This is a genomic window from Pseudomonas sp. 05N434 (assembly GCF_056396965.1).
The window spans coordinates 1-41,080 of sequence record NZ_JBFTMK010000005.1; the positions used below are offsets into that span (position 1 = coordinate 1).

The following is a 41,080-nucleotide window of genomic DNA, read 5'->3' on the forward strand; positions in this document are numbered from 1 at the left end:
AGTGCACGTAGTGCACGTAACGCAGCATGTCTTCGATGGTGTCGTGGGTTTCGATACCTGCGTGGTACACGCTGCCGTCAGCATTCTGATAGATGTTCACCGAGTCGGTGTCACCGAACAGGTTGTGCATGTCGCCAAGAATTTCCTGGTAGGCACCGACCAGGAAGATCCCCAGCAGGTAGTCTTCACCCTCGTTCAGACCGTGCACCGGCAGGCTGGTCTCGATGCTCTGCTCGTCGACGTACTGCTTGATCTTGCCGTCGGAGTCGCAGGTCAAGTCTTGCAGCACTGCACGGCGCAGCGGCTCTTCGTCGAGACGGTGCAGCGGCAGGATCGGCAGGACCTGGCCGATGGCCCAGGTGTCCGGCAGGCTCTGGAATACCGAGAAGTTGCAGATGTACTTGTCGGCCAGCTTGTCGTTGAGTTCGTCGAGCACCTGACGGTGGGAACGCTGACGGGCCTTCAACGAGTTGTGCAGGCGGCGGCAAACGGCGAAGTAGCATTGCTCGGCCAGGGCTTTTTGCGCCAGGGTCAGCTTGCCATCGGCGTATTGGGTGGCCACGTCACTCATGTAGTGCGTGGCGCGCCAGTAGGTCTCGGTGACCATTTCGATGTCGGTCGGGCCGAGCAGGTCAACCAGCCACTGCACGGTTTCCGGCAGTTCTTCCTTGTTGTCGATCTTCGGCACGTCGTCGTTGTGTTTCTCGACGTCGGTCACCTGCACCACCAGCATCGCGTGGTGGGCGGTCAGGGAGCGGCCGCTTTCAGAGAAGATGTTCGGGTGCGGCAGGCTCTGCGCATCGCAGAATTCCTTGAGCATCCCGACCACGACACCGGCGTAATCGTCCATGTCGTAGTTGATCGAACTGGCGTTACGCGAGTGTGTACCGTCGTAGTCCACGCCCAAACCGCCGCCGACGTCGATGTGATCGACCGGCAGGCCAAGGTTGCGCAGTTCGCCGTAGTAACGAATCGCTTCCTTGAAGCCGTGCTGGTAGTCCGCCAGGTTGGCGATCTGCGAACCCATGTGGAAGTGCAGCAGGCGAATGCCCTGGTCCAGGCCAGCGGCACGGAAACGCTCGACCACCGACAGCAGTTGCGCCGCCGACAGGCCGAACTTGGATTTTTCGCCACCGGTGTCTGCCCACTTGCTCGACGCCAGGGACGACAGACGCACACGCAGGCCGACCTGAGGCTTGACCTTGAGCGACGCCGCTTCTTCGATCACCAGACCGACTTCGGATTCTTTCTCGATCACGATGAACACGTTGTGGCCCAGCTTCTGGCCCATCAGCGCCAGACGGATGAACTCACGGTCCTTGTAACCGTTGCAGACAATGGTGCCGCCCTTCGGCGCCAGCGCCAGTACCGCCAGCAGCTCAGGCTTGGAGCCGGCTTCCAGACCGATCGATACGTTCTGGGTGGCGATGATGTTCTCGATCACCGCTTCCTGCTGGTTGACCTTGATCGGGTACAGCGCGGTGTACTTGCTCTGGTATTCCAGGCGCTCGATGTTGGCGTCGAACGCACCGGTCAGCTGACGCACGCGGTCTTGCAGGATGTCTGGGAAACGCACCAGCAGCGGCAAGGACAAACCGCTTTTGCGCAGTTGGTCGACTTGCTCGAACAGGTCGATAGGCGAACTGGTCGGGCCGTTCGGACGAACTTCGACGCGACCGGCGTCATTGATCGCGAAATACCCGGCCCCCCAATGGCGAATCCCGTAAACACTGCGGCTGTCCGCAACTGTCCATTGGCTGCCATCGTCTTTGCGTGTGCGTCTTACGGACATCGAAGTCCCCTATAAAGAAGTCATAGAGCGTCGCCTTGAGTTCAGGCCGGCGCAGTCTAAAGAATGAAAATGACGTTTCGTCAACGAGGGGGTAGACCTCGCTGACCGCAGTGAGTTTAGAAACCGGTCATGAACAGGCTCTGTGAAAACCATGGAGACGACGCCAGACCAGAATGAAATCAGGACTGGATCAAGCCGCGGGTGGTTTTCACAGAGGCTGCTAGCCGCCGGACTTCTTCGCTTTGAAACCGTGTTTGATCAGCTCAGCCAAGAGTAGCTCGACATGATCGCCCTGGATTTCGATGATCCCGTCTTTCAACGCCCCACCGGTCCCACAACGTTTCTTCAACGTGGTGGCCAGTTCCTTGAGCGCGTCTTCGGCCAACGGCACGCCGGTGATGGTCGTCACCGTCTTGCCGCCACGGCCCTTGCTTTCGCGACGCACGCGAGCGATGCCGTCGCCGGCCGGGATAACGGTTTGTTTGCAGATGCAGGCATCCACCGGTTTACTGCATTCCGGGCAATGACGACCTGCGTCGGTGGAAAATACCAGGCCACCAAGGGCGGCGAAGGATGTGGCTTTTTTGGCCACCGGCAATCCTCTTGGGAGGACAAAGACTGATCGCAACCTTGGGCAAGGTTATCGACCGCGAAGCCCCACTCAGGCAGGGGCAGCGCTACTGAGCCGGGCACTGCCGGTTCAGCTTGAAAAGGTCGCGCAGTGTAACGGCAAAAAGCCGACTTGCTAAGAGCCAATCGGCGCCAATTTACAGCTCTTTTGCGACGTCATCCCCTTGGGCGCGAAGATAGCGCTTCAGGGCTGCCAAAGAGTCCGGGCAGTACGGCTTTTGCTGAATTTCCAGCAGGACCTGATCGATCGGGATAAAGCGCGCTTCCAGCACCTCTTCCGGCTGCAGGATCAATGGGCCGTCCCACACCGCCGAAAACGCCGAACACCAGAGCCGGTTGCCGGTGTCCTCGAAGAAAAAGTGATCGTGGGCGGTCAGTTCCACACCGCTCACCCCCAGCTCTTCTTCCAGCTCACGGGCCGCCGATTCGGCGTAGGTCTCGGTGGCCAGCACCATGCCGCCGGCCGCCACGTCCCAATAACCGGGATAAATCGCCTTGCTCAGGGTGCGCCGGTGAACGCACAGCTCACCGGCAGAATTGAACAGCATGATGTAGGTGCCGCGCCCGATCAGCCCACGCTCACGCAGGTCGGAGCGCACCAGGGCGCCGAGCAGGTTGTCCCGCTCGTCGACCCAGGCGATCTGTTCGGCATCGGAGGCCGCGCGGTGGGCGGCCTCTTTAGCGCTATCTACCATGACTCAGCCCTGATTGAGCAGTTGACGCAAGTCGATCACCGCGGCGTTGGCCCGGGAGATGTAATTGGCCATGACCAGCGAGTGGTTGGCCAGCACACCGAAGCCGCTGCCGTTGAGGATCATCGGGCTCCAGACCGGCTCTTGCGAAGCCTCCAGCTCACGGATGATCTGGCGCACGCTGACCGTAGCGTTTTTCTTCGCCAGCACATCGRCGAAGTCGACTTCGATGGCGCGCAGCAGATGGGACAATGCCCAGGCCTGACCACGGGCTTCGTAGAACACGTTATCGATCTGCATCCACGGGGTTTCAACGACTTCTTCGTCAACCTGCGGCACCTGGCCGAGCGCCGGGATTTCGGTTTTCAGCGCAGTGTTGAGCTTGACCCGACCAACGCTGGCCGACAGCCGTTGCGACAGCGAGCCCAGACGGGTCCCTACATCACCCAGCCAGTTGTTCAGGTTGTCGGCGCGGGCGTAGAACAGCGCGCTCTTCTGGTCAGGCCCCGACAGGCGTGCCTGATAGCGGCTCAGGGAGTTGATGCCTTCCTGATACTCGGACTCACTGGATGGCAACACCCAGCTCTTGTTGTCGAAGTTGAAGCGCGGCTCGGCCTTGGCCAGGTCGGCGTCTTCGGCGGACTGCGACTGGGAACGGGCGAAGTCTTTACGCAGCGCACGGCTCAGGTCGCGGACCTGGACCAGCACGCCATATTCCCAGCTCGGCATATTGTCCATCCACAGGCCCGGCGGGAAACGGTCGTTGGAAATATAGCCACCCGGTTTGGTCAGCAAGGTACCGGCGACGGTCTTGAGGGTTTCCACCGTGGTGTACCCGACCACCATCTGCTTACCTTCTTTCTCAGCTGCCATCTGGGCATTCTGCTGAACCGGGAACAGCGCGGGTTCCTGGCTCCAGTACCAGCCCAGCGCGATAGCCACCAACAAGTAAAGGCAAATCAGAGTGGCCAGCGCCCGGCTGAACAACAGGCCACCAAAATAACTGCGGGTGGCCGATTTCGGTTCAGCGGCACGCTCAGGCGCGCTGCCCGTGCGGTTCTTCCAGTCCAGCATGGCGATATCCTTTCAATCACTTGAGTTCATCGGTTCGACTACAACCCTACGCCATCGTGCCTTATTTGCCGCGCATTAAATCCTGCGGGACACAGCGAGCCATACAATGACTGCAATCGAAGCCATCACTATAAATGAAGCACAGCCTTGAGCCTATGCGACCAGTCGGTCGGGAACTGAATGATGTCGCTTTGCAGATTATTGACGCAGGACACTCATGCAATTGAAAAGAGATGCTAGCATAGAGCCACCAGTCGATCTCAGCATGCACCCTAACTAGTAGTCAGGATATGACCGAGCCAGAAGACCCCAGCCGTGAGCGCCTCAAGCACCACTTTGCCCAGCGGGTAATTCATCAGGCACGTCAGATTCTTGAGATATGGCAACGTCTGCAACGCAATGAATGGTCCATCACCGACCTGTCGGAGCTGAGCGAGGCCAATCTGCGCCTGCTGCGCTTTGCCGAACGTTTCGAACAACCGGAACACACCCTGCTGGCCCGTCATATCGGCCAGTCGCTGGAGGCCGTCGACGCCAATCGCGGACGCCTGAGCAGCGGATTGATCACTGACCTCAACCGCCTGATGCAGCGCTTGTCCCGCACCGGCCTGCGCCATGGCGATCAGCTCGAACACACCTTCCTGCCGCCGCTGCGCAAACCGATCTACGTGATGCTGCAGGATCACGACCGGGCCGAACGGCTGGCCAAGCAACTTGAGTTCTTCGGGCTCAGCGCCCAATCCCTGGGCAGTGTTGCCGCGTTCCGCGCCTCGATGGTCGAGCGCTTACCGGCGGCGATTGTCATGGACGTCGACTTCAGCGGCGCCGGCATCGGCCTGAAACTGGCGGCCGAAGCCCAGCAAGGCTTGGAGCAGCCCTTGCCGCTGTTGTTTTTCAGCCTGCACGAAACCGACACCCCGACCCGCCTCGCCGCCGTGCGCGCCGGCGGCCAGGAGTTTCTCACCGGCACCCTCGAAGCCTCGAGCCTGCTGGAAAAGATCGAAGTGCTGACCTGCGTCGCCCAGTACGAACCTTATAAAGTGCTGATCATCGACGACTCCCGCGCACAGGCCTTGCACACCGAACGCCTGCTCAACAGCGCCGGGATCGTCACGCGGACCTTGATCGAACCGATCCAGGCCATGGCCGAGCTGGCGGATTTCCAGCCGGACCTGATCATCCTCGACATGTACATGCCGGCCTGCACCGGTACGGAACTGGCCAAGGTGATCCGCCATAACGACCGCTATGTCAGCGTGCCGATCATTTATCTGTCGGCCGAAGACGATCTGGACAAGCAGCTCGACGCCATGAGTGAGGGCGGCGACGACTTCCTGACCAAACCGATCAAGCCGCGCCACCTGATCACCACCGTGCGCAACCGCGCGGCGCGGGCGCGCAATCTGAAAGCGCGGATGGTGCGCGACAGCCTGACTGGCTTGTACAACCACACCCATATCCTGCAGCTGCTCGAAGACTGTTCATTCCGTGCCCGTCGCGAAAACAAGCCGCTGAGCTTTGCGATGCTCGACATCGACCACTTCAAACGGGTCAACGACAGCCACGGCCATCCCATGGGCGACCGGGTGATCAAGAGCCTGGCGCTGTTCCTCAAGCAACGGTTGCGCAAGAGCGACTTCATCGGCCGTTACGGCGGTGAAGAGTTCGCCATCGTCATGCCGGACACCGATATTGAATCGGCCTACAAGGTGCTCGATGAAATCCGTCAGCGCTTTGCCGAAATTCACTACCCCGCGCAGCCCCAGGACCTCTGGTGCACCTTCAGTGCCGGCGTCGTCGAACTGCACGAAGGCTCCGACAGCCTGATGATGGCCACACAGGCAGACGAGGCGCTGTACCGCGCCAAGGACGCCGGACGCAACCGCGTGCAAGCCGCGCGGGAGTCAAAGCAAAGTGCCACTTTTTCATCGGAATCGACCGATTCGGTCATAACGCTGTAACAGAAACGCAATAACTTCAGGCACTTACCATTCTGCCGTTGGTAGTCCGCAATGCGCCTGAAGCTGTTGACCAATCTCAATACCCTCCTTCTGGTCGCCGTGTGCGTGGCCCTCGGCGCGACCCTCTGGTGGTCGCAAAAAGCCCTGGAACGCCCCTATCTGTTGATGGAGCGTTACCTGGGCCTGTCCCAGCAGTTTCAAAATGAAGTGGCGCGCAACGTCGAGGATTACCTGACCAGCGGCGATGCCCTGCGTCTGAGCAGCGCCAGCCAGGCCATCGACAGCCTGCAAAAGGAGCTCGGCGAATTACCTCCGCCCCTGGCCGATACCTTGCACCCCAGCCTGTCGAGCCTGGAAGAGTTCAGCAAGACGGACCTGCTGGCTGCCGGCAAACTCGCCGGCGATCCACAAGCCCTGCTGCTGCAAGCCGAGCGCGAGCTCGGTGCCAGCCTCGATCAGCTCAGCCAATACGCCAACGGCAACGCGGCGTATCTGACGCCTTTGCTCGCAGCTTCCCAGCATCTGGGCAAGTTGTCTTTGGCCCGGGACAAACTGGTCAGCAGCGGGCGCAGTGAACTGGCCGCCGATGTCGAGCGCGAAGTCGCCAGCATCCGCGTTCAGGCTGAAYAATTGAACAGCTTGCCGCTGCTGGGGGTGACTGCCAGCAGTGAATCGAACACCGATGACTTCTCCGCCATGATGGGCCTGGAGAACACCGAGAAAGCCGTCGCCGAAGACGCCGGCGTCAGCCTCAAGCGTGAGCTCAACAGCCTGCTCACCCGCTACCCGACTGAACTGGCACACACCCGCGAACAGATCCAGAAACGCGCCGACCTCGGCGCCGCGACTCACTTGAAAATCACCGCCGTGCAGCAGGCCATCGCCGGGCTGGAACCGGTAGTGCGCGCCCAGCACGGGCAAATCCAGGGCGAAGTGCGGCTGATGCAGGGCGTGATGATCGGGCTGATTCTGCTGATCGCCTTGCTCATCGATACCTTACAGCGACGCCTGGCCCGAACCCTGACCAATCTGGCGCCAGCCCTTTCGATCTGGGCCGAGGGCGACTTCAGTCGCGACATTCAACTGGGTGCGACCAACCGCGAACTGCATGACATTCAAGCTTCGCTCAATCGCTTGCGTGCCTATCTGGTCGACCTGGTGGGGACCATTCGCCTCAATGCCGAGCAAGTCGCCGGCAGCAGCCGGACGCTGGCCGAATTGAGCAATGACCTGCACAGCGGCGCCGAGCATCAGGCCGGCGACACCGCGCTGATCCGCGACTCTCTCGGTGAACTCGAAGCAACGATTCAACAAGTCGCCGGTGATGCCAGCCAGGCCGCGGACGCCAGTCGTCATGCAGGGCTGGCGGTGGAGCATGGTCAGAAGGTCATCGGCCTGAGCCTCACCGGGCTGCATGCGCTGGTGGGTGAAGTGCAAGGCAACGCGCAGATGATCGAACATCTGGCCGAAGAGTCGGCGACTATCGGCGGCGTGCTGACGGTGATTCGCTCGATTGCCGATCAGACCAACCTGCTGGCGCTGAATGCCGCCATCGAGGCGGCCCGCGCCGGGGAGATGGGCCGGGGATTTGCGGTGGTGGCCGAAGAGGTTCGTTCACTGGCGCAGCGCACCGCCGGTGCCACCGCCGAGATTCAGACACTGATCGCCGGCCTGCAAACCGCCGCGCGACAATCGGTCGAAGGCATGCGCGCCCAGGTCGAACACGCCGAAGCCACGGCCAACCAGGCCCAGGCCGCCGACGGTGCGCTGGATAAAATCGTCGGAGCGATCCAGACCATTTCCGACACCGCCGTGCGCATCGCCGATGTCACTGCCCAGCAGAGCGGCGCTGTCAGCGAAATCCGCGATCACAGTGAGCGGATTCATCAATTGGGTGGGGATAACTTGCTGAGGATTGGTGAAGGGCGCAGCCAAGGCGAACATTTACTGACATTGGGTGGGCAGTTGCATACAGCGGTGCAGGCATTTCGGGTTTAAGGGCTCGGGCCTGAACGCTACCAACGAGCAAGATTATCGACACCTGAGTTTTTGTATGAAAACTCCTGCTTATCTATACGGTGCTTTTAGTCATCGTTTTGATGCTAGAGTTTAGCGCTTCAATCAATCGAGCGTGCACAGGAGTGCCCCGTGATAGTTCCAACGTCGCCCCCAGGCGTATCTGTGGAGGAAAACATGGCCATTGCCTTCCACAAGAAAAAAGTTTTGAAAGAGGGATCCGCATTCATTTACTCCTGGTTCTATAGCCAAGTCAGAAATCGCGGCCCTTGGGACTACAAAAAGCTATCCCCTGACTATGAAGCCTTTGGCAATTTCAATTACGGCGCGACCGGGATTGCTGCGGGGTTTTCCGAGAATGTTCTGTTACGTGCCGCCGGCCTTGCCCAGACACAGGCAAAAACGACAAAAGTAGAATTTGGAAGCTGGTGGAGCGAGGCTCCTTTTGGCGATGATCCTGCGGATCAGGAATGGATCAAGAAGGGAGTCAGGTATGCCCGTTTCAGGAACTACTAAAAACACTGCATACACAATCGTCGCCTCCTCCCTGCTAGCTGTATGCTTGGCTTACATCGGCTGGACATGGCTCATGTCTTCCGGCAACCCGGTGCTGACCGATGTAGTACTCAAACTGCCCCTTGGCGAAAACGGCTTCATCTACGGCGTCAAGGATGATCGAGGCGGAGCAACAGTACCGTTCAGCTATCGATACTATGTCTATCGCGAACTGACATCCAACGAGCAAATAGCGTCTGAACTCAAGACCGCTGGTCCGTTTTTAGTCACCCGAGATCCAGCCATAAAGGTCGATATCCAAGGTTCAACTATCAATGTATCGACCAACCAGGAAGTCTACGAGTATCACAGCAGCACGCTGTTTCGACATACCAACAGTAACCACTACACCCCTGTAACAATCAACTTGTGTAAACACTCCAGCGATCAACCAACAAAGTAAGCCCGAAGCCTGACTGAAACACCTCCCTGCAGGAGCTGCCGAAGGCTGCGATCATTTGATGTTGATCCTGGCGGTGGATCGAGCGTTGAAGATCAAAGTCAAAATATCGCAGCCTTTGGCAGCGCCTACGGGAGATCGGCGTAGTCGCATACATTGCACACTCAGCTATCATGCCCGCACCTCCAATACGCGAGATTGTCATGCGCCGTTTGCTCTGCCTGCTGTTTTTAGTGCTCGCCCTCCCGGCCTCCGCCGCCGGGTTGCTGGACAGTCGCCCCAGTTCCACCCTGGGTTCGATCAACAACAGCGCCGACTTCCTGCCGGTGCGCGAAGCCTTTCAGTTGAGCCTGGTAGAAAGTACGCCGCAATCGATCAAACTGCGTTTCGTCGCCACCGAGGGTTACTACCTCTACCGCCATCGCTTCCAGTTTCGCGCAGATCCGGCCGACGTTGGCCTCGGTGCGGCTCAACTGCCCAAGGGCGAACAAAAGCACGATGAATACTTCGGCGATGTCGAGGTTTACCACGGCATTCTCGATGTAGAACTGCCGCGCACCGATTCCCGCGCCTTTACGCTGGCCGTGACCTATCAAGGCTGCGCCGACAAAGGCCTGTGCTACCCGCCCGAGACCGAGCGCCTGAGTATTGATGGCAGCGGTGCCACGACCACAGCCTGGGGCTGGCGCGAACTGGCGCTGTTCTTCCTCGCAGGCCTCGGCCTGACCTTCACCCCCTGTGTGCTGCCGATGCTGCCGATCCTCTCCGGGGTAGTCCTGCGCGGGCAGATCGGCGGTTTACGTGGCTTCAACCTGTCGCTGGCTTATGTGCTGCCGATGGCCATCTGCTTCGCCCTGTTGGGTGCATTGATGGGCATGTTCGGCGCACAGCTTAATCTTCAGGCGCGCTTGCAATCGGCCTGGGTGCTGGTGCCGTTCGCGATGTTTTTCGCAGTGTTTGCCTTGGCGATGTTCGGGGTGTTCGAACTGAAACTTCCCTACGCCATCAGCAGCCGCCTGGACCGGATCGCCGGGCGCACCGAAGGTGGCTCACTGTGGGGCGCGGCGGTGCTGGGCGTGGTGTCGAGCCTGCTGGTTTCGCCCTGCGTCTCGGCTCCCCTGGCCGGTGCGCTGCTGTACATCAGCGCCAGCGGCGATGCCTTGGGCGGCGGATTGAAACTGTTCATGCTTGGCCTGGGCATGGGCGCACCGCTGTTGCTGGTGGCGACTGGCGGCGCGGCCTGGTTGCCGAAAAGCGGGCCGTGGCTGATCTACGTGAAAAACGCGATTGGTGTGCTCTTGCTGGGGCTGGCGATCGGTTTGCTCAGCCGAGTATTGCCAGGCCAGATCACTTTACTGTTGATCGGCTTGCTCGCCGGTGGCGTCGGTTTGTTCATGGGCGCGCTGGAGTTTGTCTATAAGCCGCCGAGAAAACGCCTGGGGCAATTGCTGGGGATGTTTCTGCTGTTTTATGCACTGGCCTGTTGGTACGGCGCGTTCAGCGGTCAGTCCGATCCATTCAACCCAATTGGCCAGACGCGCCTCGTCGCCAGCAACGAGCAGCAAGCGCCAATCGCCAGCACCTGGCAAACCATAACCTCTCCAGCAGAACTGGATCGTGTCCTCGCCGAAGCCAAATCCTCCGGCACGCCGCTGCTGCTCGACTGGTACGCCGACTGGTGCATCAGTTGCAAAGTCATCGAACACGAAGTGCTCAACGATGCCAACGTCGTCGAACGTCTTAAAGGCTATCGACTGATCCGTTTCGACATCACCGCCAGCAACACCGAACAGCGCGCCCTGCTCGACCGCTACAAGCTGTTCGGCCCTCCGGCGCTGATGTTTTTCGGCAGGGACGGCGTCGAACGCACCGATGTGCGAGTGATCGGCGAGATAAACGCCACGGGCTTCGCCGAACGTGTTGCGAAAGCAAATGACCGGATTTAATCACCCGGTCACATATTTCGCGCAAACATCGGCCATCGTGCTGCCTATTGCATAGAACTGGACAGTCACAAAGTCTTTGCGGCATAGTCGCCTGGTTCTGACAATTGCACACGGATCACAAAGGAGCAGCAGATGGCGACCCTATTGGTTTTGCACGGCCCTAACCTGAACCTGCTCGGCACCCGGGAACCGGGCGTCTATGGTGCAACCACCCTGGCACAAATCAACCAGGACCTGGAACAGCGGGCGCGCAATGCCGGCCACCATTTGCTTTACCTGCAAAGCAACGCCGAGTACGAATTGATTGACCGCATCCACGCTGCTCGCGGCGAAGGTGTGGACTTCATTCTGATCAATCCAGCAGCTTTTACGCATACAAGTGTCGCGTTACGTGACGCGCTGCTGGCGGTGAGCATCCCATTCATCGAAGTGCATTTGTCTAACGTGCATAAACGCGAACCTTTCCGCCATCACTCTTACTTCTCCGATGTAGCGGTGGGAGTGATCTGCGGCCTTGGCGCCAGCGGTTATCGACTGGCCCTGGAGGCCGCACTAGAGCAGCTTGAAAGACAGGCAACGGCTTGAACAACAAGCGTTAAACGCCCCTGACCGACCCTTGGGAGTTGATGATTCATGGATATCCGTAAAGTTAAGAAATTGATCGAATTGCTGGAAGAGTCCGGCATCGACGAGCTTGAGATCAAGGAAGGCGAAGAGTCCGTACGCATCAGCCGTCACAGCAAGACGCCGGCTCAGCAGTACTACGCACCGGCTCCGATGCATGCGCCGGCACCGGCTCCAGTTGCTGCCGCCGCTCCGGTTGCTGCCGCTGCGCCTGCGGCTCCAGCGGCTCCAACGCTGAACGGCAATGTTGCCCGCTCGCCGATGGTCGGCACGTTCTATCGCAAATCTTCGCCAAGCTCGCCTTCCTTCGTTGAAGTCGGCCAGACCGTGAAGAAAGGCGACACCCTGTGCATCGTCGAAGCCATGAAGATGATGAACCACATTGAGGCTGACCACAGCGGTGTGATCGAATCCATCCTCGTCGAAGACGGCCAGCCGGTTGAGTTCGACCAACCGCTGTTCACCATCGTTTGAATCGCGGAGAGCCTTTGATGACTGCGAAGTTGGAAAAAGTTCTGATCGCCAACCGCGGTGAGATCGCCCTGCGGATTCTGCGTGCCTGCAAGGAAATGGGCATCAAGACCGTCGCCGTTTACTCCAAGGCCGACAAAGAGCTGATGCACCTGGGCCTGGCAGACGAATCCGTCTGCATCGGTCCGGCCTCCGCCGCTCACTCCTACCTGCACATTCCGGCCATCATCGCCGCTGCTGAAGTGACCGGCGCTACCGCCATTCACCCAGGCTACGGCTTCCTTGCGGAAAACGCCGACTTTGCCGAACAGGTCGAGAACTCCGGTTTCGCGTTCATTGGCCCGAAAGCCGATACCATCCGCCTGATGGGCGACAAGGTATCGGCCAAGCACGCCATGATCGCCGCTGGCGTTCCAACCGTTCCGGGCTCCGACGGCCCACTGCCTGAAGACGAAGAAACCGCTCTGCGCATTGGTCGCGAAGTCGGTTATCCGGTGATCATCAAAGCCGCTGGCGGCGGCGGTGGTCGTGGCATGCGCGTGGTGCACAAAGAAGAAGACCTGATCTCCTCGGCGAAACTGACCCGCTCCGAAGCGGGCGCAGCGTTCGGCAACCCGATGGTCTATCTGGAAAAATTCCTGACCAACCCACGTCACGTGGAAGTTCAGGTGCTTTCCGACGGTCAGGGCCACGCCATCCATCTGGGCGACCGCGACTGCTCGCTGCAACGTCGTCACCAGAAGGTTCTCGAAGAAGCGCCGGCACCGGGTATCGACGAGAACGCGCGCGAGGAAGTCCTCGCCCGTTGCGTCAAGGCTTGCATCGACATCGGCTACCGTGGCGCCGGCACTTTCGAGTTCCTGTACGAGAACGGCCGCTTCTACTTCATCGAGATGAACACTCGTGTCCAGGTAGAGCACCCGGTATCGGAAATGGTCACCGGCATCGACATCGTCAAGGAGATGCTCAGCATCGCCGCCGGCAACAAGCTGTCGTTCACCCAGGATGACGTGGTCATCCGCGGTCACGCGCTGGAATGCCGGATCAACGCCGAAGACCCGAAAACGTTCATGCCGAGCCCAGGCACGGTCAAGCATTTCCACGCACCAGGCGGCAACGGCGTTCGCGTCGATTCGCACCTGTACAGTGGCTATGCCGTTCCGCCGAACTACGACTCGTTGATCGGCAAGCTGATCACCTACGGCGCAACCCGTGACGAAGCCATGGCGCGCATGCGTAATGCGCTGGACGAGATCGTTGTCGACGGGATCAAGACCAACATCCCGCTGCACCGTGATCTGACCCGTGACGAAGGCTTCTGCAAAGGGGGGGTGAACATTCACTACCTCGAGCACAAGCTGGCTGGCGAGAAGCACTAAGCTTCAGCCGGAACATGACAAGGCCGCCTTCGGGCGGCTTTGTTGTTTCTGGAGATGCCGCCCGGAAACCTTGTGGCGAGGGAGCTTGCTCCCGCTCGGTTGCGCAGCAGCCGCAAGACCATTCATCCGAGTTGTGTCAGACAGAGCCGTATCTGCCATTTTGGGACCGCTTCGCGCTCCAGCGGGAGCAAGCTCCCTCGCCACAGAGACCGACGTCTCCGCTATTGGATGGCAACCCGGTCGTCTTCTGCCGCGCGCTCGCGTAAACTTGCGCGCTTCTCGCAGCCCGCTAGGCTGCAATCTATATTTTTCAAAGGTGCCCGCCATGCCTTGGCTGCAAGTCCGTCTCGCCATCAGCCCAGAACAAGCCGAAACCTACGAAGACGCTTTCCTTGAAGTGGGCGCCGTGTCGGTGACCTTCATGGACGCCGAAGATCAGCCGATCTTCGAGCCGGAACTCAACACCACTCCGCTGTGGTCGCACACACACCTGCTGGCCTTGTTCGAAGGCGGCACTGACGCCGCCAGCGTGCTGGCCCACCTGGAGTTGCTGACCGGCAGCCCGCTGCCCGAGCATCACAGCGAAGTGATCGAAGACCAGGACTGGGAACGCAGCTGGATGGATGGCTTCCAGCCGATGCGCTTCGGTCAGCGCCTGTGGATYGTCCCGAGCTGGCACGCCGCCCCTGAGCCTGACGCGGTGAACCTGCTGCTGGACCCAGGCCTGGCGTTCGGCACCGGCACTCACCCGACCACCGCGCTGTGCCTGGAATGGCTCGATGGCCAGGACCTGAAAGACTGCAACGTGCTGGATTTCGGCTGCGTCTCGGGGATTCTGGCGATTGCCGCCCTGTTGCTGGGCGCCAAACAAGCCGTCGGCACCGATATCGATGTGCAAGCCCTGGAGGCCTCCCGCGACAACGCCGGACGCAACAACATTGCCGACGAGCTGTTCCCGCTCTATCTGCCGGAAGATTTGCCGCAGGTTCAAGCCGACGTACTGGTCGCCAATATCCTCGCCGGCCCGCTGGTTTCCCTGGCGCCGCAACTGTCCAGCCTGGTCAAGTCCGGCGGTCGCCTGGCACTGTCGGGCATCCTCGCCGAACAGGGCGAAGAGGTTGCCGCTGCCTATGCCCGGGACTTCGATCTGGATCCGATCGCCAATCGCGACGGCTGGGTACGCATCACTGGCCGTCGGCGCTAGAATGAGCGCCTGCATAAACCGGATTGCCGCATGACCGATAGCTTCGTCACCCAGTGCCCGCATTGCCAAACCAGCTTCCGCGTCAGCCACGCTCAGTTGAGCGTGGCCCGTGGGGTGGTTCGTTGCGGCTCGTGCTTGCAGGTGTTCAACGCCGCCAGGCAGTTGCTTGAGCAACGGGCCGGCAAGGAAGCGGTAAAACCGGCTGCATCGGCGCCCGTAGAACCGCCCGTGCAGCGGGCCATCAGCCAAAAGCAATGGACCGCGGCCGAGATGGACCTGGACAGCCTGGACCTGGACGAAGAGCTCGCCCGGCTCGAACAGCGGGAAATCCAGCCGACGACGGAGTTCGGTCACCCCCGCGAAGACAGCCTCAGTGCTCGTCGCGACAGCACCGAACACGACGAAGCCCCTTGGCCCGACAGCCTCTTCAGTGAGTCGGCCGCCGATCGTGCGCAAGCCGCCGACGTGCAGACGCCATCACCGATGGTCGAACCGACGATCGAGCCAGGCAAACACTCGCGCACCGAGCCTTCGCTGTCCATGGAGCCCGTGCCACTGGACGATGAGCCCGAGATACAGCAGCTGCGCCTGCACGACCCGCTCGACGCCCCGATCCCTTTTGGCAGCCTGTCGGCGAAAACCGATGACGACGAGATCGACGATGACCTGCCCTCCGTCGAGCCCCTGCGCAAGCGACGCGAACGCAGCGAACCGGCCATGCGCGCTGAAGTGCTGCAGGACCTGACCGACGACCCGCTGCAACTGGATTGGCAAAAACGCCGCTCCCCCTGGGGTCGGCGCTTTTTCTGGCTGCTGCTGATCCTGCTCGGCGCCGCCGGCCTCGTTGGCCAGTACGTCGCCTACCACTTCGACGAACTGGCGCGCCAGGACCAGTATCGTCCGTGGTTCCAGCAACTCTGCCCGCACATCGGTTGCACAGTGCCGTCCAAGGTCGACATCGCGAAAGTCAAAAGCAGCAATCTGGTGGTCCGCAGCCACCCGGACTTCAACGGGGCGCTGGTGGTCGATGCCATCATTTATAACCGTGCGCCCTTCTCCCAGCCGTTCCCGCTGCTGGAGCTGCGCTTTGCCGACCTCAACGGCCACCTGATCGCCAGTCGTCGCTTCAAGCCCGGCGAGTACCTCAACGGCGATCTCGAAGGCCTGGCCGAAATGCCGCCGCAAACGCCGATCCACATCGCGCTGGACATTCTCGACCCAGGCCCCAAAGCGGTGAACTACAGCCTGAGCTTCCATTCGCCCGAGTGAAACACTCAAGCGTTGCAGGCTTGACGGCGGTTTCCTGACTTTGACCGTTCAAACCAAACCGCTGGCGATAACGAATTAGTTGTTCAGATTTTGTTCAATTCAGCCTTTATCCAGTCATCGAGAGCGGGTATCATGCCAACCCTTTTTCGAACTCTCATGATCCGGCCCCACAACAGGGAAGTCCTATGTCGGCGGTACGCATCGGTCCATATACATTGCACAACGGCTTGATCCTCGCCCCCATGGCGGGCGTCACCGACCAGCCCTTTCGTCAGCTGTGCAAACGATTGGGCGCTGGACTTGTAGTCTCGGAAATGGTCACCAGCGACATGAGCTTGTGGAACACCCGCAAATCGCGGATGCGCATGATCCACGAAGGCGATCCCGAGCCCCGCTCGGTACAGATCGCCGGCGGAGATGCGCAGATGCTGGCGGATGCGGCCCGGGCCAACGTCGAGCTGGGCGCACAGATTATTGACATCAACATGGGCTGTCCGGCGAAGAAGGTCTGCAACAAGGCCGCCGGTTCCGCACTGTTGAAAGATGAAGCATTGGTGACCGAGATCCTGCAGGCCGTGGTGGCTGCGGTCGATGTGCCGGTCACCCTGAAGATCCGCACCGGCTGGGACCGGGCGAACAAGAACGGTCTGACGGTGGCGAAGATCGCCGAACAGGCAGGCATCACGGCGTTGGCCGTACATGGCCGCACGCGTGCCGACCTGTACACCGGGGAAGCTGAGTACGACACCATTGCCGCGATCAAGCAGGCGGTGTCGATTCCGGTCTTCGCCAATGGCGATATCGATTCGCCCGAGAAAGCCCGGTACGTGCTCGACGCGACCGGTGCCGATGGCCTGTTGGTGGGCCGGGCTGCCCAGGGGCAGCCATGGATTTTTCGTGAAATCGACCATTATCTGCGTACCGGTGAAAAACTCCCGGCACCGGAACTGATCGAGGTGGAATGTATTCTGCTTGAGCATCTGGCCGCGCTGCATGCCTTCTATGGCGACGTCATGGGCGTGCGCATAGCTCGCAAGCATGTGGGCTGGTATCTCGCAACCTTGCCGGGCGCCAGGGAGTTTCGCGCCCACTTCAATCGTTTGGAAGATACGGAAGCACAATGCGCCTACGTTCGAGGCTTCTTCGCCGAACGTTACAAGAGCCTGACAGGGGACGGAGAAGGGGTGGCCGCATGACGATGATGACCGAGACTTTAGTGAGTGGAACAACACCCGTGAGCGACAACGTGAATTTGAAACAGCACCTCAATACACCGAGCGAAGAAGGTCAGACCCTTCGCGGGAGTGTCGAGAAGGCGCTGCACAATTATTTCGCCCACCTTGAGGGCGCTGCCGTCACGGATGTGTACAACCTGGTGCTCTCCGAAGTCGAGGCCCCCCTGCTCGAATGCGTGATGAACTACGTCAAGGGCAACCAGACCAAGGCCAGTGAGCTGCTCGGACTGAACCGGGGCACCCTGCGCAAGAAACTCAAGCAGTACGATTTGCTGTAAGCATTCAATCAAACCAGAAAGGCGCCCACGTAAAACCGGTCGCCTTTTTTGCTGACTCCTTTGCTTTTGATGGAAATTGAGATGACCGACCAGACTACCCGCCTGCCGATCCGCCGCGCCTTGATCAGCGTTTCCGACAAGACCGGGATCCTTGAATTCGCCAAAGAGCTCGAAGCCCTGGGCGTAGAGATCCTCTCCACCGGCGGGACGTTCAAGCTGCTGCGCGACAATGGTGTTGCCGCAGTGGAAGTCGCGGATTACACCGGTTTCGCAGAAATGATGGACGGTCGGGTGAAAACCCTGCACCCGAAAATCCACGGCGGGATCCTTGGTCGTCGCGGTATCGACGACGCCATCATGAGCGAGCACGGCATCAAGCCGATCGATCTGGTAGCGGTCAACCTGTACCCGTTCGAAGCCACCATCAACAAGCCAGGCTGCGACCTGCCGACTGCCATCGAGAACATCGACATCGGCGGCCCGACCATGGTCCGTTCGGCGGCAAAAAACCACAAAGACGTGGCCATCGTGGTGAATGCCAGCGATTACGCCAACGTTCTGGAAAGCCTCAAGGCCGGCGGCCTGACCTACGCTCAGCGTTTCGACCTGATGCTCAAGGCCTTCGAACACACCGCCGCCTACGACGGCATGATCGCCAACTACATGGGCACCGTGAACCAGGCGGCTGAAACCCTCTCGACCTCCGGCCGCAGCGAATTCCCGCGCACCTTCAACAGCCAGTTCATCAAGGCTCAGGAAATGCGCTACGGCGAGAACCCGCACCAGAGCGCGGCGTTCTACGTTGAAGCCAAGCCTGCCGAAGTCGGCATCGCCACCGCGACCCAACTGCAAGGCAAAGAGCTGTCGTACAACAACGTGGCCGACACCGACGCCGCGCTGGAATGCGTGAAGAGCTTCGTCAAGCCGGCCTGCGTGATCGTCAAGCACGCCAACCCGTGCGGCGTGGCCGTGAGCCCGGACGCCGAAGGCGGCATCCGTCAAGCCTACGAACTGGCCTACGCCACCGACACCGAGTCGGCGTTCGGCGGCATCATCGCGTTCAACCGCGAGCTGGATGCTGAAACCGCCAAGGCCATCGTCGAGCGTCAGTTCGTCGAAGTGATCATCGCCCCATCCGTCAGCGCAGAAGCCCGCGCCATCGTGGCCGCCAAAGCCAACGTACGCCTGCTGGCCTGCGGCGAGTGGTCGGCTGACCGCGTTCCAGCCTGGGACTACAAACGCGTCAACGGCGGTTTGCTGGTACAGAGCCGCGACATCGGCATGATCGGCAGCGAAGACCTGAAAGTGGTGACCAAGCGCGCGCCAACCGAGCAGGAAATCAACGACCTGATCTTCGCCTGGAAAGTCGCCAAGTACGTCAAGTCCAACGCCATCGTCTACGCCAAGAACCGTCAGACCATCGGTGTCGGCGCCGGCCAGATGAGCCGCGTGAACTCCGCGCGTATCGCCGCGATCAAGGCTGAACATGCCGGCTTGCAAGTGCAGGGCGCGGTCATGGCGTCGGATGCGTTCTTCCCGTTCCGCGACGGCATCGACAACGCAGCCAAGGTCGGTATCACTGCGGTGATCCAGCCAGGTGGCTCGATGCGTGATAACGAAGTGATTGCGGCAGCTGATGAAGCCGGCATCGCCATGGTCTTCACCGGCATGCGCCACTTCCGTCACTAATAAGACAACGGCCGCACTGAACCCGGTACCTGCTGCGTTGGAGCCGACCTCGATGATGCTCATTGCCAAAAGGCAACTCCGCTCATCGAGGTCGACTCCGCCTTGCATCTACCGGCTTCATTGCGACCTCCTACGGCGTGAAGCGCTTTAGGTTCCAAAACAGAATTAGCGTCATCCGAGGTTTTTGAAATGAATGTTTTGATCATTGGCAGCGGTGGCCGTGAACACGCCCTGGCCTGGAAAGTGGCTCAGGATCCGCGCGTGCAAAAAGTGTTCGTTGCCCCGGGCAACGCAGGCACCGCCATTGAAGCCAAGTGCGAGAACGTCGCCATCGACGTGCTGGCCCTCGAGCAGCTTGCAGATTTCGCGGAGAAAAACGTTTCCCTGACCATCGTCGGCCCGGAAGTGCCGCTGGTTGCAGGCGTTGTCGACCTGTTCCGCTCCCGTGGCCTGGATTGCTTCGGCCCGACCGCAGGTGCCGCGCAACTGGAAGGCTCGAAAGCCTTTACCAAGGATTTCCTGGCGCGTCACAAGATCCCGACCGCCGACTACCAGAACTTCACCGAGATCGAGCCGGCCCTGGCTTATCTGCGTGAAAAAGGCGCACCGATCGTGATCAAGGCCGATGGCCTGGCCGCCGGCAAAGGCGTGATCGTGGCCATGACATTGGCTGAAGCTGAAGACGCGGTGCGCGACATGCTCGCTGGCAACGCGTTTGGCGATGCCGGCTCCCGCGTGGTCATCGAGGAGTTCCTGGACGGCGAAGAAGCCAGCTTCATCGTCATGGTCGACGGCAAGAACGTGCTGCCGATGGCCACCAGCCAGGACCACAAACGCGTCGGCGACGGCGACACCGGTCCGAACACCGGCGGCATGGGCGCCTACTCCCCGGCACCGGTCGTCACCGCCGAAGTCCATCAGCGGGTCATGGACCTGGTGATCTGGCCAACCGTGCGCGGCATGGCCGAGGAAGGCAATGTTTACACCGGTTTCCTCTATGCCGGCTTGATGATCGACAAGGCTGGTAACCCAAAAGTTATCGAGTTCAACTGCCGTTTCGGCGATCCTGAGACCCAACCGGTGATGCTGCGTTTGCAGTCGAGCCTGGTGTTGCTGGTCGAAGCGGCCCTGGCGCAAGCGCTGGACAAGGTCGAAGCACAGTGGGATCCACGTCCGAGCGTCGGTATCGTATTGGCCGCTGGCGGTTACCCGGGTGACTACGCCAAAGGCGTTGCCATCAACGGTCTGGATGCAGCCGCGGCACTGGAAGGCAAAGTCTTCCACGCTGGCACTGCACTCAAGGACGGTCAGGTGGTGACGGCCGGTGGTCGGGTACTGTGCGCAACCGCCATGGGCACCAGCGTCGACACAGCCCAGCAGCAGGCTTACAAACTGGCGGCTAAAATCGACTGGGAAGGCTGCTTCTATCGTAAGGACATTGGCTACCGTGCCATTGCCCGCGAGCGTGGCGAAAATCAGGAATAAGCCATCCATTCGGCCAGGCAAGGGCTTGCAGCCCTTGCCGGACTATTCCGGCGCCGCGCATAGTTATATTCTGGCATCAACCTACGAAGGGATTTCGCCGTGCGCTGGCTCAGGATTGCCATAGGCTTCACCGTCACTCTGCTGACCTTGCTCTGCATGCTCCCGGCCCAGGCCTCGCAAGGCAGTGGCTGGGCGGTATTGCTCGACGAACAGGGCGATCTGCAGCTGAGCGACATCCGCTCCGGCCGCTACACCAATCAATTCAGCCCCGTTGAACTCGACCGCCTCACCGCAGCCGGGCCTGACGGTGCGCTGTGGCTGCGTTTCAGGCTGGCACCCGGCAAACACGAACAGTTGCTGAGGGTGTTCGCTCCCGACCTGTCGCACCTCAATCTGTATGTGCTCGATGGCGACCAGCTGATCGATCAATTGAATACCGGCACCGGGCAGCCTCAGGCTGAGCGCCCCCTGCCCGGCAACGACTTCATGTTGCCGCTGCCGCAAAGCGACAAAACCCTCGACGTCTATATGCGACTGGTCTCCGAACACCAGTTTCGGCCTTACATCACCCTGCAATCGGCGGTCATGAGCGCAGCCACTCAGAACCAGACGTTGATCTACGGTCTGCTCTTTGGCTGTCTCGGGATGCTGATCCTGCATAACCTGACCCGCTACACCTACACCCGCTCGCGCAGCAGCCTCTGGCTGGCAGCGTGCGAAGGGTTGTTGCTGCTCAGCCTGGTGCTGCTGCTGAACCTGGCCCGACCATGGTTGCCGAACTGGTCCGTCGTACAAACACCCGGTGCCTATCTTGCCTTGCTGCTGACCGCACCTTGCGGCCTGATGTTCGCCTACCGTTTTTTCGCCCCGCTCGGCCCGCACCCGCTGAACAAGCTGCTGCTGGGGGACATCCTGTTCATCGTGGCCTGCGGCCTGCTGCTGTTGTTCGTCAACACCCTGCCGCTGAACCTGATCACGTACGCACTGGTTGCCCTGGCCGGCCTGAGCATGTTGTTCGTCAGCGCCCATCACTGGCAAAAAGGTTATCGCCCGGCTCGCCTGTTCGTGGCGGCCATGGTGGTGTTCAACCTTGGCACGTTGATTATCCTGCCGGCGCTGCAGGGGCTGACCCTTGTCGCCCCGCAAGGCCTGATCATCACCCTGCTGGTGTTTATCTGTATCAGTGGCCTGTTGATGAGTGTGGCCCTGGGCGAGCGACAGCGTAGCATCACCGAAGACCGTTTCAGCGTCAGTCGCGACCTGGCTGCCAGCAATGCCGAAATAAACGCCAAAGCTGAATTCCTGGCGAAAATCAGCCACGAAATCCGCACCCCGATGAATGGTGTGCTGGGCATGACCGAACTGCTGCTGGGCACACCGCTGTCGGTCAAGCAGCGCGACTATGTGCAAACCATCCATAGCGCCGGCAACGAACTGCTGACACTGATCAACGAAATTCTCGACATCTCCAAGCTCGAGTCCGGACAGATCGAGCTGGACGATGTGCAGTTCGACCTCAATGCCCTGATCGAAGACTGCCTGAGCATCTTCCGCGCCAAGGCCGAACAACAGAACATCGAGCTGATCAGCTTTATCCAGCCACAGGTACCGCGCGTCATCAGCGGCGATCCGACGCGCCTGCGCCAGACCCTGCTGAGCCTGCTGGAAAACGCCCTGAAGAAAACCGACGAAGGCGAGATTCTGATCGTTGTCGCCCTGGATGAACGCAGCGCCAAACCGCGGCTGCGCATCGCCGTGCAGGACAGCGGCCAGCCGATGGAGGCTGAAGAGCGCGACGCACTGATGCACGCCGAGCTGCACAGCAAGCATTTCCTCTCGGCCACCAGCCTGGGGGGCAATCTGGGGCTGGTGATTGCCCGTCAGCTGATCCGTTTGATGCAGGGCGAATTCGGCATCAAGAGCGGCGCCAACCAAGGCAGCACATTGTGGCTGACCCTGCCACTGGACCCGGACCGTCTCGAGCATCCGACCTCGGACCTGGACAGTCCGTTGCAAGGCGCACGCGTACTGGTCGTGGACGACAACGACACCTGTCGCAAGGTGCTGGTGCAGCAGTGCAGCGCCTGGGGCCTGAACGTCAGCGCCGTACCGTCCGGCAAGGAGGCCCTGGCGCTGCTGCGCACCAAGGCCCACCTGCGCGATTATTTCGACGTGGTCCTGCTGGACCAGAACATGCCCGGTATGACCGGCATGCAACTGGCCGCCAAGATCAAGGAAGACCCGAGCCTGAACCACGACATTCTACTGATCATGCTCACCGGCATCAGCAACGCGCCGAGCAAGATCATCGCGCGCAACTCCGGGATCAAGCGCATCCTCGCCAAGCCAGTGGCCGGCTACACCCTCAAGACCACCCTGGCGGACGAACTGAACCAGCGCAACAACGGCCCGGCTACCTCGCAGCACCTGCCCACCGGCCCCACCCTTCCGGTCAAGGTGCCCAGCGACTTCCGCATCCTGGTGGCCGAAGACAACAGCATCTCGACCAAGGTCATCCGCGGCATGCTGGGCAAGCTCAACCTGCAACCGGATACCGCCAGCAATGGCGAAGAAGCCTTGGTGGCAATGAAGGCCCAGCGTTACGACCTGGTGCTGATGGACTGCGAAATGCCAATCCTTGACGGCTTCTCCGCCACCCAGCAATTGCGTGCCTGGGAAGTCGGCAACCAGCGGATTCGCACCCCCGTGGTGGCGTTGACCGCGCACATCCTCGCCGAGCACAAAGAGCGCGCGCGTCAGGCCGGCATGGACGGGCACATGGCCAAACCGGTCGAGCTGTCGCAGTTGCGCGACCTGATCGAGCATTGGGTTGCCCAGCGCGATCATCAGAATCGTACGGCTTCGACATTCTGAGCAATCTCCCGTCGCGCGCCGACAACTTTCTAAACCGGCTGATAGACTCCGCTCCAACAATCTCCTGCCGCGAGCCGATATTATGCTCCACGTGTTATTCAGCGTTTATCTGAAGATGCTGGTGCTCTACAGCCCGTTCTTCGTGTTGTCCTGTTTCATCAGTCTGAGCCGCGGTTATTCGCGCAAGGAACAACGTCGCCTGGCCTGGAAAGTGGCAATTGCCACACTGGTTTCCAGCGTCTTGCTGTACCTGTTCGGGAGGGTGATATTTGACGTGTTCGGCATTACCGTGGATGCATTTCGCATCGGCGCCGGCAGCGTGCTATTCATCTCGGCGCTGGGCATGGCCCAGGGTAAGTCGGTGGTGCAAACCGACAACGTGCAGCAAGACGTGACCATCGTCCCGCTGACCATCCCCCTGACCGTCGGCCCGGGCACCATCGGTGCGCTGTTGGTAATGGGTGTCAGCCAACCGCACTGGGACGACAAACTCACCGCGATCCTCAGCATTGCCCTGGCCAGTTTCACGGTGGGGGTGGTGCTTTACTTGTCGAACCGTATCGAGCGGATTCTTGGCGATCAGGGCCTGCAAATCGTCAGTCGCTTGATGGGACTTTTTGTCTGTGCGCTGGCAGCACAGATCATCTTTACCGGCGTAAAAGGCTATCTGGTGCCCTGATAGGCGAACAACTCCGTCATCCCGTGAACGTGGTGATCGCCACAYCGACCCCATCATGTCAAAGGCCGCGAACGGAATCGTTCGCGGCCTTTTTTCATGAACCCGGCGCCAGTCGCTGCTTATCCTGCGACTGCCGGCTCCGCCAACAACTCCTGCAGCGTTGCACTGCCGTTTTTTTCTTTCCTGTCGCGCAACCGCGCCACGAACATCGATACCGGATGGGATTGCAGCTTTTCAAACGCGAGGAACACATCACCGCGCAATGCCGGGTCGACGGAACACACATCACGGAAGATCAGACTGTGCTCACTGTCCGGGTCAACGATGACCARATGTTCCTGAACAATCTCGAACAGCAATCTTTGCGGATCATCGAAGGCCCAGATCAATTTGCCTGGAATGGCCGGCACTTCACCCAGTGCGTGCCGGCAGTCGACGATGACTGAGTCGAGCCTCAGCCAGACAGCCTTCGTCAGGTGATAAGTCACGGCACCCTGCCCCAATCGCAGAATCAAYGTATTGACGTCATCGGGAATCAGCGGCAGGAGATCACCCAGGGGCTTTTCTCCTTCGACAACCAGCACTTCGGCGTTGCGCTGGACATAATCGAACGGCCCGATGCTTCGCCTGTCCGGATACACACGCACCCGTCCTTCCCGGGCCTCATGCAGCAACACATTGACCCGGCCTTGAGTGCCCAGCAGCGAATAATCTGCGGGCAGATCCTTACCGGTAATCCGGATCAACCGGGCRCTTTGGACGGCATACCACTGCAAGCTGCCGGGTTCGGACTCCACAGATACAAATTCGGCATGTTCCGTCGTTTCCAGTAACGCCTGGAGACTTTCGATAAAGTGTTCGCCATGGGCGCTCACCCAGTCGTGGCTGACGCCAGTGATGATCTCCACCTCTTGATGGCGGAGTTCGAGCAGTACGCCGTCAACGGTTGTCCCACGCAAGCCGGCGCCCTCGATGGTCACGTCGGCAAAACGCCAATCCGCCCACTCTGGTTGATGAGCCGGCAACCTGTCGCCCAGTAACAATCGCGAGCCCGTGCCGAATGCCTGATCAAGTTGCTGCGGATCGATGAACGTCTGATTCCAGATTTCACCGCTGGACAGATCGAACAGCCAGACCGCCTGATTGTCCGGGGTAACGCCAAGCAGGCGAATTTCCTTGTCGAGTCCCGGATCGCACAGCACCAGGCGGTTACTCACATACCAGGCACCCACGTTGCCGTTATCGGCGAAATTGCGCAGGCCGACAATGGCAATATTTTTGCCTGGGTAACGCTCGGCAATCGGCTCCAGCGCCTGCCACCACTGGGCGCGGCCGTTGAGCCACTGCTCGCTCAGGCCGCCCAGCTGCACCTCGCCTTGCGCGGTCAGGTTGAAAAACAGCCCCACACATACTTGCCGAACACCGATGACCAGTCGGCCAGCGTTTCGCTGGCAAACACCAACGCCTGCAGTTCCCGCGCCATATCGTGAGTCACGGAACTCAACAGCAATCGACCTTCATGAATCAGGTAACGGTACTGCCTGGCGGCCTGATTGCCCGTGACGTACTCCTGCACGACATGAATCACACCATGAGCATCCGCTTCGATACTGCGAATGGAGCCTTTGCTGTCCTCTAGCAGTAAGCGATAGCGATTCTTGAGCAAGCCTGTGGCGGCATCGACTTGCCAGATCTGGTGGCCCTCCGGTTGGTAGAAATAAGCAGAACCCTCGACCACCATCGACAGCTGCGCCTCGTCGGCCTCAAGGACGGTCTCGTTGCGGATATACAGGAAACGATCTTCAGCGCAGTCATACCAGGCATTGGTGTAACGGGGCTCGTCCGGCGCCTCGTACGGAATCAGGTAACGATGGATCTGCGTGTACGGCAATACCAGTCGATGCTCCTGCGCGAGGCCTTTGTAGTGCGCCAGCAATGCCTGTTCATCGAGTCCTTCAGGCGCTGTCTGCTGGAGAATGTCCAATTGGGGTTTGCCAGGGTCAACGCTGAACAACTGTTTATCCGCCACCTGGATCAGCACCTCATGACGACCTTTGCCGGAAATTTTCACATGGACAGTACCGATGTACAGTTCGCCGTAAGGCTCGATGCGGATGTCACTTTCACTCGCCCAGCTTGCCTGCAACACCCAGCGGCATTGCTTCAGGCTTGGAGAGACAAGACGGATACTTGCACCGGGATTGAGCATCAATGAACAGCTCCCCCCCGCGCCTGTCAGCTCATACGACAGCTTGCCGTGCCAGGCATCCGGCAAAACGGGGACCACCAGTGAACGATCCACCGCATCCAGTTGCACCTCGATGACTGTTTCGCGATACACCGGATTCAGGCGGTGGAGGATGTAATGCGACGGAAAGGAATAGAACGTAAACAGAAATAGCCGCTGACCATCCGCTTGCTTTTTTTCAAGGCGCCGGGCCGTGTCAAAACCAGGGTCGTGAAATGCGGAGGCGAACGGCAGCGCCTTGTACTCATAGCCGTAAAAGGTTTGCGGTGTGCATGGCAGCACAATGGCTTGCCCTGTGGGCGGTGCAAATTCTTTTTGACCGGGCAGGTTCAATTCCTGGCGGATATTGATCGCTCGCGTGTAATCAACATCGAAACCCGGCACTCCAAAGTGGTCGTGCAGTGGAAACAGCTTCGGGCTGTCGAGCAGCAACTTGCCAGCACCCAGATCTATGCGCTGGACGATCAGCGAAGGCCGCACGACCCAGGCGCCAACGGTGTGATCGAACCGGTAGCCGTGCGAGCGATACCCCCGATCCATGTCGTCGAAGAACTTGCCGACCTCCTCGGCGTCTCGCAAGATGCTGGCAAACCCTTGGGCCAGTGCAGCAACACCAATGGCCAGGCCACCAAGAATCACCCCGGCGCCACCGAGCACCGCAGCGGCGGTCGATGCGCCGGCCAGTCCTGCACCGATACCGCCTGCCGTGAGCGCCAGGCTGGCGGTATCGAATGTCAATTGAGTACCGAACTGGGCCTTCTCGACTTCGTTTTGCGCCGTCGACAACTGATAAATATCAAAGCCGACATTGGCCAGCCCCAATACGGCGCCGACGCCTTCACCGGCTGCATGCCCCAAAGCTTCGCCGACGACCGGAGCGCAAGTACGAGCGATGATTTTCTCTTCTCTCAACGCGGTGCGAACCAACTGCACCAGGCCAACCACATCCACGACGGAGCCATGCACCAACTGGGCATAGTTGACGTAAGCGTGCAGGCGCACGGCGGTGGTCAATGTCCGGCCCTCCCCTTCCCGGCCACGCAACGCGTTCATCAACGCCTGAATGGCGAACCCTGCGTTGAGGGTGTGAACACTGCCGATCTCGGTCGGATCCACGACACCGCCCGTCCCGGCCGGTTTACGCGCCAGGGTCGAAAACTGTTCCGACAGCCAATTCTTGATCCGCAACAGACGGTGATCGCCGCTGATCACCTGAACGCGTGTGCGATCTGCTGTCCCCACCAGTGGCTATCGAGCTCCAGCAAACTGCTGCCCAGATGCCAATTGTTGACCAGCGATTGCCCACGGGCACTGTTCAGGCGCTGGCGAATCGGACGCAGCGGTGCTCCCGGCAACGGTTCGGACTTCAGTAGCTGCTCCACGGCAAATCCGGCAGACAGCTTCAAGTCAGACACCTTTCCCCCATGCAGGTCAATCAGGTCAAACTCCGGCCGGGCTTGCGAACCATAGGCCGCGTAATGCCGTGCCATGCCTTGCTTCAGAAAAAAGTATTCCAGCGCCCGCTTGAACATGGCCGGTTGCTCGAACTCGAACAACGCGAAGTTGGGGTCGTAAAAATGATAAGTGGTGTGATCGCCCTCTACGGTCTTGGCCACCAGCATCGAATGATTGTCGGAGTTAAGCATCAGTGCGCGGCTGCCTTCATGTTGCTCGAGAGCGGCAGTGACCTGATCCAGGTCCGCGCGGTCAAGCGGTGCCCCTACATCGTTCAATTGCACATCCCGCAGCTCTTCCAGCGCTTGAAGGAAGGTTGCCGAATCAGCTTGCTCGGGATCGATGGCGGACAGATAGAAACGTTCACGCAACTGCCGGGAGGCCACGTCGTCCTGCAGCAGTGCCGCGCTCATCACCAGGGTCAACGGGTAGCACCGACCACCAACCGCCTCGCCACCGCTGCGCAGCAGCAGATCCTGGGGAACCAGTTTGATGCTGCTGGCTTCGATCTCGTCGAGTATCTGCCCCACCTTCTCGACGATCTGCATGCGATGTTCAAGGGTCGCCACCTGCTGGATTTGCGCCACATGGCGCCCCCACTGGCCCGCCGTCCGCRCCAGTGTCAATGCAGCCTTTTTCAGTTCAAGTGCGCTGCCGGCCGCCCTCGGCGCCGGTTCTGAATCACTGTTCAGACTGGCGATGAATCCCGGTGCCTCGCGCTTGTACAGTTGCCGCTCAATGACGGCGTAACGGCCTGAAGCGCCCTGCCCGACCATGCTGTTGGCCAGATTGTCCAGCTCACCGGTGAACTCCACAAAGCGTTGGTTATGCAGTGAGTCCATCCCCAACAACACCCCCAGCGACAGCCTCTGCAAGGGGGTCGTCTCGACGAAGTGACGGGTGCCATTGGCGATGTCGCTCAGCACTTCATCGACACCCGGGTTGTGGCTTTTCCCATCGTTCAGGAAAGCAGGGGCTTGCGATTCGAGGGGCTTATTACGAATGGCCTGGCGATCATCAAAACTCAGCGGCAGTGGATCTTCGAAGCGGATAGCGCCAGTGTGTCCCCGACTCATCGCCGCCATGAACGGCTCGCCCAGCCCTTCGACCAAACGCTCCAGCACGTGGGTCAGCAGCACCGGCCGCTCTTCGATCACCGGCCAGCCCTGCTCGAACTCAATCGTCGGGCCTTTGAGCAATTGCGCGATATCGCCGCTATAACGGGTCTTGTATTGGCCTTCCTGCCAGCGTTTCTGCTCATTACTGACCCATTTATCAGGGTCGGTTTCATTGTCCTTCCAGGAATGGTCCAGTTCTTCTTCGGTCGCGCGGTTGACCGACGTGTAGCGCGCAATGGCGRCCTCCTTGCGCACGGCCTCAGCCACCGAGGGGGTAAAGTGGGCTCTTGCGTAATCGGCCATGCCATCACGCACGGCTCCAGGGCCGGTCAGGTAGATAGTCCCTTCGCTCTGAAGCCGAATGCCGTCGCGAAAGTAGGTCGCAATGGCATCGATCAGAAACCCTGCAAATATTTCCTCTTCCATCGACAGCTCAATCAGCGGCCCATACGTTCCTTCCACCACTTCCTGCACCAGCGGTGCCATGGCATCAACATCGCTCAAAGCAACGCCTCGTCGGGCGGCCAACCGGTTCGAAGCCTCTATCACCTCATAGTTGAACCGGAAACGCTCGAGCACGGTTTGCAGAATCGTCGAGCGGGGATGCGCCATCAGAAATGCATTCGTTATCGAACTGCCTTCCGACGCCGCTCGCAGCATAAAGGGTCGGGCCAACCGATCTGCCGGTGGCTGAAATACCTCACTCAGGCCCGGCCGGCTTTTTACAAAAGCCTCCAGTGCCGGCAAATGCTCAGGGGGAATCGTCTCGATGTAACTGGAGGATGCCCGACGCCCAGGCATCCATTCAGGATTGTCATTGAGCAATAACTGCAAAATCCCCAAATGCGCATCGGAACCCAAACCGTGGATATCGACTCCGCCCAGCGTTCTCGATAACGGCGGCAGGTTATCCACATCGGCATAGATGCCACCTTCGCCAAACAGAACTTCAACACGCACCACATCGGACGCCGCCGCCAGATTGCCGCGTAATCGCATTTCCTGTTCGTAGATGCCCTGTAATTGCAACGGCACCTCGGCCGCATCAAGATCGCGCAATTGGAAACCGTTCATGTCCTGCACACTGCGGTGATTGCTTTCCTTCAACGCTTGCAGCTTCGCCGCATCCTGGCCGTAGGCCCGAGTCAGCAAATCCATCCGTGCCTCATCGGCTGATTCACCGTTTGCCACTGCCGCATTGATGTGTGCGTACATCTGTTGCTTCAGAACAATAGCGCGCTCCTCGTACAGGGTTGCCAGTTCATCTTCGGAGATACTTTTGTCTGCGACCTGCGTCAGGGCATGCGCCTTGGCGGCGTCGACAATCAGTTTGTTGGTTTGATATGCCAGCAGCGCATCACTGTCATACCAGAGATTGAGGGTGTAGCCATGCTCGGCCAACACCTGTTTCCATAGGTTGAGGTAATCGCGCTGAATGGCGCCGAGACCGCCACCGAGCCAGACAAAATGCAACACCTTGGGAACTTCCGTCGCCACTGTGTTCATCTGCTCCACACTGAACCGAAGACGCGACTCATACCGTTCGACTTCGTCATGTATCTGCGATAGTTGCATCGCGGTGTCGTCAGCATTGCCCGGCGTCTGCGAATCAAGATTGCGTTTGACTCGCTTGTTGCCCAGCAACAGTGTCAGCGTGTGTTTGAATAACCCTAACGGTTCGAGCAGTCTTGGCGACTCCAGCAGCCCCACACAGGCAAAGTAATAACGCAATAGTTCCTCGTAGTGCGGACTGTCTTTATGCGACGACAATCCGCGCTCAAGATCCGCCAGTTTGAAAAGACTGACAAAATCAACATAACCATCCTTGTTTCGGCGCTCAATATCGTGCATGCGTATCCCGTTTACTGTGTCGGTTTAATTATCAACGAATAGGCCAGCCAATAAGCACAGACACTCAAACAACAGGGCATCTAAAGTCTTGGCCTGGAAGTTGAAAACTACGCCTTGAAACAGGCAAGCTCAAACAGGAAGAAATTCAATTAATTTCAATAAAGCAGAAACAAAAAAATTTAACAACACACTCTAACGACACCAAAAGTTACTTAACACACCACGAACAAACATTAAACTACTGCCACTTCAAACAAACCTGTCACACACTCAACAATGCAAAATATTTAATATTTCCGAATAAATAAAACAAGACATTAGCGACAGAAAAAAGACCACAGGCAACCGCGCCAAATCCCATGACAGCCGCTGAAAAGGACGACACGTTCGAACGTGGAAAAAACCAACCCGACCACTGGGATTCCAGTGCTGTGAAGTGACGGAAAAGACCGCGGCCCCGAAGGGCCGCTGGCTATCAGGACGCCGGTTTTTCACCGTACCAGCGTGGCGTATACACCCAATCGCCGCCCTCCGCGCGAGGGAATGCGCAGGTAGTGGAAGAGCCGACGAGCACCATGGTGCGCATGTCCACTTGATCCGGGGTCAACGCCCCCAAGGTGGTCGTGCGTAAGGTCTGTCCCGGTCGGCCGATATCCCGCCCCAGCACCACCGGCGTTTCAGGTTTGCGATGCTGCGCGACGATCTCCAGCGCACGCCCCAGCTGCCATGGCCGTGAACGTGAGATCGGGTTATAGAACGCCAGGGCCAGGTCCGCTTCGGCGGCCAGGTCCAGACGCTTTTCGATGATCGACCACGGCTTGAGATTGTCCGACAGGGACATCACGCAGAAGTCATGCCCCAGCGGCGCACCGGCCTGGGCAGCGGTGGCGAGCGACGCGGAGACGCCCGGCAGGATCTCCAGCTCGACAGTGTGCCAGGCCGGGTCACTCGACTCGTGCAAGGCTTCAAGCACCGCCGCCGCCATCGCGAACACGCCCGGGTCGCCTGAGGACACCACGATCACCGAACGGCCCCGGGCCGCCAGTTCGAAGGCGTGGCGGGCACGCTGCATTTCTTCGCGGTTGTCGGTGCAATGCAGCACCTGATCCGCGCGGAAGGGACCGGCCATGCGCACGTAGGTTTCGTAGCCGAGCACATCGGTGGCCCGGGCCAATTCGGCCTTGACGGCCGGCACCATCAGTTCGGCGGCGCCCGGGCCGAGGCCGATCACGGCCAGACGCCCGCGTGGGCGGCCGACTTGCGTGAGGTCCAGTGGCTGTTCGGTCACGGCCACAGCCACATTGTTTGCCGTTGCGATGATCGTCGCCTCGGGCACCGCGCTACGGGCCAACGCGCCGATATCGCTCGCCGGCGCGACAAAACGCAGCGGCACACCCAGCGCAACGGCCGCTTCATGCAACACCGGGCTGGCCATTTCAGTGTCAGGCGCCACCAGGCAGGCCAGCGCCTGCACCGCGACGTTCGCCTGCTGTAACGCCGCGCGAACAGTGCTCGGCAAATCTGCGGCGGCGCCAATCGCCACCGCAACACTGCGCGGATAAATCACCAGCTCATTGGCACTTGCCTCACGGACGTTGCTGCCGACATGGATCGAACGCTGCGCCAGCGGATCTTCCACCAACTGCGCCTGCTCCAGCCACGGCGCCGCGCCTTCGATGCGCACGCTGTGCCCGGCGAGCAAATCAGAGACAAAACGCTTGCCCAGTTCCAGATCGCCAAGGGCGTAACCGCTTGGCGGATTGAGCAGGCAGGTGCCAAAGCGCAGTTCGCCGCTGGTGGTGATCGCCGCAGCGACCTGCAACCCGCTAGCGATCTCGCGCGCCATGACGTTCACTCCACCGAGGCCACCGAGCAAGGGCACCACCGCGCTGCCGTCTTCGGCCACGGCCAGCACCGGCGGTTCGGCGCCCTTTTCCAGCAACAGCGCAGCCAGGGTGCGAATAACGATCCCCGCCGCGCACAGGGCAATGATCGGCGTGTCCTGCTGATACAGCTCGCGCAGGGTCGCGCCGAATTCGGGATAAGTGCGGTCGGCACCCTCGACCCGTCCGGCCAGGCCGTGGATCAACGCAGCCGGATACACCTGTTGAATGCGGCGGGCAGTGGCCAGACTGCCTTGACCGAGAATGACGATTGCGGGCGTGGAATGAGTCATCAGCCTTGCCACCGCTCGCCGGGAACGATGATCAGCGAGAAATACGGCGAGGACATCGGCTCGACCTGATCCAGCGGCACGATTTTCTGGTTGGCCATGGTCGCGCGCTCCACATACAGCGCACGCTCTGCCAGACCGAGTTCTTCGAGCACCTGACGGACCTTGGGAAAGTTACGCCCCAGTTTCATGATCACTGCCGCATCGGCATCGGCCAGGCGACGCTTGAGGTCTTCGTGGGGCAGCACGCCGGACAACACCGACAGGCTCTGATTGCGATACACCAGCGGCGCACCGAGTACCGAGGCGCCACCAAGCATCGAGCAGACACCCGGCACGACTTCGGCTTCGTAACGCTCGGCCAGTCGATCGTGCAGGTACATGTAGGAGCCGTAGAAGAACGGATCGCCTTCRCAGATCACCGCCACATCACGGCCGGCGTCCAGATGCGCGGCGAGTTGTTCAGCGGCCGTATCGTAGAAATCGCTGATCACTTGTTCATACGACAACGGTGCCGGCAGCGCTTCGGTGGTCACCGGATAAACCAGCGGCAGCAGGGTTTGTGGATCTTGCAGATGCGCTTCGATGATGCCGAATGCATTGCCCTTCTTGCCCTTGGCGACGAAGTACGCCACCACTGGCGATTCGCGCAGCAGGCGCAAGGCTTTGACGGTAATCAGTTCCGGATCACCGGGGCCGACGCCCAGGCCAATCAAACGTCCAGGTTGCTGCATCATTCGATCTCCGTGGCGAGGGCATTGACGGCGGCGGCGGCCATGGCGCTACCGCCCAGCCGGCCTTGCATGATGACGAAAGGCACACCACGGCTGTCCGCCGCGAGCATCGCCTTGGATTCGGCGGCGCCGACGAAGCCCACCGGGAAGCCGAGGATCAGCGCCGGCTTCGGCGCGCCGGCATCGAGCATTTCCAACAGATAAAACAGTGCGGTCGGTGCGTTGCCGATCACCACCACGCTGCCTTCCAGATGCGGGCGCCACAGCTCCAGCGCGGCGGCGGAACGGGTATTGCCCAACTCGCGGGCAAGCTCCGGCACGCTGTCGTCGCGCAGGGTGCAGATCACCGGGTTGTTGGCCGGCAAACGCGCACGGGTCACGCCTTCGCTGACCATCCGCGCGTCGCACAGAATCGGCGCACCGGCCGCCAGCGCATCGCGCCCGGCCTTGCCGGCGCCTTCGGAAAATTGCAGACCATCGATGGCCTCGACCATGCCGCAGGCGTGGATCACCCGCACGGCGAGTTTCTCCAGATCGGCCGGAATACGCGCAAGGTTGGCCTCGGCGCGAATGATCGCGAAGGAGTTGCGATAGATCTCCTGACCGTCGCGGATGTAATCAAGCATCAAGGGAACTCCGTGAGCGGGCGTCGAGCAAGGCTGCGACCGCTTCAATAGTAAGGTTGTGTGCGTGCAGGGCGCCGAAACCCGGATGCCCTGCATCGCGAAAATAGAGGTCGTAGTGACCGGGGGCGACAGCCAGCAGCGTGACCGGTGCTACATGGGCCGCGGCGCAGGAACGCTGGCAGCCGGATAAATGCACTGCTTGATCGTGACGTTGCAACAGCGCGGCCAACTGCATGGCGTCGCTCTTGGTATCGGCCAGGCCCTTGCCGCAGCCAGCGGAACCGGTGCAGGCGATCAACCGCGACACAGGCTGATCAGCGTCACATAGCAGGCCCAGTTGCTCCAGACGCCTAATCACTTCAGGCGCCCGCTCTTTTCGAACGTTGGGCAGCAACAGACTTTGCCATGGAGTGAAACGCAGACTCGCGTCGCCGAATTCGCACGCCAGTTGCGCCACGCCCCTGAGCATGACGGGATCGAGCCGCCCCAAAGGCGGTACGGCGCCGACATAGACGTATTCGGCTTCACGTTGCGGATGAGCGCCGATGTGCAGAGTGTCCAGGTTCAGTGAACGCTGCCAATCGGTAATCGACTTCAAGGGCACACGCTCGGCCAGGCGAGCGAGAAACTCTGCGAGTGGATACTCGGCCAGCAAATGACGCATTCGTGTTTGATCCGGACGCGCCAGGTCGAGAAACAACTCCAGCACCGCTACCACCAGTGCGTGCCCCTGCTCGCGTGACACCGCGCCTGCGGGCCTGTCCGTAGGGCAACCCGCCAGACCGAACGCCAGTAACAGCTCGCCGTTTCGCTCAGCAGCAGACAACCACAGATCATGCGGGTGTTCGAGCATCGCCAACGCCTCGCCGCCATCGAGTTGCACGGCAAACTTGGCGCTGAGTTCGTGGAAACGTTCGTGGCTTTGCAGCGTCGTGAGGATCTGCTCCGCCAGCGCATGCGTGTCGAAGAGCATGTGCCGGTCAACCCCGGCAGACGGGCTGAGCATCAGATTGCGCACATCGTCGCCCGCCGCGGTACGCGGCCCCAACCCTGCGGCGAGCAGACTGTCGATCAAAGCCGTCTGCTGACTGCCAATTCCGCGAATCTGCAGGTTGGCCCGGTTGGTCGCCTCGATCACGCCCCCGGCAAACCGTTCGGCCGCGCTGGCCACCGCTTCAGCCTGGACCGCGCTGATCGAGCCGCCGTTCAATTTGATCCGGCAGATGCCGCCATCCAGTGCCGGGACGATACGCAGCAACCCCGGGCAGGCCGAGGGGCGTAAGGCGGTGGACATCGGGCGTTCGTTCAAAGGGGCGACCGGCTGTGTGGGAAAGGCGCTTCGCAGGCGAAGGCGCGGTATTATGCCTGCTTTGTCCGACGGCATGAAAAGCCTGCCCGTCGGAACACCCCGTTTGAGGCATTTTTTGAGGACTGCAGATGTCGCCCTGGCTGACAGTAGTAGGTATCGGTGAAGACGGCTTCAAGGGCCTGGGCAAGAACGCCCGTCGCGCCCTTCTGGGCGCTTCGCGGATATTCGGCGGCCAACGGCAACTGGATTTGTTGCCCGTGTGCATTCGCGGCGAGCGCCAGCTCTGGCCCAGTCCATTCTCCCTTGAACCCCTATTGGCGCTGCGGGGCGAGCCGGTTTGCGTGCTGGCCAGCGGCGACCCGATGTTCTTTGGCGTCGGTGCCAGCCTGGCGCGGCAACTGCCCGGCGCAGAAATGCTGATCCTGCCCGCCCCATCCTCCGTGTCACTGGCGGCCGCTCGCCTGGGCTGGCCGTTGCAGGATGTGGTGACGCTGTCGGTGGTCGCCCGTCCCGTCGCCGCGCTCAACGCTCATTTGTTCAGTGGTGTGCGTTTGCTGGTGCTGAGCAACGACGGCCAGAGTCCAGCGGCCATTGCGGCGCTGCTGCGTGAGCGCGGTTTCGGGCCGAGTCGCCTGACCGTGCTGGAACATCTGGGCGGCGAAGCCGAACGGCGCATCGAGGGCGCTGCCAACGACTGGAGCGACCCGGCGATCGCCGATCTGAACCTGATCGCCATCGAATGCATCGCTGAACCCAACACACCGCGCCTGTCGCGCCTGGCCGGCCTGCCGGATTCGGCCTTCCAGCACGACGGCCAACTGACTAAACGCGACGTGCGCGCCATCACCCTTTCTCGCCTCGCCCCGATCCCCGGCGAACTGCTGTGGGACGTCGGCGCCGGCAGCGGCTCGATCGGCATCGAATGGATGCGCGCTCACCCGAGTTGCCGAGCGCTGGCCATCGAAGCGGATGAGGGACGGCAAGCGTTGATTGAACACAACCGCGATGCCCTGGGCGTTCCCGGCCTGCAATTGATTCGCGGCAGTGCGCCGCAAGCCCTGAGCGGACTCGAACGTCCGGACGCGATTTTCATCGGCGGTGGCGTCACTCGTGAAGGCGTGCTCGATACTTGCTGGGCGCAACTCAAACCCGGCGGCCGGTTGATCGCCAATGCTGTGACACTGCAAAGCGAAGTGACCTTGATGGCCTGGCGTGAACGGCATGGCGGTGAGCTGACCCGCATTCACGTCGCCCAGGCGCAACCGTTGGGCGAGTTCGATACCTGGCGTCAGGCGCTGCCGATTACCTTGCTGGACGTGACGAAACCCCTCGATGCGTGACGAAACCGCCGAACAACCCGCCCCGCTGCGCAGCGGCCTGACCACCGGCAGCTGCGCCACCGCCACCAGCCTCGCGGCCGCCCGCCTGCTGCTCGGCGGCGTGGAAGCGGACGCCGTCGAGATCATTCTGCCCAAAGGCAAACGGGTACAGATGCGCCTGGAGTTCTGTCGACTGACGGACGACGGCGCCGAAGCCGGAACGATCAAGGACGCTGGCGACGACCCCGACGTGACCCACGGCGCCCTGCTGTTTTCCCAGGTGCGCCTGCACAGCGAACCGGGTATCCGCTTCAGCGCCGGCCGTGGCGTCGGCACCGTCACCCGGCCCGGGCTGGTGCTGAACGTCGGCGAACCGGCGATCAACCCGGTGCCGCGCAAGATGATCACTGATCACCTGACGTTGCTGGCCGAGGAACTGAATTACCAGGGCGGCTTCGAGGTTACGGTAAACGTCGAGGACGGCGAAGCCCTGGCGCTGAAGACCATGAACCCGCGGCTGGGCATTCTCGGCGGCTTGTCGATCATCGGCACCAGCGGCATCGTCCGGCCATTCTCCTGCGCCGCCTACATTGCCTCGATCCACCAGGGCATCGACGTCGCCAAAACCAACGGTTACCTGCACATCGCCGCGTGCACTGGCAACGCCAGCGAAGACACCATGCGCCGGGTCTACGACTTGCCGGAAATCGCCCTGATCGAAATGGGCGACTTCGTCGGCGCGGTGCTCAAGCACTTGCGTAAAGTACCTGTGGAAAAACTCAGCCTGTGCGGCGGCTTCGGCAAGATCAGTAAACTGGCGGCCGGGCACATGGATTTGCACAGTCGGCATTCAAGCATCGACCTGCCGCAACTGGCCGAATGGGCCGCGGCGGTCGGTGCCGATGCGGCGTTGCAACAGGCGATCCGCGATGCCAATACCAGTCAACAAGCCTTGGCCATGGCCAGCGCCGCCGGGATCGCCCTCGGCGACGCGGTGTGCCAGCACGCCCTCGACTTTGCCCGCAGCGTGGTGCCGGCGCAGGTTCAGGTCGAAGTGTTCGCCATCGATCGCCAGGGCGGGATTGTCGGCCATGCGGGAGTTTTTCAATGAAGCGCGTGTTGTTGCTCGGCGGCGTCACTGAGGCATTGGCCATCGCCCGAACCCTGGGGCCGGAGCACATCTACAGCCTGGCCCGTGTCGGTCGGGTGCCGACGGATCTGAACTGTCAGGTCCGCGTTGGCGGCTATGGCGGCGCCGAAGGTCTGGCGCAGTTCATTCGTGACGAAGGCATTGACCTGCTGCTGGATGCGACCCACCCCTACGCGGCCCGCATCAGCCACAACGCCGCCACCGCCGCGAAGTTGAGCGGCATTGCCTGTTGGGCCTTGCGCCGTCCGGCCTGGCAGCCACAAGCCGCAGATGACTGGCGCGAAGTCAGCGACTGGGGCGAGCTGATCGAAGCGCTGAAACCCTTTCGCCGACCGCTGTTCACCCTCGGTCGCGAGCCATTGCAGCACCTGCACGAAATCCCGTCGGAGCAATTCTGGACGTTGCGTGCACTGGACGTTTATCCGGGCAACGCGCGCTGCGAAGTGATCGGCGCCCGTGGGCCGTTTCTGATCGAGGATGAACGCGCGCTGTTCGAGCGGCGGCAGATCGATGTGCTGATCAGCAAGAACAGTGGCAGCACCGCCACCGAGCCGAAGCTGGAAGTGGCGCGGGAACGTGGAGTGCCGGTGCTGGTGTTGAAGCGGCCGGTGTTGCCGGGGGTTGAGCGGGAGTTTGGGGCGGTGACTGAGGTTTTAACGGCCCTCACACAAAACTGGTAGCAGCTGCCGAAGACTGCGTTCGGCTGCGCAGCAGTCGTAAAATCAAACACCACGGTCTGCCAGGTTGACTGCGGCGCATGGGATCACGACCGCTACGCAGCCGAACGCAGCCTTCGGCAGCTGCTACAGAAAATGCGCAATCCCCTACATATCCATCGGACCTAACGCACAACATCATCCAAATCGACTGACTTGTGGGCTCACAACCCAACCCCCATATTTCAAGCCCCACCCATGTAACGGGAAATGGCGGATGACTGAAAAATTCACTCGCTTCGATATCACTGAGTTTCTCCTGACGTCTGCCGATATGTGGCACTACATCAAGGCCTGCGAAGAGGAAGACCCGGGCGATGGAAGCTTCAATCGTGTAGCGCTCAGAGATGTCAAACACACAATCCGGGCAAGAATCCAAAGTGACCCTCAATTCGCTCAGGCATTAAGAGTCGAAGTCGCTACACTCTTTCAAAACGGCGAGGCTGAGCTTGCACGCCGGCTGCTCGATATGCTGACTGACTCGCTGCGACACCACACCGCACGCGGTCTTTTTACTTATCGCCCCTGATCAGGCTAAATAGCCGCGCCTGATCGCCCACTCAAACGGATCTGCCCCATGTCCCGACAACGGCTCGCATTTGCCTGGATCGCCTGCTTTGCAGTGCTGTTCAACATGCTCGCCATGCCGATGTCCGGAGCGATGGCGCAAACGGCGAAATCTCCTGCCGAGCAGTTGTTGTGGGGCAGTTTCTGCTCTTCCAGCGGCACGAAGCTGGTGGCGATTTCCCTGGGTGACATCGAGCAGAAAGCCCCGCAGAACGACGATCATTCCAACATGCAGCATTGCTGGTGTTGCTCGGGCTCCGCGCCGTTGGTGGCGTTGCCGGGGCATGCGCCGCAGTTGTATTACGCGCGATTCGAGGCCAATCGAAGCGTGCCGCCTGCCACGCTCGACACACCGACACCGCGCCAGCAATGGCCGAGTCTCAACCCCCGCGCTTCCCCTCTGGTGTGATTCCGTCTCGCAATTGACCTGCGTTTTGAATCGTTCTGGAGAACTGCCATGTTGAACAAACTCATCGTCCTGGCTGTGTTGCTGCTGCCTGCCTGTTTTGCCAATGCCCACGAATACAAGGTTGGCGAACTTGAGATCGCCCATCCGTGGTCGCAGGAGTTGCCGCCCAACGCGCCCACCGTCGCGGCGTATTTCGTGATTCACAACAGCGGCAAAACCGCTGATCGGCTGCTTAGCGTCGGATCGCCAATATCCGGCAAGGCCGAGTTGCACGAACATGTGATGCAAAACGATCTGATGAAAATGCAGCAAGTGCCCAGCGTCGAGATTCCGGCTGGCGGCGATGTCACCTTCGCCCCGATGGCATACCACGTGATGCTGCTGGAGCTCAGAGACCGCAGCCTGTTGARCGACGGCAAGCGCTTCCCGCTGACCCTGCACTTCGAGAAGTCCGGTGATGTAACGGTCGAGGTCTCGGTGCAGAAAAAGGCACCGGACAGCATGCAAGCGCACATGCACGCCCAGTAATCGCCCCCGTTGAAAACGCCTATGCGCCCGCATAGCGCCAGGCCATCCGTGCGCCGCCGTCAGCCAATGAGCCTGACCCGCGGCAGCTGGATCAGCCTGTTCGCCATGCTGATGATCTTTATCGGCCCACTGATTTCTCAGTCGATGCCGATGGATTCGCGCGCGGCTGCTTCGAGCATGGCGATAGGCATGTCCATGAACATGTCGATGGACATGGGCTCGGACATGTCGGCGATGGAGCACGCCGACCACGACGCACAACCGGTTGCCGAACACTGCCGGCCGACAGCCGAGCATCACGCGCTGTGGGAAAAATGCGGCTATTGCAGCCTGCTGTTCAATTGCCCGGCACTCACCGGTGGCACTTCATTCACCGCGTTCGACACCCCGTCCGCCACCACCTTCACCACACCCGCCACCCGCCTGGGCCACGCCCGGCAAACCTTCTTCCCTGGCGCCCGCACCCGCGCCCCGCCCATCGTCGCGTAAACACCCACCTCCGATCCCACACGGTCCGCAAGTCAACCCAAGCAACCTGTGGGGGCGATTTTTTTGTGGCGAGGGAGCTTGCTCCCGCCTGAGTGCGCAGCACTCACAAAAGGGGCCGCTGCGCAGCCCAGCGGG

Annotated in this window: 31 protein-coding genes and 1 pseudogene; 23 read left to right on the forward strand and 9 right to left on the reverse strand. The window is 60.5% G+C overall.

The genetic code is table 11. The features are described from left to right. The 4 genes from speA to AC1DLB_RS00595 form a co-directional block, all read right to left on the reverse strand. Positions 1 to 1,792 (reverse strand): arginine decarboxylase (gene speA / locus AC1DLB_RS00580; RefSeq protein WP_477784476.1); only part of this gene is annotated, 1,792 nt, incomplete at its 3' end. A gap of 220 nt (positions 1,793 to 2,012) precedes the next feature. Continuing rightward, positions 2,013 to 2,384: a translation initiation factor Sui1 gene (locus AC1DLB_RS00585; RefSeq protein WP_477784477.1), complete on the reverse strand. Its 372-nt coding sequence runs from the start codon at positions 2,382 to 2,384 to the stop codon at positions 2,013 to 2,015. 175 nt (positions 2,385 to 2,559) lie between these two features. Further along, positions 2,560 to 3,117 (reverse strand): NUDIX hydrolase, encoded by a 558-nt coding sequence (locus tag AC1DLB_RS00590; RefSeq protein ID WP_018928416.1) that lies wholly within the window; start codon positions 3,115 to 3,117, stop codon positions 2,560 to 2,562. A 3-nt stretch (positions 3,118 to 3,120) separates the two neighbouring features. After that, entirely contained in the window at positions 3,121 to 4,188 is a 1,068-nt protein-coding gene (locus tag AC1DLB_RS00595; RefSeq protein WP_477784478.1) for a DUF2333 family protein, read from the reverse strand. Positions 4,189 to 4,478: 290 nt separating this feature from the next. On the opposite strand from AC1DLB_RS00595, the gene gcbA reads away from it, so the two are divergent. The 16 genes from gcbA to AC1DLB_RS00675 all read left to right on the forward strand — a co-directional run bounded on the left by gcbA (position 4,479) and on the right by AC1DLB_RS00675 (position 24,253). Next, entirely contained in the window at positions 4,479 to 6,149 is a 1,671-nt protein-coding gene (gcbA, locus tag AC1DLB_RS00600; protein ID WP_096481248.1) for a diguanylate cyclase GcbA, read from the forward strand. 51 nt (positions 6,150 to 6,200) lie between these two features. Beyond that, on the forward strand, positions 6,201 to 8,147 hold the full coding sequence (locus tag AC1DLB_RS00605) for a methyl-accepting chemotaxis protein (RefSeq protein WP_477784479.1): 1,947 nt from the start codon (positions 6,201 to 6,203) through the stop codon (positions 8,145 to 8,147). A gap of 195 nt (positions 8,148 to 8,342) precedes the next feature. Then, positions 8,343 to 8,681, forward strand: coding sequence for a polymorphic toxin type 44 domain-containing protein (locus AC1DLB_RS00610; protein WP_086944042.1), 339 nt, complete (start codon positions 8,343 to 8,345; stop codon positions 8,679 to 8,681). A 73-nt stretch (positions 8,682 to 8,754) separates the two neighbouring features. Next, the gene (locus AC1DLB_RS00615; RefSeq protein WP_230175426.1) at positions 8,755 to 9,123 is read left to right on the forward strand and encodes a hypothetical protein; all 369 of its coding nucleotides are present in this window, start codon (positions 8,755 to 8,757) and stop codon (positions 9,121 to 9,123) included. A 200-nt stretch (positions 9,124 to 9,323) separates the two neighbouring features. Then, complete coding sequence (locus AC1DLB_RS00620; protein WP_477744179.1) at positions 9,324 to 11,066, forward strand: protein-disulfide reductase DsbD; 1,743 nt, start codon at positions 9,324 to 9,326, stop codon at positions 11,064 to 11,066. Positions 11,067 to 11,198: 132 nt separating this feature from the next. Then, a complete protein-coding gene (gene aroQ / locus AC1DLB_RS00625; RefSeq protein WP_007937215.1) occupies positions 11,199 to 11,651 on the forward strand; it encodes a type II 3-dehydroquinate dehydratase in 453 nt (150 codons plus the stop codon). A gap of 48 nt (positions 11,652 to 11,699) precedes the next feature. Further along, positions 11,700 to 12,164, forward strand: a complete 465-nt coding sequence (gene accB / locus AC1DLB_RS00630) for an acetyl-CoA carboxylase biotin carboxyl carrier protein (protein WP_111455267.1) — start codon at positions 11,700 to 11,702, stop codon at positions 12,162 to 12,164. A gap of 17 nt (positions 12,165 to 12,181) precedes the next feature. Then, the gene (gene accC, locus AC1DLB_RS00635; RefSeq protein ID WP_018928422.1) at positions 12,182 to 13,540 is read left to right on the forward strand and encodes an acetyl-CoA carboxylase biotin carboxylase subunit; all 1,359 of its coding nucleotides are present in this window, start codon (positions 12,182 to 12,184) and stop codon (positions 13,538 to 13,540) included. A 325-nt stretch (positions 13,541 to 13,865) separates the two neighbouring features. Next, positions 13,866 to 14,744: a 50S ribosomal protein L11 methyltransferase gene (gene prmA, locus AC1DLB_RS00640; RefSeq protein WP_477784480.1), complete on the forward strand. Its 879-nt coding sequence runs from the start codon at positions 13,866 to 13,868 to the stop codon at positions 14,742 to 14,744. A gap of 30 nt (positions 14,745 to 14,774) precedes the next feature. Then, entirely contained in the window at positions 14,775 to 16,013 is a 1,239-nt protein-coding gene (locus tag AC1DLB_RS00645; RefSeq protein ID WP_138866715.1) for a DUF3426 domain-containing protein, read from the forward strand. Positions 16,014 to 16,198: 185 nt separating this feature from the next. After that, positions 16,199 to 17,209 (forward strand): tRNA dihydrouridine synthase DusB, encoded by a 1,011-nt coding sequence (gene dusB, locus AC1DLB_RS00650; protein WP_018928425.1) that lies wholly within the window; start codon positions 16,199 to 16,201, stop codon positions 17,207 to 17,209. Beyond that, a complete protein-coding gene (fis, locus tag AC1DLB_RS00655; protein ID WP_007907419.1) occupies positions 17,206 to 17,526 on the forward strand; it encodes a DNA-binding transcriptional regulator Fis in 321 nt (106 codons plus the stop codon). The genes dusB and fis overlap by 4 nt, the downstream gene beginning before the upstream one ends. 81 nt (positions 17,527 to 17,607) lie before the next feature. Then, entirely contained in the window at positions 17,608 to 19,215 is a 1,608-nt protein-coding gene (gene purH / locus AC1DLB_RS00660) for a bifunctional phosphoribosylaminoimidazolecarboxamide formyltransferase/IMP cyclohydrolase (protein WP_018928426.1), read from the forward strand. Positions 19,216 to 19,404: 189 nt separating this feature from the next. Beyond that, a complete protein-coding gene (purD, locus tag AC1DLB_RS00665; protein ID WP_064616059.1) occupies positions 19,405 to 20,700 on the forward strand; it encodes a phosphoribosylamine--glycine ligase in 1,296 nt (431 codons plus the stop codon). A gap of 99 nt (positions 20,701 to 20,799) precedes the next feature. Continuing rightward, positions 20,800 to 23,574 carry a hybrid sensor histidine kinase/response regulator gene (locus AC1DLB_RS00670; RefSeq protein WP_018928427.1) on the forward strand — a complete coding sequence of 925 codons (2,775 nt, stop codon included), beginning with the start codon at positions 20,800 to 20,802 and terminating at the stop codon, positions 23,572 to 23,574. Between the two features lie 82 nt (positions 23,575 to 23,656). Continuing rightward, positions 23,657 to 24,253, forward strand: coding sequence for a MarC family protein (locus AC1DLB_RS00675; RefSeq protein ID WP_018928428.1), 597 nt, complete (start codon positions 23,657 to 23,659; stop codon positions 24,251 to 24,253). 119 nt (positions 24,254 to 24,372) lie between these two features. On the opposite strand, the pseudogene AC1DLB_RS00680 reads toward AC1DLB_RS00675, so the two are convergent. The 5 genes and pseudogenes from AC1DLB_RS00680 to cobG all read right to left on the reverse strand — a co-directional run bounded on the left by AC1DLB_RS00680 (position 24,373) and on the right by cobG (position 35,752). Then, positions 24,373 to 30,925, reverse strand: a pseudogene (locus AC1DLB_RS00680) (TcdA/TcdB pore-forming domain-containing protein). Between the two features lie 475 nt (positions 30,926 to 31,400). Then, complete coding sequence (cobJ, locus tag AC1DLB_RS00685; protein ID WP_477744181.1) at positions 31,401 to 33,101, reverse strand: precorrin-3B C(17)-methyltransferase; 1,701 nt, start codon at positions 33,099 to 33,101, stop codon at positions 31,401 to 31,403. Then, on the reverse strand, positions 33,101 to 33,832 hold the full coding sequence (locus tag AC1DLB_RS00690) for a precorrin-2 C(20)-methyltransferase (RefSeq protein WP_018928431.1): 732 nt from the start codon (positions 33,830 to 33,832) through the stop codon (positions 33,101 to 33,103). The genes cobJ and AC1DLB_RS00690 overlap by 1 nt, the downstream gene beginning before the upstream one ends. Next, entirely contained in the window at positions 33,832 to 34,458 is a 627-nt protein-coding gene (locus AC1DLB_RS00695) for a precorrin-8X methylmutase (RefSeq protein ID WP_007937188.1), read from the reverse strand. Before AC1DLB_RS00695 ends, AC1DLB_RS00690 begins: the two co-directional genes overlap by 1 nt. Continuing rightward, a complete protein-coding gene (cobG, locus tag AC1DLB_RS00700) occupies positions 34,451 to 35,752 on the reverse strand; it encodes a precorrin-3B synthase (RefSeq protein ID WP_477744182.1) in 1,302 nt (433 codons plus the stop codon). Before cobG ends, AC1DLB_RS00695 begins: the two co-directional genes overlap by 8 nt. A 143-nt stretch (positions 35,753 to 35,895) precedes the next feature. Here cobG and AC1DLB_RS00705 point away from each other — a divergent pair, with 143 nt between their 5' ends. The 7 genes from AC1DLB_RS00705 to AC1DLB_RS00735 all read left to right on the forward strand — a co-directional run bounded on the left by AC1DLB_RS00705 (position 35,896) and on the right by AC1DLB_RS00735 (position 40,945). Continuing rightward, on the forward strand, positions 35,896 to 37,107 hold the full coding sequence (locus AC1DLB_RS00705) for a bifunctional cobalt-precorrin-7 (C(5))-methyltransferase/cobalt-precorrin-6B (C(15))-methyltransferase (protein ID WP_019582259.1): 1,212 nt from the start codon (positions 35,896 to 35,898) through the stop codon (positions 37,105 to 37,107). Continuing rightward, positions 37,100 to 38,197, forward strand: a complete 1,098-nt coding sequence (locus AC1DLB_RS00710; protein WP_477784481.1) for a cobalt-precorrin-5B (C(1))-methyltransferase — start codon at positions 37,100 to 37,102, stop codon at positions 38,195 to 38,197. Before AC1DLB_RS00705 ends, AC1DLB_RS00710 begins: the two co-directional genes overlap by 8 nt. Then, complete coding sequence (locus AC1DLB_RS00715; RefSeq protein ID WP_477784482.1) at positions 38,194 to 38,916, forward strand: cobalt-precorrin-6A reductase; 723 nt, start codon at positions 38,194 to 38,196, stop codon at positions 38,914 to 38,916. The genes AC1DLB_RS00710 and AC1DLB_RS00715 overlap by 4 nt, the downstream gene beginning before the upstream one ends. Positions 38,917 to 39,169: 253 nt before the next feature. Then, the gene (locus tag AC1DLB_RS00720; protein ID WP_018928436.1) at positions 39,170 to 39,481 is read left to right on the forward strand and encodes a hypothetical protein; all 312 of its coding nucleotides are present in this window, start codon (positions 39,170 to 39,172) and stop codon (positions 39,479 to 39,481) included. A gap of 48 nt (positions 39,482 to 39,529) precedes the next feature. Beyond that, entirely contained in the window at positions 39,530 to 39,928 is a 399-nt protein-coding gene (locus tag AC1DLB_RS00725; protein WP_018928437.1) for a DUF2946 domain-containing protein, read from the forward strand. Positions 39,929 to 39,976: 48 nt separating this feature from the next. After that, entirely contained in the window at positions 39,977 to 40,456 is a 480-nt protein-coding gene (locus AC1DLB_RS00730; RefSeq protein ID WP_477784483.1) for a copper chaperone PCu(A)C, read from the forward strand. Between the two features lie 21 nt (positions 40,457 to 40,477). Next, a complete protein-coding gene (locus AC1DLB_RS00735) occupies positions 40,478 to 40,945 on the forward strand; it encodes a DUF2946 domain-containing protein (protein WP_138866709.1) in 468 nt (155 codons plus the stop codon). Positions 40,946 to 41,080 lie beyond the last annotated feature (135 nt).

Coding starts and splice junctions, on each gene's coding strand:
- AC1DLB_RS00590 (WP_018928416.1), bottom strand. CDS start 3,117: ATGGTAGATAGCGCTAAAGAGGCCGCCCACCGCGCGGCCTCCGATGCC.
- gcbA (WP_096481248.1), top strand. CDS start 4,479: ATGACCGAGCCAGAAGACCCCAGCCGTGAGCGCCTCAAGCACCACTTT.
- AC1DLB_RS00610 (WP_086944042.1), top strand. CDS start 8,343: ATGGCCATTGCCTTCCACAAGAAAAAAGTTTTGAAAGAGGGATCCGCA.
- AC1DLB_RS00615 (WP_230175426.1), top strand. CDS start 8,755: ATGTCTTCCGGCAACCCGGTGCTGACCGATGTAGTACTCAAACTGCCC.
- AC1DLB_RS00620 (WP_477744179.1), top strand. CDS start 9,324: ATGCGCCGTTTGCTCTGCCTGCTGTTTTTAGTGCTCGCCCTCCCGGCC.
- aroQ (WP_007937215.1), top strand. CDS start 11,199: ATGGCGACCCTATTGGTTTTGCACGGCCCTAACCTGAACCTGCTCGGC.
- accB (WP_111455267.1), top strand. CDS start 11,700: ATGGATATCCGTAAAGTTAAGAAATTGATCGAATTGCTGGAAGAGTCC.
- accC (WP_018928422.1), top strand. CDS start 12,182: ATGACTGCGAAGTTGGAAAAAGTTCTGATCGCCAACCGCGGTGAGATC.
- AC1DLB_RS00645 (WP_138866715.1), top strand. CDS start 14,775: ATGACCGATAGCTTCGTCACCCAGTGCCCGCATTGCCAAACCAGCTTC.
- dusB (WP_018928425.1), top strand. CDS start 16,199: ATGTCGGCGGTACGCATCGGTCCATATACATTGCACAACGGCTTGATC.
- fis (WP_007907419.1), top strand. CDS start 17,206: ATGACGATGATGACCGAGACTTTAGTGAGTGGAACAACACCCGTGAGC.
- purH (WP_018928426.1), top strand. CDS start 17,608: ATGACCGACCAGACTACCCGCCTGCCGATCCGCCGCGCCTTGATCAGC.
- purD (WP_064616059.1), top strand. CDS start 19,405: ATGAATGTTTTGATCATTGGCAGCGGTGGCCGTGAACACGCCCTGGCC.
- AC1DLB_RS00675 (WP_018928428.1), top strand. CDS start 23,657: ATGCTCCACGTGTTATTCAGCGTTTATCTGAAGATGCTGGTGCTCTAC.
- cobJ (WP_477744181.1), bottom strand. CDS start 33,101: ATGACTCATTCCACGCCCGCAATCGTCATTCTCGGTCAAGGCAGTCTG.
- AC1DLB_RS00695 (WP_007937188.1), bottom strand. CDS start 34,458: ATGCTTGATTACATCCGCGACGGTCAGGAGATCTATCGCAACTCCTTC.
- cobG (WP_477744182.1), bottom strand. CDS start 35,752: ATGTCCACCGCCTTACGCCCCTCGGCCTGCCCGGGGTTGCTGCGTATC.
- AC1DLB_RS00705 (WP_019582259.1), top strand. CDS start 35,896: ATGTCGCCCTGGCTGACAGTAGTAGGTATCGGTGAAGACGGCTTCAAG.
- AC1DLB_RS00710 (WP_477784481.1), top strand. CDS start 37,100: ATGCGTGACGAAACCGCCGAACAACCCGCCCCGCTGCGCAGCGGCCTG.
- AC1DLB_RS00715 (WP_477784482.1), top strand. CDS start 38,194: ATGAAGCGCGTGTTGTTGCTCGGCGGCGTCACTGAGGCATTGGCCATC.
- AC1DLB_RS00720 (WP_018928436.1), top strand. CDS start 39,170: ATGACTGAAAAATTCACTCGCTTCGATATCACTGAGTTTCTCCTGACG.
- AC1DLB_RS00725 (WP_018928437.1), top strand. CDS start 39,530: ATGTCCCGACAACGGCTCGCATTTGCCTGGATCGCCTGCTTTGCAGTG.
- AC1DLB_RS00735 (WP_138866709.1), top strand. CDS start 40,478: ATGCGCCCGCATAGCGCCAGGCCATCCGTGCGCCGCCGTCAGCCAATG.